The 57,671-nt window shown below is 44.2% G+C and carries 44 protein-coding genes and 1 pseudogene (1 of these 45 only partly in view); 17 read left to right on the forward strand and 28 right to left on the reverse strand.

Going from position 1 to position 57,671, the window contains the following annotated elements; translation table 11 throughout:
* Positions 1–92 precede the first annotated feature (92 nt).
* The gene (locus tag MKY95_RS17435; protein WP_047843257.1) at positions 93–758 is read left to right on the forward strand and encodes a GntR family transcriptional regulator; all 666 of its coding nucleotides are present in this window, start codon (positions 93–95) and stop codon (positions 756–758) included.
* 15 nt (positions 759–773) lie between these two features.
* Complete coding sequence (gene ilvD, locus MKY95_RS17440) at positions 774–2,465, forward strand: dihydroxy-acid dehydratase (protein WP_076317719.1); 1,692 nt, start codon at positions 774–776, stop codon at positions 2,463–2,465.
* Between the two features lie 1,537 nt (positions 2,466–4,002).
* Here ilvD and MKY95_RS17445 read toward each other — a convergent pair.
* Positions 4,003–4,911: a DMT family transporter gene (locus MKY95_RS17445; RefSeq protein WP_036613873.1), complete on the reverse strand. Its 909-nt coding sequence runs from the start codon at positions 4,909–4,911 to the stop codon at positions 4,003–4,005.
* 669 nt (positions 4,912–5,580) lie between these two features.
* On the opposite strand from MKY95_RS17445, the gene MKY95_RS17450 reads away from it, so the two are divergent.
* From MKY95_RS17450 to MKY95_RS17465, 4 genes and pseudogenes are all read left to right on the forward strand, one after another.
* Positions 5,581–7,521 carry a beta-glucoside-specific PTS transporter subunit IIABC gene (locus MKY95_RS17450; protein WP_076317718.1) on the forward strand — a complete coding sequence of 647 codons (1,941 nt, stop codon included), beginning with the start codon at positions 5,581–5,583 and terminating at the stop codon, positions 7,519–7,521.
* A 14-nt stretch (positions 7,522–7,535) separates the two neighbouring features.
* Positions 7,536–8,984: a 6-phospho-beta-glucosidase gene (locus tag MKY95_RS17455; RefSeq protein WP_036613869.1), complete on the forward strand. Its 1,449-nt coding sequence runs from the start codon at positions 7,536–7,538 to the stop codon at positions 8,982–8,984.
* An 877-nt stretch (positions 8,985–9,861) separates the two neighbouring features.
* Positions 9,862–10,438: pseudogene (locus MKY95_RS17460) on the forward strand (helix-turn-helix transcriptional regulator); the annotation flags it as partial.
* 456 nt (positions 10,439–10,894) lie between these two features.
* Positions 10,895–11,875 (forward strand): patatin-like phospholipase family protein, encoded by a 981-nt coding sequence (locus MKY95_RS17465; protein WP_047843258.1) that lies wholly within the window; start codon positions 10,895–10,897, stop codon positions 11,873–11,875.
* A 93-nt stretch (positions 11,876–11,968) separates the two neighbouring features.
* Here the strand turns inward: MKY95_RS17465 and MKY95_RS17470 are convergent, their stop codons facing one another.
* Positions 11,969–12,259 (reverse strand): hypothetical protein, encoded by a 291-nt coding sequence (locus MKY95_RS17470; protein ID WP_036613868.1) that lies wholly within the window; start codon positions 12,257–12,259, stop codon positions 11,969–11,971.
* A gap of 97 nt (positions 12,260–12,356) precedes the next feature.
* Here MKY95_RS17470 and MKY95_RS17475 point away from each other — a divergent pair, with 97 nt between their 5' ends.
* Positions 12,357–13,565: a hypothetical protein gene (locus tag MKY95_RS17475; protein ID WP_051447335.1), complete on the forward strand. Its 1,209-nt coding sequence runs from the start codon at positions 12,357–12,359 to the stop codon at positions 13,563–13,565.
* Positions 13,525–13,803, forward strand: coding sequence for a hypothetical protein (locus MKY95_RS17480; RefSeq protein WP_036613867.1), 279 nt, complete (start codon positions 13,525–13,527; stop codon positions 13,801–13,803). The genes MKY95_RS17475 and MKY95_RS17480 overlap by 41 nt, the downstream gene beginning before the upstream one ends.
* Positions 13,804–13,916: 113 nt before the next feature.
* Here the strand turns inward: MKY95_RS17480 and MKY95_RS17485 are convergent, their stop codons facing one another.
* The 5 genes from MKY95_RS17485 to MKY95_RS17505 all read right to left on the reverse strand — a co-directional run bounded on the left by MKY95_RS17485 (position 13,917) and on the right by MKY95_RS17505 (position 19,822).
* Positions 13,917–14,315 carry an RDD family protein gene (locus MKY95_RS17485; protein WP_081746009.1) on the reverse strand — a complete coding sequence of 133 codons (399 nt, stop codon included), beginning with the start codon at positions 14,313–14,315 and terminating at the stop codon, positions 13,917–13,919.
* Positions 14,316–14,618: 303 nt separating this feature from the next.
* The gene (locus MKY95_RS17490) at positions 14,619–14,807 is read right to left on the reverse strand and encodes a hypothetical protein (protein ID WP_162158984.1); all 189 of its coding nucleotides are present in this window, start codon (positions 14,805–14,807) and stop codon (positions 14,619–14,621) included.
* A 424-nt stretch (positions 14,808–15,231) separates the two neighbouring features.
* Positions 15,232–16,194 carry an ABC transporter substrate-binding protein gene (locus MKY95_RS17495; RefSeq protein ID WP_339193577.1) on the reverse strand — a complete coding sequence of 321 codons (963 nt, stop codon included), beginning with the start codon at positions 16,192–16,194 and terminating at the stop codon, positions 15,232–15,234.
* An 83-nt stretch (positions 16,195–16,277) separates the two neighbouring features.
* The gene (locus MKY95_RS17500) at positions 16,278–18,026 is read right to left on the reverse strand and encodes an ABC transporter ATP-binding protein (RefSeq protein WP_036673693.1); all 1,749 of its coding nucleotides are present in this window, start codon (positions 18,024–18,026) and stop codon (positions 16,278–16,280) included.
* The gene (locus tag MKY95_RS17505) at positions 18,023–19,822 is read right to left on the reverse strand and encodes an ABC transporter ATP-binding protein (protein WP_076317717.1); all 1,800 of its coding nucleotides are present in this window, start codon (positions 19,820–19,822) and stop codon (positions 18,023–18,025) included. Before MKY95_RS17505 ends, MKY95_RS17500 begins: the two co-directional genes overlap by 4 nt.
* A gap of 442 nt (positions 19,823–20,264) precedes the next feature.
* Between MKY95_RS17505 and MKY95_RS17510 the strand changes: the two genes are divergently transcribed.
* Positions 20,265–20,822, forward strand: a complete 558-nt coding sequence (locus tag MKY95_RS17510) for an XRE family transcriptional regulator (protein ID WP_036613859.1) — start codon at positions 20,265–20,267, stop codon at positions 20,820–20,822.
* A gap of 53 nt (positions 20,823–20,875) precedes the next feature.
* The gene (locus MKY95_RS17515; protein ID WP_076317716.1) at positions 20,876–21,349 is read left to right on the forward strand and encodes a YbaK/EbsC family protein; all 474 of its coding nucleotides are present in this window, start codon (positions 20,876–20,878) and stop codon (positions 21,347–21,349) included.
* A 169-nt stretch (positions 21,350–21,518) separates the two neighbouring features.
* Here the strand turns inward: MKY95_RS17515 and MKY95_RS17520 are convergent, their stop codons facing one another.
* The 10 genes from MKY95_RS17520 to MKY95_RS17565 form a co-directional block, all read right to left on the reverse strand.
* Positions 21,519–24,026 carry a WG repeat-containing protein gene (locus MKY95_RS17520; protein WP_076317715.1) on the reverse strand — a complete coding sequence of 836 codons (2,508 nt, stop codon included), beginning with the start codon at positions 24,024–24,026 and terminating at the stop codon, positions 21,519–21,521.
* A gap of 180 nt (positions 24,027–24,206) precedes the next feature.
* Positions 24,207–25,604: a DUF4179 domain-containing protein gene (locus tag MKY95_RS17525; protein ID WP_076317714.1), complete on the reverse strand. Its 1,398-nt coding sequence runs from the start codon at positions 25,602–25,604 to the stop codon at positions 24,207–24,209.
* A 13-nt stretch (positions 25,605–25,617) separates the two neighbouring features.
* Positions 25,618–26,160, reverse strand: a complete 543-nt coding sequence (locus tag MKY95_RS17530) for a sigma-70 family RNA polymerase sigma factor (RefSeq protein ID WP_076317713.1) — start codon at positions 26,158–26,160, stop codon at positions 25,618–25,620.
* A 220-nt stretch (positions 26,161–26,380) separates the two neighbouring features.
* Complete coding sequence (locus MKY95_RS17535) at positions 26,381–26,659, reverse strand: hypothetical protein (protein ID WP_076317712.1); 279 nt, start codon at positions 26,657–26,659, stop codon at positions 26,381–26,383.
* The gene (locus MKY95_RS17540; protein ID WP_076317711.1) at positions 26,646–28,478 is read right to left on the reverse strand and encodes a hypothetical protein; all 1,833 of its coding nucleotides are present in this window, start codon (positions 28,476–28,478) and stop codon (positions 26,646–26,648) included. The genes MKY95_RS17535 and MKY95_RS17540 overlap by 14 nt, the downstream gene beginning before the upstream one ends.
* Before the next feature lie 4 nt (positions 28,479–28,482).
* Complete coding sequence (locus MKY95_RS17545) at positions 28,483–32,040, reverse strand: DUF4132 domain-containing protein (RefSeq protein ID WP_076317710.1); 3,558 nt, start codon at positions 32,038–32,040, stop codon at positions 28,483–28,485.
* A gap of 19 nt (positions 32,041–32,059) precedes the next feature.
* The gene (locus MKY95_RS17550) at positions 32,060–33,283 is read right to left on the reverse strand and encodes a VWA domain-containing protein (RefSeq protein WP_256721193.1); all 1,224 of its coding nucleotides are present in this window, start codon (positions 33,281–33,283) and stop codon (positions 32,060–32,062) included.
* On the reverse strand, positions 33,268–35,736 hold the full coding sequence (locus MKY95_RS17555) for a DUF5682 family protein (RefSeq protein WP_076317709.1): 2,469 nt from the start codon (positions 35,734–35,736) through the stop codon (positions 33,268–33,270). The genes MKY95_RS17550 and MKY95_RS17555 overlap by 16 nt, the downstream gene beginning before the upstream one ends.
* Complete coding sequence (locus MKY95_RS17560; RefSeq protein ID WP_339193583.1) at positions 35,724–36,824, reverse strand: AAA family ATPase; 1,101 nt, start codon at positions 36,822–36,824, stop codon at positions 35,724–35,726. Before MKY95_RS17560 ends, MKY95_RS17555 begins: the two co-directional genes overlap by 13 nt.
* 421 nt (positions 36,825–37,245) lie before the next feature.
* Positions 37,246–38,223 (reverse strand): aldo/keto reductase, encoded by a 978-nt coding sequence (locus MKY95_RS17565; RefSeq protein WP_339200001.1) that lies wholly within the window; start codon positions 38,221–38,223, stop codon positions 37,246–37,248.
* A gap of 189 nt (positions 38,224–38,412) precedes the next feature.
* Between MKY95_RS17565 and MKY95_RS17570 the strand changes: the two genes are divergently transcribed.
* From MKY95_RS17570 to MKY95_RS17585, 4 genes are all read left to right on the forward strand, one after another.
* A complete protein-coding gene (locus tag MKY95_RS17570) occupies positions 38,413–39,612 on the forward strand; it encodes a cytochrome P450 (RefSeq protein ID WP_339193585.1) in 1,200 nt (399 codons plus the stop codon).
* A 40-nt stretch (positions 39,613–39,652) separates the two neighbouring features.
* Entirely contained in the window at positions 39,653–39,994 is a 342-nt protein-coding gene (locus MKY95_RS17575; protein WP_036673706.1) for a ribosomal protein L7/L12, read from the forward strand.
* Positions 39,995–40,165: 171 nt separating this feature from the next.
* Positions 40,166–40,450 carry a metalloregulator ArsR/SmtB family transcription factor gene (locus MKY95_RS17580; RefSeq protein WP_036613842.1) on the forward strand — a complete coding sequence of 95 codons (285 nt, stop codon included), beginning with the start codon at positions 40,166–40,168 and terminating at the stop codon, positions 40,448–40,450.
* 228 nt (positions 40,451–40,678) lie between these two features.
* Positions 40,679–41,863, forward strand: a complete 1,185-nt coding sequence (locus tag MKY95_RS17585; RefSeq protein WP_339193586.1) for an MFS transporter — start codon at positions 40,679–40,681, stop codon at positions 41,861–41,863.
* Positions 41,864–41,972: 109 nt separating this feature from the next.
* On the opposite strand, the gene MKY95_RS17590 is transcribed toward MKY95_RS17585, so the two are convergent.
* The 9 genes from MKY95_RS17590 to MKY95_RS17630 all read right to left on the reverse strand — a co-directional run bounded on the left by MKY95_RS17590 (position 41,973) and on the right by MKY95_RS17630 (position 53,032).
* Positions 41,973–42,728 (reverse strand): glucose 1-dehydrogenase, encoded by a 756-nt coding sequence (locus tag MKY95_RS17590; RefSeq protein ID WP_076250445.1) that lies wholly within the window; start codon positions 42,726–42,728, stop codon positions 41,973–41,975.
* A gap of 323 nt (positions 42,729–43,051) precedes the next feature.
* Positions 43,052–44,779, reverse strand: coding sequence for a ubiquinone-dependent pyruvate dehydrogenase (gene poxB, locus MKY95_RS17595; protein ID WP_339193587.1), 1,728 nt, complete (start codon positions 44,777–44,779; stop codon positions 43,052–43,054).
* Between the two features lie 257 nt (positions 44,780–45,036).
* The gene (locus tag MKY95_RS17600; RefSeq protein ID WP_339193589.1) at positions 45,037–45,798 is read right to left on the reverse strand and encodes an SDR family oxidoreductase; all 762 of its coding nucleotides are present in this window, start codon (positions 45,796–45,798) and stop codon (positions 45,037–45,039) included.
* 152 nt (positions 45,799–45,950) lie between these two features.
* The gene (locus MKY95_RS17605) at positions 45,951–46,256 is read right to left on the reverse strand and encodes a Dabb family protein (protein ID WP_076317704.1); all 306 of its coding nucleotides are present in this window, start codon (positions 46,254–46,256) and stop codon (positions 45,951–45,953) included.
* 439 nt (positions 46,257–46,695) lie between these two features.
* Positions 46,696–46,947 (reverse strand): type B 50S ribosomal protein L31, encoded by a 252-nt coding sequence (locus MKY95_RS17610; RefSeq protein ID WP_036613829.1) that lies wholly within the window; start codon positions 46,945–46,947, stop codon positions 46,696–46,698.
* Positions 46,948–47,091: 144 nt separating this feature from the next.
* Entirely contained in the window at positions 47,092–47,358 is a 267-nt protein-coding gene (locus MKY95_RS17615; protein ID WP_339193591.1) for an HPr family phosphocarrier protein, read from the reverse strand.
* 166 nt (positions 47,359–47,524) lie between these two features.
* Positions 47,525–48,592, reverse strand: a complete 1,068-nt coding sequence (locus tag MKY95_RS17620; protein WP_076250436.1) for an NAD(P)-dependent alcohol dehydrogenase — start codon at positions 48,590–48,592, stop codon at positions 47,525–47,527.
* 106 nt (positions 48,593–48,698) lie between these two features.
* Positions 48,699–50,846, reverse strand: coding sequence for an alpha-glucuronidase family glycosyl hydrolase (locus MKY95_RS17625; protein ID WP_051449948.1), 2,148 nt, complete (start codon positions 50,844–50,846; stop codon positions 48,699–48,701).
* On the reverse strand, positions 50,843–53,032 hold the full coding sequence (locus tag MKY95_RS17630; protein ID WP_339193593.1) for a glycoside hydrolase family 52 protein: 2,190 nt from the start codon (positions 53,030–53,032) through the stop codon (positions 50,843–50,845). Before MKY95_RS17630 ends, MKY95_RS17625 begins: the two co-directional genes overlap by 4 nt.
* A gap of 219 nt (positions 53,033–53,251) precedes the next feature.
* Here MKY95_RS17630 and MKY95_RS17635 point away from each other — a divergent pair, with 219 nt between their 5' ends.
* Positions 53,252–54,163: an AraC family transcriptional regulator gene (locus tag MKY95_RS17635; protein ID WP_339193594.1), complete on the forward strand. Its 912-nt coding sequence runs from the start codon at positions 53,252–53,254 to the stop codon at positions 54,161–54,163.
* Positions 54,164–54,197: 34 nt separating this feature from the next.
* On the opposite strand, the gene MKY95_RS17640 is transcribed toward MKY95_RS17635, so the two are convergent.
* The gene (locus MKY95_RS17640) at positions 54,198–55,601 is read right to left on the reverse strand and encodes an aldehyde dehydrogenase (protein WP_339193596.1); all 1,404 of its coding nucleotides are present in this window, start codon (positions 55,599–55,601) and stop codon (positions 54,198–54,200) included.
* A 90-nt stretch (positions 55,602–55,691) separates the two neighbouring features.
* Entirely contained in the window at positions 55,692–55,994 is a 303-nt protein-coding gene (locus tag MKY95_RS17645; RefSeq protein WP_017688208.1) for a metalloregulator ArsR/SmtB family transcription factor, read from the reverse strand.
* Between the two features lie 271 nt (positions 55,995–56,265).
* Here MKY95_RS17645 and MKY95_RS17650 point away from each other — a divergent pair, with 271 nt between their 5' ends.
* Together MKY95_RS17650 and uxuA are read left to right on the forward strand one after the other, a co-directional pair.
* Positions 56,266–56,943: a GntR family transcriptional regulator gene (locus MKY95_RS17650; protein ID WP_026081054.1), complete on the forward strand. Its 678-nt coding sequence runs from the start codon at positions 56,266–56,268 to the stop codon at positions 56,941–56,943.
* A gap of 40 nt (positions 56,944–56,983) precedes the next feature.
* On the forward strand, positions 56,984–57,671 hold the 5' portion of the coding sequence (gene uxuA, locus MKY95_RS17655) for a mannonate dehydratase (RefSeq protein ID WP_017688206.1). The gene runs 380 nt beyond the window's last position; only the first 688 of its 1,068 coding nucleotides appear in the window; the start codon lies at positions 56,984–56,986; the stop codon falls past the right edge of the window.

A 57,671-nucleotide genomic window follows, 5' to 3' on the forward strand; every position in this document is an offset into this window, starting at 1 on the left:
CTTAATGGAGCGAGTAAATGAAATAATAATTGCTTCTCGATCGTGTATGCGATATATTGCATATAAGAATAATTGTAATGAGGATGAAAACTATGCCAATACCTAAAGATTTTTCCTTACCAGTACGTATGTCCGCAAAAGAAAGAGCGTTTTCTCAGATTCAACGATGGATTATTGATGGAACACTGCAACCAGGTGAAAAGCTTATTGATGCGGAAATGGCTGAATCGCTTGGAGTCAGCCGGACACCGATTCGGGAGGCATTTCAGTTACTCGAAGTTCAAGGCCTCGTGTCCATGCATCCAGGAAAAGAAACAAAAGTAACGAATATTGAGAAAAACGATATTTTTAAGATGTATTCAACGATGGCTGCTCTTCAGGCTTTGGCTGCTGAAATTACCGCCAAAATTATTGTTCCAGAACAGATCGAGAAACTAAGATCCATAAATTTGGAATTCGCAAGTTCTATTAAAAATGGACAAGTTTATCAGGCTATGGAGGTGGATGAGCAATTTCATAATTATATTGTGGAGCTCTCAGATAATCCTTATGTAGCTACATTTAATACATCTCTTCAGATTCACATTAGGCGATTTAAGTACGTATTTTTAAAACAACCTATTACGGCTACACTAGCTTCAGTTGAAGAACATGATCAGATTATTAAAGCTTTTGAAGGCAAAAATAGCAACGATGCCCATAATTTAATGAAACAAAATTTTATTCGACCGATGCAGGAACTGAACGAAATACTTTGAAATGAGGGAAGAAACATGGAAAATAAAAAAGATCTTCGCATTCGAAGCAAGGTAATCAGTGAAGGTGCTAACCGGGTACCGAACAGAGCGATGCTGCGTGCAGTTGGATTTCAAGATGAGGATTTTAAAAAGCCAATGATCGGAATAGCAAGTACGTGGAGTGAAGTAACACCGTGTAATATGCACATCAATGATTTAGCGGTGCAAGCTAAGCTGGGCGCACGTAATAACGGCGGTGCTCCACTAATTTTTAATACGATTACCGTTTCTGATGGGATCTCGATGGGGCATGGCGGGATGTTGTTCTCGCTACCAAGTCGGGAAGCTATAGCTGATTCGATTGAAATTGTGACCGGAGCCGAGCGTTTTGACGGCGTTGTTGCAATCGGTGGGTGTGACAAGAATACGCCTGCATGTTTGATGGCTATTGGACGGATGAATATTCCTTCTGTTTATGTATATGGAGGAACCATTCAACCTGGTAATCTCGACGGTAAAAAAGTGGATATCGTTTCAGCTTTTGAAGCCGTTGGGCAATATCAAGATGGAAAAATAACAGACGAACAATTGCATAAGGTCGAATGCAGTGTTTGTCCAGGTCCAGGGGCTTGTGGGGGGATGTATACCGCTAATACGATGGCCGCAGCTGCAGAAGCAATGGGTATGTGTTTGCCTGGTTCTTCTTCGACATCAGCTATCTCAGCGGATAAAGCATTGGAATGCGAAGCAGCCGGTAAGCAGGTCATCTCACTTCTTGAACAGGAAATCTACCCAAGAGACATTATGACGAAGAAAGCATTTGAGAATGCGATCACCGTTGTTATGGCTCTAGGGGGATCAACCAACGCATTTCTCCATCTGCTAGCTATTGCGCACTCCGTAGAAGTGGATTTAACCTTGGATGATTTTGAACGAATTCGCTTGCGTGTTCCTCATTTGGCAGATCTGAAGCCAAGTGGTCAGTATGTCATGCAGGATTTGAATGATATTGGTGGTGTTTCCGGGGTAATGAAGCTATTGCTCGCTGAGGGATTACTTCATGGGGATTGCCTCACCGTAACTGGTAAAACGTTGGCGGAGAATTTAGCGGAAGCTGCTCCACTACAGAATGATCAAGAGATTATACGTCCACTCAATAATCCGCTTAAACCAAATGGACCACTGGTTGTGCTTCGAGGAAACCTAGCTCCTGAAGGCGCTGTTGCCAAAATGTCAGGCATGAAGATACAACAGTTTTCCGGACCGACAAAGGTCTACGATAGCGAAGATGAAGCGACAGAAGCGATCATGAATGATGAAATTCAAGAAGGGGACGTATTGGTCATACGCTATTGTGGACCGAAGGGTGGACCAGGTATGCCTGAGATGCTTTCCGTTACAGCACTCATTGTAGGGAAAGGTCTCGGTGGGAAAGTTGCTCTCATAACAGATGGTAGGTTCTCGGGTGGCTCGCATGGATTTGTAGTTGGCCATGTATCCCCTGAGGCACAAGTAGGTGGACCGATCTCTTTGCTCCAAAATGGAGATATTATCACCATCGATAGCGACATTCAGGAAATTAAGGTTGAAGTGCCAGAAGAAGAGTTGGCCGCTCGAGCGCAAGCTTGGGTACAACCGCCACTGAAAGTGAAATCCGGTGTACTTGCCAAATATGCTAAATTAGTTTCCTCTGCTTCAAGAGGTGCAGTAACAGATTTGATGGAATAGACAATTAAACATTGATGCTACATATAAAATGGGAGGGGAGAAGCTACTACAACGAATGCATGAAGCGCGCTAAACAAAAAAACGCCAGCTTTAGAGATCAAGAATGTCGCAAGAAAAAGATGAAGAATTTAGTTTCATCATTTGAAAATGAAGTGCACCCCCTAGAATAGACATTGGAAAAACCCCTGAGTTTAGCCGATGAAATTCTAGGGGGTGTATTTTTGCTTGTACCGTTTCTCGACTTTCATTAATTGGGGGTTCGCTACGAATAGCAGGCAGGTTCCGGCTAGTGTTTGGATGGTCTAAATCTGGAATGAGTAAATATTGCCAATGCAGGTCGCTAGCCCGTTAGGCAATCCAAACTAGCTGCTTTCAATATTAAATTAAACTCTCGAAGAAAGGGAAACAGAAAAATGTCGAGGGACAAGAACATAGTCCGATTACTGATTAGATGAATATCTAAATAGTATCATGACAGAACTTATGGCGAGACAAAAGCACAATTCGCTTTCTGAAACCAAGAACTCAGTTCCATTGCTGAAAAAAATGACGCTGTCAAAGGTGAGTATAGTTATAAAGTTCTTGTCAAAAGAAACTTGGAGCCATGAAATTTATAAGGGTTACGGGTATACGAGCTCCTAAAACGAAACCCTTTTACTTATGTTCAAAATCTAATCTGAAATAACCCTGTATTCTGGTCCCAAAATGGAACATGAGTTGTCGAGGGATAAGAATATGGCACGATTAGGAAAATACCTAATCGGTTTTCCCTAGCTAATTCATGCATCTATCGCTCAGGATAGTGTAACTATGGCGATACGAAAAACTGGAACCGCAATCAATATATATTCGCAGATAAGGTTTCTTTTAAAACATCTTCAAATATAAAAAGAAAGTTATCTATTCTAAATAAGAATTAGTACTTTTTTGCAAACAATTTAATGACCATTCTTTATAAAGAATGATGCAAACATCAGTGATTGTTGGACAAGATTTAAATTTTTTCTTCTATTATAGATCTACTCTCATTTGTTCGTTAGTGCAGTTCAACATGTAGTGTTTTGATTCGGTCAGATAACAGGTACAGGAACATCAATTTGTACATTGCGATTGATCTCCTTAATGTACAAATTGTAGATAGGCGCTGGGGCACGTTTAATCTGTCAGCCATTAAACTATTTGAGCAGAAGAACTCGCATATACAAAACAAACATGAGGAGTTGCAACCGGGCAAAGTTCCTTAGAAGTATATAAAATGTTAGTGCGCGCTCCTCTGGTATCCTATACTTAGCAGCTATCATAACAAATTCTCGATGTTGGGTAGGATCACCCCCAGAAACAAGATTAAATTATTCTTCCACATATTACCTTGTTGATCGCTAGAAGGGAACCAAACGGTTCATTTTCGTTTACTAGTACAACTGGGCAAGTTCCAAACAGTCTTGTAATGCTCCAAGTCTTGTTCTGAAATTTTTGGATTATTGCTATATGTGTAACGATAGAATTCACAAATAGCTTTCTCTTTACATCTCTAAGTCTAAAGAGATGTATATTCCTTCATAGAAGATTGTGGTCTTAATCCTCTTTGTCTTATGCTACTAAATGAGATACCGCATAAAATAATAATCACTCCAAGCCATTGAGACCAACCTACAAATTCTCCTAGTACAAGAGAAGACATTATAACGGCCATGGGTAATTCAGATGCGGTCATAATTGTACCCATTCCTGAACCGATATGGGGCATACCTATGGAGTACAGAAGTGGAGGCAATACAACGCCAAAAACTCCGAGAACTAATCCATATGGACTCAATCCTGCCAGCACATCCAGGTTGAATAAGAAGGTTGGAGGGAAAACCACAAAGACAGTAATAACAGCTCCAGTTGAAAGAAGGGCGCTTTTCAATACGGGCGAAGTATCTTTCGCAACAGAACCACTGAGGAAAATAAATAAAGCGAAAGTTGAAGCAGCCAGTAGTCCCCAAATTGTTCCTTGCCACGATAACGAGAGATTTCCTTGAGAAAAGACGTTAGCCGCTAGTACGGAACCGAAAAGCAGTACACCAATCGAGATTAGTTTGCCCCCGGTAGGTTTTTTCTTCTGAAGGACCCATTCGTATAATGTTCCAATCCAAACAAACTGAAATAGTAAGACAATAGCTAGAGAAGCATTTATGCTCTGTAGTGATTGATAATAAAACATACCTGTCAGTCCAAAGGGGATTCCGGATAATAGAAGTTTTGTAATTTGCTTGAGAGTAAGGCTTCTCTTTTTGACAAAGATCACAAATATCCAACTTAAAACTGCACCAAAGAAATATTGTGCGCCAGTGACTTCTGGTGTTGAAAAGCCAGCGTTATAAGCCAGTTTAACAAATGTGGAAAGTATGCCGTAACAACAGCCTCCCAAAAATACAATAAGTGCATAATGCCATAATTTCATAAATATTCCTCCTTTTTTGCATACAAAAAAACCACACAAATGCGCATAGGCATTCGTGTGGCGAAAATAGAGATCACTCTCTAGAAAAATCCACATCCATCGGGTTTTAGTATTTCGTTCATTTCGGTATCAGTATAAAAGCAAAGGTTTGTTCTTGTCAATAACCTGTGACAGAGAATGAGGAGAAAAATTCAAAAGGAAACCTACACCTTCAGTAACAGTTGAGTACATAGTAATGTGCTTGTATAGCAAATATTCTAAAATTCATATGGAATATGTGAACTAAATTTTCTTTCATATATGAAATGTAAGTATGGTCATGTGAATACCTTTTTATAAGTCAAGTCCTAGTAAAAAAACACTTGCATTTTTTGAAAAAAGTGTTTTATTATTGTCCGCAAAGAGAGCTTGTACATCAACTGGGTTGTGACTGTTCAATCAGGCAATACCATTTCTGGCCAGAAAAGACGTACTTTTTGCTAACTTTTCACAAAATTTGAAGGCTGTTGACAAGTTTGAAATTACTAAAATAGCCTTGCAGAATTGAGCGTCGTTGTGCAAAAAAACAGAACGCTGAACTTCAGCATGGAAATGATGTTTAGAGTCTATCCACTGGACAGCCATACAGTTTTTTTGATGCAAAGTCACAGCCAGAGAGGAAGAGCACTCATGAATTATGATCAGTTGGCCAAGGAGATTTTGTCTCGAGTTGGCGGTGTTGAAAACGTTAACAGCGTTGTTCATTGTATAACACGATTGCGATTTCAATTAAGGGACGAAGGAATGGCCCAAACAGAAGAATTAAAGAAACTGTCTGGGGTCATTACGGTCATGCAAAGTGGCGGTCAATACCAAGTTGTGATAGGGAATGAAGTTCCGGATGTATATAAGGCCATCACTAAACTTGGAAATTGGTCTGTAGAGGGTGAAGAGACTTTAAGTTCCGATGAAAATAAAACAGCCAAAGGAAATATCTTCAATCGTTTTATTGATATGATTTCAGGTGTTTTTCAGCCATTACTTGGTTTGTTGGCTGCGACAGGAATGATTAAAGGGTTCAACGAACTGTTTTTATCTTTTGGATGGATTACGGAAACATCTGGAACATATCAATTGTTAAAAGCAACTGGAGATTGCCTGTTTTACTTCTTCCCCGTATTTTTAGGGTACACTGCAATGAAAAAATTCGGTGGGTCGTCCTTTATAGGAATGGCTATAGGGGCATCACTCGTATACCCAACGTTATCTAGTTTAAGTGAAGGAGATCCTCAATTCATTTTGTTTGGAGGGACAATTTTTGAATCTCCAATTCATATTACGTTTTTGGGTCTGCCAGTAATTTTAATGACGTATTCCTCCTCAGTCATACCCATCATTTTAGCTTCGTTCTCTGCATCAAAATTAGAAAAAGTTCTAAAAAGAGTTACACCACAAGTGGTACGAACGTTCTTGGTTCCCTTTTTTACGATGCTTATCATCGTCCCAGCTACTTTTTTGGTAATAGGGCCCATATCTACATGGGCAGGAAATTTAATTGGAGCGGGCGCTACTGAAATTTACGGATTTAGCCCTATTTTAACGGGTATAATAATAGGCTCCATGTGGCAGGTTTTGGTTCTTTTTGGACTTCATTGGGGAATCATCCCCATCGCGTTGCTGAATATTGGAACACTTGGATCAGATCCAATTATGGCGCTTTCTTTTGGGGCTTCATTTGCGCAAATCGGTGTGGTTCTAGCGGTTCTGATCAAAACTAAAAATCAAAAAATAAAAGCATTGAGTGTACCAGCATTCATTTCTGGGATTTTTGGCGTCACGGAGCCTGCTATATATGGTTTAACTTTACCCTTAAGAAGACCATTCATTATGAGTTGTATTGCCGGAGGTATCGGTGGAGGTCTTTTGGGGTATGCTGGGTCAAAATTTTACATTCTTGGAGGCCTCGGTGTGTTCGGCTATCCTAACTTTGTAAATAAGGTAGCCGGTATTGATTTCAGTTTTTATATGTCACTCATTGCAACTGCCGTCGCCTTTATTTTTGGGTTTGTCTTAACCTACTTTATTGGTTTTAAAGATCCAACAGAGACGATATCAACCAATATTGCTGAAAAACAAGAATTCGTTCCTAATACAAGTCTATTAAATGACCAACCCTTTGAAATCGTTAGTCCGATGACAGGTACTGTAGTTAGACTCCAAGATATTAAGGACGAAACTTTCGCAGGAGAGTATATGGGCAAAGGGATAGCCATCCTCCCTACAATGGGACGTGTTGTATCTCCAGTAAACGGCATTGTACAAACGATTTACCGTACGAAACATGCTATTGGCCTTATCAGTGATGATGGAGTAGAAATACTCATTCATATTGGACAAGATACCGTTCAGTTAAAAGGTCAGCACTTCAATTCATTCGTGAAAGATGGGGATCGGGTTAAGGTTGGGGATGTCATTGTAGAGTTCGACTTGCTGGCGATCCAGGATGCCGGTTATCAAATGGTAACCCCCATTGTTATTACAAATACGTCCATGTATCACGACATTGTAGGAATTGCAAATGACAGGGTAGATGAAAAAGAACCGTTACTCAAAGTATATGCACAAAAATAGGGAGGTAATTGGATATGTTTAATAAAATCAATAAATTTCCGGATGGTTTTCTGTGGGGTGGTGCTACGGCTGCCAATCAAATTGAGGGGGCATACCTAGCTAATGGTAAGGGACTAACGACCATTGATCTGATGCCGAAGGGGCCTAAACGTGATCAGGTTTCGATGGGTAACTTAAATTCGTTTGAACCCGAGGAAGGCGAGATTTATCCTTCACACGAAGCTATCGATTTTTATCATCGTTATAAAGAGGATATCGCTCTTTTTGCGGAAATGGGCTTCAAATCGTTTCGAATGTCGATTTCATGGGCTCGCATCTTTCCCAATGGTGACGATGTAACCCCGAATGAAGCAGGATTGCAATTCTATGATGACGTGTTTGATGAACTTCTGAAGTATAATATTGAGCCTGTCGTTACTATATGTCATTTTGATTTACCTGTGAACTTGGCGAAAACGTATGGCGGTTGGAAAAACCGAATTATGATTGAGCTATTTGAAAAATACTCCAAAACATTGTTTGAACGCTATAAAACCAAAGTGAAATACTGGATGACATTTAACGAGATTAATATGTTATTGCATCTGCCTTATACAGGAGCTGGCATTATTTTTGAAGAAGGAGAGAATAAACAACAAGTTCTGTATCAAGCAGCGCATCATGAACTGGTTGCAAGTGCTCTGGCGGTTAAGGCTTGTCATGAAATTATTCCTAACGCCATGATCGGATGTATGTTGGCAGCTGGAAATGTGTATCCATACAGTAGTAATCCAGAAGATTACTGGGAAGTTATGGAAATGGAACGAGAGTCCTACCTCTTGATTGATGTACAATCTAAAGGGGAGTATCCCGGATATGCAAAACGCTTTTTCATCGAGAATGGAATTCAACTTCAGTTTGAGCCTGGAGATTTGGAAATTTTGAAGAAATATACAGTGGATTACATTGGTTTTAGCTATTATTCGAGCCGTTGTACCAGTGCTGATCCTGAAATATTGAAGAATTACACAGATGGGAATGTGTTTGGTTCTGTAATAAACCCTTATTTGGAAACCTCAGAATGGGGATGGACAATTGATCCAAAGGGCATGCGGATTACTTGTAACCAGTTACATGAGAGGTACAATAAACCATTATTTATCGTAGAGAACGGACTTGGTGCAAAAGATACTCTTCTGGATAATGATACCGTTGAAGATGATTACCGCATTAAGTATTTAGATCTTCACTTTGCAGAGATTGCTGAAGCAATAAAAGACGGAGTTGATATTATAGGGTATACAAGTTGGGGACCGATCGATCTTGTGAGTAACGGTACCGGCGAGATGAAAAAACGGTATGGGTTCATTTATGTCGACAAAAACAACGATGGCTCTGGCACGCTTCGAAGAATCAGAAAGAAAAGTTTTCATTGGTACAAAGACATTATTGCTAATAATGGGGCAGGTTATTTCCTTGATTAATTGATCGGTAGTATTCGCGTGTTAATTTAATGAAGCAGTATGACAAAAACATTTCAAGTATGTGTGCTAAATAAATACTTGAGGGGAAACAAGGCAGGCCACATAAGAGAATCTCTATATGTGGTCTTCTTTTAACTCCAAAAGACTTTGAGATGTATAATTCAATGTCCTCAGATCAATGTCGGAGGACAAAAACATTGTTCCATTCAAAGTCGCTATTATAGCAGCTTTTTTGATTTAAGGAACCCAAGTTCTTGTTCCAAGCTGAGGAAATGAGCATTGTGTCATTTTGGATTAGACAGTCACCTAAATAGTATTATGATGGATCTTCTATTGCGAGATAAAAGCCACATTAATATAAGACCTCGCTTGATTAACTATTTGTATCCGGAACTCATCAAGTTCCATCGAATATCACTATTTAGAAAATGAAGAAGTGTTGGCTGACAAATACGTTTTCCCATATTAACATGAAAGCCCAAACGTAATATTTTATACACCTCAATCTGTTGCGATGCTGATCAGAAGAAGCATCCAGGATGATTAAAAGAAAGTATTACAAAAATCAGTTGAAGCATATGTGAAGAGATTAAATTTACAGAGCCGTTAATCAGTGCAATGATGATTAACGGCTCTTGGTTGTGGCAAAAAGATAAGAAGAGGAAGGCAATGGAACATTGTTCTTGTCCCGAGCCAAGGACAAGAACTTGTACCGATTGCCGTATTGGACAAGAACATGTTCTTAGGAGAAATTAATTAGACAAGATTTGTTGGGATTGGTCTTCAGGGGATGCGAACGATGCTGACAATTTGGTGCAGGAAATGCAAGGAAAGTTTTTTATTTACGATAGTATTTAACTCGAAGGGAGGGAGAACGATGGATTGGTTGGAGAGGATGAAAAGTTCAATCGATAATATCGAAACAAATTTGGAGAACAATATCTCATATGATGAAATAGCGCAGATAGCTTGTTGCTCTACCTATCATTTTCAACGAATGTTCCCTTTCATTAAAGGAATCACGTTATCCGAGCACATCCGACGTCGTCGTTTGACATTAGCGGCTTTTGAACTGCAGGCAAACGATGCGAGGGTAATCGATGTTGCTATGAAATATGGATACCAATCGCCGGAAGCGTTCGCACCGGCGTTTAAGAATCTCCTTGGGACTATGCCGATATCTGCGCGCGATAAAGGCGTTTCCTTAAAAGCCTATCCTCGAATGTCCTTTCATATCTCAATAAGAGGAGATGTCGAGATAAATTACTGGATAGAACAAAGAGGAGCTTTCGAGATGTTCGGCGTTTTGTCTTGTGAGTCAGGATTTACAAATGTCATTTACTGATGTTCCTCAGTTCCGTAAGAAATGTGATGAGGACGGCAGTATGGATCTAATGAACGAGTTACTATGGCGGTTTGGTAATACCGTGCTGCATGCTGCCTTATATGACCATATGTTAAACGTTAACGGTATTGATCTTGCTTATGACAGTTATAGCGATGAAAAGCATGAAACCATTCTGCTGATTGCCGGGCTGGGAACACAAATGATCCGATGGACTGTTCCATTTTGTGAGATGCTGGTGGCAAAAGGATACAGGGTAATTTTTTTTTAATCGGGACACAAACTTATCTACCTATTTTAGCCATCACACTACACTGGATTTTTAAGCCCTCGCCAGAACACTTATGTCAGGACAACGCCCGAAAATTCCTTATACGCTTGAGGGTATGTCTGCCATCACAGCTGTTTGAAGCCGTTGGGGAGGAATTGAGCGGAGCGCTCGGCACAAGGGTTAACCGATTGAAGGGGGAAGCAAGCATAACAAACATATCCTCAACGTGAATAGTTTAATTTACAAAGCTAATAATAACCAGGAAATATTTCATTTTGTAAGGAGGAAATTCAGGTGAAGGCAGATGCAGTCTTTGAAGGCGGGGGGGTCAAGGGAATTGCTTTTGTGGGAGCCATAGAGGTGATGGAGGCTAGAGGCTATACTTGGAACAAAATTGCAGGTACTTCAGCTGGAGCGATTGTTGCGACATTGTTAGCCTGCGGTTACAACAGTGCTGAAATTCGGAATTTGATGAGCTCGCTAGATTATACTAAGCTGCTGGGACGGACAGGAATAAGCAGGTTGCCTCTGTTTAACAAGACCCTTCCATTCATATTTGACTCTGGAATCTATAGCAATCACATTTTAGAGCAAGTGATGACAGATTGGCTGAAACGTAAGAACATTGTAACGTTTGGAGATCTTCCAGAAGGAAAGCTTTCCATTATCGCCTCGAATATAAGTAATGGTAAGATCGTCGTTTTTCCTAATGATTTGCCTCATTACGGACTGAAAGCATCTGAATTTCCAATTGCTGCAGCTGTGCGAATGAGCACAACACTGCCTTTCTTTTTTAAACCTTATCTATGGCATACGCCATTACAGAAGAAACCGTATTATATGCTGGATGGAGGCATGCTCAGTAACTTTCCGATCTGGCTCTTTGATGTGGAGGGGATTCCACAGTGGCCGACCTTTGGCTTCCGGCTGTCAGAAAAGCGTACGTATGCCCAATCTATGGATATCAACGGTCCGGTTTCTTTACTCAAAGGAATATTCAAAACGATGTTACAGGCCCACGATCAAAGACATGTAGATGAACATACGGAAGAACGAACGATGTTTATTCCTACTGGAAAAGTAACAACGACGAAGTTCAATTTGACGGAAGAAGACCAGCGTTTCTTACTGCAATCAGGACATGTTACAGCAACGAAATTTCTGGAAAGTTGGAATTTTGAAACGTACAAGAATAAATTCAGACAAAATCATGCAATCACACCGATGGAACTTTACTTTGCAGAACAGCAGGAGGGACATAAAATTTACCAATAACTATGATTTTCCCATGATGTATAACATAAAGAAACCTTCATGACCACTCGGTGAACGGGTGGTCATGATGACTTAACATTGCCTATATCCTGCCTATTTAGAATAACGGATAGGGGGGTCATCCAATATCATAGATCCCTTTTTGCTTAACCAACAGCCTTCTTTATTACCCAGTGTACATTGATCCCCTTTAGTTTGCTTCGCAATAACTGTACTAGCTAGACCCTCTTCAAGTTCCTCTATATTCATCGTCGCGCCTAATGAAATAAACTCATTTCCATCACGGAGAAGAAGTGTCGGGTAGCTGTTTACTCCAAGGCGGTGTACTTGGGCAAACTCTGCGTGTGCCTCGGCAATTGCCGCTGGATCATTCAGTATTTTCATCACTTCATCAGCATCAAGGTTTTGCTACAGCGCAATTTTAAAGTAGTCTGTGGATTGCTAAGGCTTAAGCCATCTTTGAGGAAAGGAAGCATTTTATATGGTTCTTGCTAGCTTTGATCCGCCAGGTAATTTGGATGACTATAACAATATTTTAAATCAGCTTGAGGCATGGAGTGAATACATCAATGAAGTATTCACTTCTGCTGTTCAAGAAAATGAAGATGTACTTAGCCAAGGCAAAAGTCAGTTCTATAATCCTTTGGGGGCAAGTATGTTTGATGCGTCAGAAGATGCGACCATTGCATGGCCAGCTTTCCCCAAAATCCTATCTGAAGATTCAATGTTAACATGGAGGCAGGCAATGGCAACTGCCGACAAACGTCCTGCACCAGGAGAGTCTCGAATTCATGACGAGTATTTGGAATGGTTTGTGGAATACGACGAAGAAAGTAATAAAATTAAAAGAGTGACATTTACGTGCGAGGGTCCAGAATATTGGCAGGCAATGGCGCATGGACACCCATTTTCATCTATGAATTGGAGAATTAACGCTCTTGGTGATAAACAGAAAGTTCTTGAATTATACCGCCAATATGTTTCTCCTAATGTACAGCACGATGATCTGTTCCCAGAAGGCCAATATGATCCTTTGAATAAATGGAATACGAGTCATGGAGCAATGACGCACCCTGCTAATACATTAAGTGCTGAGATTAACTTGGCAGCTGATGCGACCAAACTTCGGAAAAATGGTGAAGGAGCGATAATTAGCGATCAGAATGAACTAATACGTTGTGCTAAATATGGAATTGAGAAGCGGGCAAGTGACCCCCTGATCGGTGGCGAAGTTAATGCACTGGCACGACAGGGTGCACTGATTACTCTGAAGAATCCTGTCGGGCTCTACATGTCTGAGCCGAACACAAGTGGTTGGACTTCACCTGACAACAGCGATCCACTAGATTATTGGAAGGTAGTGCGTGGTGGTCCAGGGTTTGCGGTAAGAGCTGTGTATGAGGTGCCTTTGAACAAAGAGTTCCTTGTTGGTGATATTGAGATTGGAGGCAGACCTATTGAATTCGGTGGGCAAATTGCTGAGCACCTTTTTGTCAGATTGATCGGCTCATATTCCCGCCTGGGTGGAGAAGCCAGTGAGGCCCAAACGTGTACTAATCAGGGTATGACTTCCCAAATGATAGCTGAGTCGGATATGGGAGATGAAACACTAGGAATACTGAGAAACCGTAGGAGGGAGGTTGGTATAAATGGTAGACGGGCTGGAAGAACCATTACTGGATATCAATGAGATACAAGGTAATTCGGTACCTGGTTTTAATAAGGACTACCAGAGATTTCTATTCTTCGATATTTTTGAACCCGTATTGGCAAAGCGGTGGCTTAGTTATTGGACCCCATATGTCTCGACGGCACAAGGAGTAATTCAGTTCAACCGGCTTTATCAATTAATGCGGGAAAGACGTGGCGAAGAGCCTGACGGGATCATGGCAACGTGGTTGAAAAAAAGTAAAACTACTTATATATAAGAAAGGCCTATATACATATGTACAAAATACGAGTTTTGTGAAACAGTACTAATGATTTAAAAGCTGCACAGTGATTTTTACCCCTGTACAGCGAATTCTTTATATTTTTCGAATTAGTCCCAAACTACTTCTGTTCCTGCTACAAAGTCATGAATCGCACGTCGATCCTCACGCAGACCGACCATAAAAGCACTCACAATAACTCCGATACCCAAAGTTAATACGTACACAAGTCCAGCTACAACAACTCGCATCAGCATCGTACCAATTTTTGGCGGTTCGTGTGTATCGTATTGGCGGATTCGAATTCCACATATGCGTTTGCCTATGGTTCGACCATACCAGTAAACTGGTAATAAAATTGAGTATAACGCACTAAGTAGCTTGGCAATCGGCTCATCCGTATCAAAGTTACCCGTCAGCACACCTGCAATAATCACTAACGGAATTGAAATAATAAGACTATCCAATACACCTGCTCCTAATCTAATCCAAAAACCTGCTTTATACAAAATGCTTTCCTCCAAACTACAATTTTAAACTAAATGGCTAATTTACTTCATGAACTCCCTTCATTAAAATATCTAACTTTATGTACACAACCCAAATAGTATAACAGAAAATTTTACCTTTTTACGATAAAACTCCTAACTCATTTTAATTGCATCCTTTGTGAATTTTATAACAAACTATCGAATTAACTTAACCGCTGTTCATGTTCACTAACTACTTACTCTTACATAATCCTTTCTAACTGAGCCCCTAATGAAAACACCATAATAATTATGTAAACCAAGAAAGCTACTCAACATTTGTTAAGTAGCCTTCTGTTCGTTCTGCATCTGCCCTCTTCGCCAAATCTTATTCTCCACAATGGCATAAACTAAACCGGCGATGGCAAATATCCATATCGATGTCATTCGGTTCAGATGGTATCCATTCACGAAATATGGATTGTACATGAGATCAAAAACCCACAGCCCGCCCCATCCAAACCCAATCATATAGATGAAAGTTCTCACCATAGGAAAGCATACATATTTCCGCAACAACCATGAGATCGGGCTAATAATAACAACATAAAAAGCGACTAAATAGTGACCGAATCCCAGGATAAGCGAAAGAATATATATTAATCCCCCTGCATTGCGTAAGCCGTAATACTCTGTCGTTGTAATATGGTACCCTTCAACCCTTTCAAGAACGAGATATGCAGTCAAGCTTATCCCTATAAATATAAGTCCTAATACCATGTACCGTTGAACCGCGTTCACCAACATCAGATCACCCCAATGTCTAAACGCAGCCAGAACCGCTCAAGTTACATGATTTCGAACAAATTCCACAATTCCACAATTAACATAGGCGTTGTTAGGTTCTGTTAAAAGTTAAATTTAATCTATCGTTTCAATTGCTCTAATCCAACGACTACTTCTGTCCTTCCAGAATCATCGTACCCAGGCGGTCCATAAGCTCCATTCTCCCCATCGCTGTGTACGAATAATTGTAATTATCGACATTAGAGATTTTATAGATCTTTTCATTCTTCACTGCGTTCATGTTATTCCACACCTTGCTGTCTACCATCTTATTCTCGCTATTCTCCATCAATAACAGACGATCCGGATTAACGGTAGCCAGAGCCTCCAGCGCAATCTGTTTACCGCCCCAGCCCTCTGGATCAGGGATACCCTCTGTGCGCTTCAGGCCCCATTCACCGTATAAAATCTCAGCTGCCCCTTTATTGGAATAGATGACCAGGTTGTTTGGATATGTCTCAATGACGGCAAAGGATTCACCATGTACAGCCGTCTGCAGCTTTTGTTTCCACTCTGCAGATTTGGCATCATACTTGGCCAGATATTCATCTTTCTTGCTTTCTTCTCCAAACGTATCTGCCAAGAATGTCAGGCGTTCTCTCCAATCATAGTAAGAGTAAGGCAATGCAATTGTAGGTGCAATTTTAGATAAAGTTTCATACTGATCCATGTTAAAATCCTTACCCAATATGATGAGATCCGGATTGGCACCCGCTATAGCTTCAATACTGAACGGGAAACCATACCAGCCCAGATTAACGGTATCTGCACTCAGCTGATCCTTAATGGTTGGAGTGATTTCCTCCGGGTTACCGTAATCCGCACTCATCGTTGCAACAGGTGTTTTCCCAATGATCAACAGTTCTTCTGTAGAGCCGGATAGATCAACAATGCGCTCTGGATTCAAAGGGATCGTAATCTCTTCTCCATTAGGGTTAGTAATCATTTTGGTCGTCGCTTGTGTGGTTGCCTCTGAGGAGCTCGCCACTTCATTGGTCGTCTGGGTCGTTCCACAGGCCGCCAAGGTGAGCATACAGCATAGTGCAATCCATACAGGAATTCGTTTAAACATCGTTGTCATTCTCCTTTTATGTCAGTTCATTAGCCACATGAGGCTTATTTGCTTCAGTTACTTTATCTATCTCATCGAACTCATTATCCGTTTACTTTTACCTGCCAGCCTTCTGCATCCTGTTGTAATTGCCACAACCGAGCGTAGATGCCTGAGTGATCTAACAAATGCGCATGAGTTCCTTGCTCTACGAGCTGACCTTGGTCCAAAACAAGGATCTGATCGGCATTCTGAATGGTCTTTAATCGGTGTGCAATCAAAATAACCGTCTTGTCCGCGACTAGCTCATTAATCGCTTGCTGCACCGCGGCTTCGTTCTCCGGATCAAGTGAAGCGGTGGCTTCGTCGAGCAAAACGATCGATGCATTTTTCAACAAAGCACGTGCAATGGAGATACGTTGCTTCTCCCCACCAGATAACGTCGATCCACCCTCGCCAACGAGCGTATCGTACCCTTGAGGCAGACTGGAGATAAACTCATGACAACAAGCTCTGCGTGCTGCCTCCTCAATCTCGAATTGCGAAGCGTCTTTCTTTCCTACACGAATGTTGTTGCCGATTGTATCCTGGAACAGATACACGTCCTGGAAGACCACAGAGATATCCTTTAACAGCTTCTCCGGGTCCATCTGATCAACGGGTCTGCCACCAATGCGAATGGTTCCTTGCTGTACATCCCAGAAGCGGGCAATGAGACGTGTGACTGTACTCTTACCACTACCGGATGGGCCAACCAAGGCAGTAATGGTATGCGGCTCAATCGTAAACGACAAGTCTTTCAACACCGGCTGCTGATCATCATATCCAAAGGTCACCCGGTCGAATGAAATCGCCTGATTGGGCTGTACATCTCCCGTTCCTGCCATCTGGGCCTCCTGCTGCACATCCATAATGCGTCTTGCACTATATGCTGAGTACCGCATCTCCCCATAACTCATCAGTACAACCGTCAACGGTTCAAATACCTTTGTACCTACCAGCAAAAATAACAGAAATACCGGTAAGGACAACTCACCACCTGCAAGCAAATAACTGCCCACCAGAATCATCCATGTCATCCCTGATCGTGCAAGCAACATCGCGCCCATGATCATCGGTCCCATTATGCCTTCCAACCGAATGGAAGCGGATTTCAATTCGTCAAAAGAACGACGCAGCCGTTCAAAACGTTTGCCCCCCATATTGTGGGCCTTAATCTCACGAATACCGCTCAGATACTCCTGCAGCCGACTAGCGGCTTCGTTTTTGGCTCGAACATGGTTCTCACTCAGTCGTGCCTGAATGGAATCCGTAAGCCATAACAGAGCCACACCTAAGGGAACCGCAATAAACATGGCTACGGCCATTCTCCAATCCAACAACAGAAGTCCGCCAAAAGCGAGTACCGGAAGCACAATCGCGCTGATCAGCTGTGACAGATTGTGAGAGATCGTATGCTCGACCTGACCATAATCACTCAGGATCAGATTTGTCAGATCCCCAGGATCACGTTTTCCGAAAAATCCTAACGACAGATGGCGAATATGTTCCGCCAACTTCAACCTTCCTGAGGCCGCAAGGCTGTATGCTGCCCGATAGGTCTTATCATAGAGCGAAGCATAAGCCGCATACTCCACCAGAAGCCAGGCAAACAGGATGCAGCATACAATCCACATTCGGTTGATATCCAGTCCTTTGTCCGGATCAGCAAAAGACTTATAGATCGTATTGAATATATCCACAAGCAGCGCCGCAGGAACAATCTTTGTAATCCCGTCCAGAATCGCTGCAATTACCGAAGGTAGCAGACTACGCGGGTTACCCCCAGATATATTGTATAAATAATTCTTCATCGCACTGCACCTCCAAGCTTCCAGGAAGCTGCACTGATATGGGCCTGCCACATGTGCTCATACACTCCGCCTAATGCACGCAATTGATCATGTGTCCCACTCTCGGCAATCGTTCCCTTGCGGATCACGAGTATTTGCTCTGCTGCACGAATCGTTGTAAGACGATGAGCAATAATCAGTACTGTTTTGCCTTGAACCAATTGGGCCAGACCTTGCTGGATCTTGTGCTCATTCTCTGCATCTGCGTAGGCCGTCGCTTCATCCAGGACCAGAATGGGAGCATTTTTAAGCAGTGCCCGTGCAATAGCAATTCGCTGTGCTTCGCCGCCGGACAGGTACGTGCCGCCTTCTCCGATTTTGGTGTCATATCCAGCATCCAGTTTCTCGATGAATTCATGACAGCAAGCAGTTTGAGCCGCAGCTATAACGTCCTGTAATGAAGCTGATGTATTGCCCATCCGAATATTTTCTTCAATCGTATCGTAGAACAAATGTACATCCTGAAATACAAAGGACACGGTATCCATCAGTTTCTCTGTCCCCATCTCCTGAATCGGAATTCCACCAATCGTAATCTCACCTTCCTGTACATCCCAGAAACGAAGCAATAGATTAGCAATGGTTGACTTCCCCCCACCAGAAGGTCCGACAAGTGCGGTCATTTCTCCTGCTTTGGCTACAAAATCAATCTGTTCAAGTACAGGTTTATATGCTTCGCTCTCCTTACGTTCATAAGCAAAAGATACCTGCCGAAAGGCAACCTCATATGTATCCGGAACTTTAGGCAACTCAGGTTCTTGTACAACCGGCTCGGCAAACACCGATTCTATCCGTTTCTGTCCTTCCACAATCTCTCGCATCCCACTACCCAGATACATTAACTTCAATAACGGAGCAGATAGACTCGGGGTAATGATCAGAAACAGAATAAACGTGATCGCAAACGACTGATTCCCCGCATTTCCACTCGACAGCAGAATACCCACCGGAACGATGAAGGTAAATAACGAGATCATGATTACAAAAAACAGCCCGTAGGATGTTTTACACAAATCTGTTATATTCAACGAAATATCCCGATAACGCGTCACCGCCTGTTTAAACGTCAGAAACGAATCGGCTGTAATCCCAAATACTTTCACTGCCGGCATACCTCTCACGTATTCAACACCCGTCGCATTCATCTCTTCGATGGCAAGTTGAAAATCACGATAAGCCTGACGGCCTTTTTCGCTGCGGAAAAGGCGACTTTGGAGCCAGAACCCTATTCCAATCGGAACCAAAAGCGTCAGCGCCATGCGATAATCGAGCCAGAACATATATCCCAAGAGCATCAGTGGAATAACGATCGCACTTACTAGGTCCGGCAACTGATGGGCGATAAATTTCTCGATTTTCTCCACACTGACTTCGATGATCTTCTTCAGCTCACCGGTTGCCGTCCGGGTGTGATACCCCATGGGTACTTTGGCAACATGTTCCGCAAGTCTCACTCTGAGCTGGTACAAAATGTTGAACGCAGCAATGTGTGAGCACATCCCCCCAATATAGAGCGCAACAAGCCCTGCAATGAGGGCTACGAATGCGACGATCCCCCAATAGATCAACAGATCTTTGTCCATGGCAGAGGGTTGCCCCGCATGCGTTAGCAGTTCCTCGACGATCTTATACACTCCGACAAAAGGAACAATCTGCAACAGACTCGACAGGGTCGAGAAGATACTTGCTGTGATCAGCAGACCTTTACGCTCCTTCGTTACTTGCATTAGTCCGGACACTTCAGATGAGTTGTTCATCTCACCCCTCCTGATATTAATAATCATTCTCAATATAGCTCAGTGCTATATACGCACATTAATATCTCATAGAGCCCTGAACGATCACTACCTCTTCACGGAGCAATAATACCTCATCACGGATTATTGTTGTCTCACAGCATCTTATAAGCCCTATTGGACATATGACCTCGTCTCGTAACTTGAGAATGACTGGTGAAGTATTTACATTCTCGCCAAGCAAAAGAAGTGTTGTTGGAGAAAGTTTTCGTTTTTTACTTGTATAGATAAATATGACTTCTTTGATCTGTAACTCCCGTAATATTTTCCATTTAGTATGGATAAATATGTGAAGGAGTTCTGAAGGAGTTACTTACATCACTTAACTGTCGCCTATTGAATTCAACTGTTAGTATGTTATATTATATTTTAAAATGTTATAACATACAGAAGGAGTGATGTAATGCAATCGCCAGTATTAACTATTGGAGAACGGTTAAAAGAAATACGAGCAACGAGAAATCTTACACTTGAAGATGTTTCTAAACTTACTGATGTAAGTAAGCCTATGCTTGGACAGATTGAAAGAGGACAGTCTTCACCAACGATTACAACTCTTTGGAAAATCGCAGTGGGCTTAAAAGTTCCTTTATCTTTATTATTGGAAGAGCTAGAAGATGAGTGCAATGTGGTTGATACACGGTCCAAAGACGCTATCATTGAAAATGATGGAAAAATGAGAGCATTTCCTGTTTTTCCTTTTGACCCTACCCGTAACGTTGAAATATTTTATATCGAATTTGATCCTGGGTGTCACCATCCATCTGAAAGGCACCTTGAAGGTGTGGAAGAATATGTTTTTGTGCTACAAGGTATGTTAGAGCTGGTAGTCAACACAAAAAAAATTGTTTTAAAAGAAAATCAAGCACTCCGCTTCCGTGCTAATGTTTTTCATTCCTATAATAATCCCTATCAAGAACCATGTGTCATTTACAACATGATTTTTTACCCAAGAACATAGGCAAGTTTCATCTATGATCTTCTAGAATAATTTAAAAATGAGGTGTGATGATTATGGCAATTGAAAAAGTAAAAGATTTTTTTAAACAATATGGTATGGATTCTCAAATTAACGAATTTGAAGTTTCTAGTGCAACCGTGGATTTGGCTGCATCTGCATTAGGTTGTGAGCCAGAGAGAATCGCAAAAACACTTTCTTTTATGGTGAATGGACAAGCTGTTTTAGTAGTAGCCGCCGGTGATGCAAAAGTGGATAACAAAAAATTCAAAGAGTATTTCAAAACAAAAGCAAAAATGCTTTCTCCTGATGAAGCCATTGATATGGTTGGTCATGCCATTGGAGGTGTTTGTCCATTTGCTATTAAAAATGATGTTTCTGTTTATCTAGACATATCTCTAAAACGTTTTGACACAATCTATCCAGCTTGCGGGAGTAGCAATAGTGCTATTGAACTTACAATAAAACAATTAGAAAAATACTCTAGTTATTCAGAGTGGATTGATGTGTGTAAAGGATGGAATGATTGATTTATAGTAGCGCTCTATGGAGTAGTTCTATATGGGGTAGCGCCAACATTTTGACTGTTATATAAGCTAAGCATCAGCGGACATTTGCTTAAAGCAGGAAAAATCCGCTGTCTTTGTGCCTCAACGTCCTTAGCGTATATTTTCGTTAAAATGTTGGCTGTCCCCTCAATCAATTATGAAAAGCTCTCCAGAACGAACCTTCTGTATTAATGATGTCCTTGATCTGGACAAAAGGAATCGTAAACGTTGGAAACCCTGCCGCATAGGGTGCGATATCATACGGGTTGAAGTAGAGATGCAGAGCATCCGCTGTGACAAAAAACGGCTGATCCGCACTAATCCCCGTATAGGTGTCCGGAAACACATACGAGTATTGAGGATCATTTTTGATCTGATCCCCCACAATCTGGCTCAACACTTTTACATAGTCACTATTTGGTTTAAATAAATCCTTCAACTCATACAACTGACCATTCGTCAGATTAATGATCGCATAGATCATCGTAGGCATACCATGCGCTGCACCCGCCGGGTAGTTATAACCTGTGAGTTGCAGTTGCAGCAATTGCTGCTGATAAAACGTAATATCAAAATCACCTGTATACGTATAATCCAGCTGCTGATCCGCAGGGATCGGTTTAACCTGAGAGAGTTGCTTCAACTTGGCATTCAGCGCAATTTGCTCCGCTTGGTTCGTTAATCCCTCCACCTGCGGATAATATACGAGGTAGTCCCTGTTTGGTTTGTACTTCTCTTCGCGTACACGGTACGGTGGATGAAGTGGAACGATTGTATTTTGCCGCCAGATGATCTGTCCGGCCCGATTCACATACGATAAACGCTGGTCTACATAGGCCTTAATCAGATCTGGTGCCACGACCTCCAGCGTACCCGAACCTTCTACATGGGGATACCCAGCGGCAGGTCTTCCACTCAAATCCAACAGATAGGTCTGTCTTCCATCCGATGCGGAAGCAAGGCCGTTTTTGTAATTGCCTACTTCGCGATATAGGAACTCCGTAAGCCTTCTACCGTTGGTATCTGCAATCGCATACACTGAGCCGATATAAGGCTGCTCCGGGTTAATCGCTTGCCCCAGCGCATAACGATGCTCGCCTAGTTCGCGGATGTCATTATAGGCGGGTTGAATGATAAACGATCCTTGCGTATTAATAACACCGTAGATCGATTTGTAGTCCTCTGCTGTATTAACGATCGCTTGCCCGTTGTTAAAAGGAAATGCCGATGAAAATTTGGGCTGAATACGAATATTACCCCGTTCGTCGATGTACCCATATTTGCCCGAGGTTTCTTTTTGAAAAGCAAGCAGTCCATCCCCTAGTGGTCCCACATAGGCATATGGATACGTTGCGAGCCGATGACCATTGCGATTAATGAGTGCATATTCATTGTCCTTAATCTGCACAACCGCTTTACCATCTTGAAAATCATTCGCAGAAGCGAACTGTGCAGGTACCACCTCATTGCCCGACGCATCCAAATAACCATACCGACTCACCGATCCATCTGCCTGACCAGGATTAGAATCGTAAAATAATGCTCGACCGTCGTTCATATTTGAGATATACGGGTACGCCCGTTTGGTCAGGACTGTACCTTGTTCATTAATCATCTTAAATCCTTGAGAATCAATTGTTATCGCCCGTTCTTCGGAAAAGGAATTGATGGAATCGTATACAGGTTGAACGACATACTGTCCCTGAAGGTTAATAACGCCGGCACGACCACCCTTCACAACCACAGCCAATCCATTGGGCTGAAACTCTTGCGCGTCATCCAGTACCGGCTCAAGCCGAATGTGGCCTTGTGCATCCATATACCCCCAACGCGTCCCACTCGTGGTTCGAACGGAGATTGGATATAACCATGTCGTTACCCGGGCATGGCTTATAGGGACCATCGCCTGCTTAATTTTCTTTTCCAACTCTTGTAGTACCTCTCTGGAAGGATACGCTTCCGGGAAGCTGAGTGCCTTCTGAACTGAAGCGAGAGCTGCCGGATACTGGCCCGCGTGGTACTGAGCATCCGCAAGGTAATACCAGTAAAAGATATAATCAGGATATTGCTGGGTTAGTTGCTCGTAATATTGCACCACTTTTGGATAATAGGTTGCATATACGTCCGGTGCAGGAACCCATTTCCCATTCTGCCATCGGATAATCTCCACACGATAGGCTTCACCTGTGTCATGTATCCAGAGTGCAATCTCCACTTTCCCATCTCGACCATGCGGACCAGGCATATCTATAATCTCTGCATAGCTATAGTATAGATCGTCAGGCGCCAGATCTTTGAGCCCTGATTCGGTCCACTCATATACGGCAAGCTTAGACCAAATAGAACCAATCCGCCAACCGATAATGAGATTGTTCCTTGCCGTTGAAGTTACAGGGGCTGCAGTCATTAAAGTCACCCCATACCCCAATCCCTTAATTAGTGCCATCTTGATCCAATGTCCTTGAACAAATTTCAGAATGAGCAAATACAGCTCACCATTCAACTGATAGACTGCAGCAATCTCCGGCATACCGTCACCGGTAAGATCTGCCGCATAGATCGCTGGATGTTGAACAGGTTTATCAATAGTGACGACCGTTGCGCCAGCCGGAATATGTTGATTCACAATTTGCGTTAACAGCGGTTCGCTCATGGACATCTTAGTTTCCTCCCTTATGACCGCATTCGCCTAATGGTATGCGTCATAAATCGGGATATGACATGTAATTCATTTTATATAAGTTGAACTAAAGAATATTCACACTTACCACTCCGATGACAGAACACCTTCCGATCGCTGTTATCCCCATATTTTTGATTCACCTTTTAATTATTCTTCTTACAAAGTTACTTTCTCTCCATTGATTAGCAGGTAGCTCACATCATTCACCGGAATGGTCTTAGGGGAAATCCACTTAATGAGATCCTGATCCAGCTGGAGGAAACCGGATTCGCCAGTCAACTTTGTACCATCCTTCAGGTGCACTTCAATACTCAGATCCTCCATCCGAATCATACTCAGTGCCTCACCTGTAAGTGTGACACCAACCGGGGAAAGAGTAACATTTGCCTGTAAGCCTCCATTTGCATCAAGCTGAATGTTTCCTGTTTTACTCAAAGCATTTTGACTCAAGTTAAAGGTCGTTTTCCAATTTCCCTGCACAACTTCACTTATGCTCGTAAAGCTGCCTTGAATTCTCAGCTTATCTAAATTGTCAACAGCAGACAGATCATACACATACTCCTCATAATCTCCTCCATACCCGACCCCATCTTTCATATAATGTCCATAGCTAACGGAATATTCAGGTATATCGAGTTTTTGACCTTGCTCATCCGTGAAGTAGAAATATCCATGATTATACTCGCCAATCTCATTATTCGGATTAATCTGAATGTGTAACTTGCCCTCCACAAAACCTATATTGGAAATATGCATCCAATCAATACCCTCAACGGGGACATTCGTTACATCCTGATGCAGTACGGGAATTGGATCGGTTTCCAATTGAATATCGGTTGTACCTCCCAAGCCACTTATACGATCTTGATCCACGATATCATAGCTATTGTTTTGCTTTTCTTGTAACAACTGCTCCCAGTCCACTTGTACGTTGTAACCATCTTGTCGAGATGCACCTGACATCAGCGTATTGATCTGAACGGTAATCCGATTTTTGCTGACTTTTCCTTGAATGAGGAATCGGACAATAGCCGTTTTGTTCGCATCATCATAATGAATAATCTGAGCGTTGTTTGCATTACCTCCGGTTACTCTGTAATCATATACATCCAGTGTATCGTCAATGCGATGACCCGTCAGATCCGATAATGAAACATAGATTTCCGTTGTATCTCCGTCCCTGACAGCACCTATAACCTCCATTCGAATCCCTTGATCTTCACTCACCTGATGAACAGGCTGAAGAATGCCAATCCGATCTACACCTAGAAAATGAAGAACAGTAGACAGATCAATGATGCCCACCGATGCAGCTGCCCCTGTAACAAGACATAACGATAACGCAGCGGTTACAGGAATATAGATGGCTTTGCGATACCTTTTTCTTTTATTCATGGACTTCTTGGTCTGTGCGGATGGATATAATATAGGTGGATAAAATGATGAATCTGATCTCGTAACGGTTGGTGGTTCATTCATCGCCAATTTATCATAGAACAACTTTTTAATATTAAAGAGGTTCTGCTCAGTGAATTCTTTTTCGGATTTTCGCATTTGATCGCCTCCTTTATTTCCTATTCATCCACCATGTCCTCAATCGTTGCCTGGAGCGATAAAGCTTGTTATGGACTTGCCTAACGTGTAGGGACAATGCTTCCGATATCTCATGGGGTCTCTGTCCTTCGTAAAACCGACGTTTCATAATCTCCCGTTCCGGTTCTGGAAAAGATTCAATCATTTGATTAAGTTCCGTATATGTCTCTTTACTGATCATCTGAACCAACAAATCATCCGTTTGCACCGAATGAATCTCCTCTTCATATGTAAGCTCAGTTCTTCGATTAAGTTTCCGGTAGCGATCAATCGCTTTATGTTTTGTGATTGTTGCAAGGTAATTTTTCAGGCTACTTCGCCCAGACTGGAATGCATCCGGATTCTGCCAAAAAGCAAAAAATGTATCTGCTACGCATTCTTCAATCTCTTCTGTCGATGCATGATGTAGGATAGAATGAGCAATCCTCCATAACAAACCTGCGTAGTGGTTCATCACCCATTCCATGGCCTCAGGATCACGATTCACTACTGCCTTCCGTATTTGTTCTTCTTCCACGATTATGTATCCCTCCCTTCCATGCTCATATAATTACGAATGCTCGTGTTGATCCGTGCTTCCTACCTATATTCGTTTGGCAGATGACTTTTACTTACTCCACGATAAAAAAGATTTGCAGTGGCCTTGTAGCCTTCTGCAAATCTTCTCATCTTCTATAATACATCTTATTTACACATCATATCGCTTCATGTGCCTTCGCTTCAATTACTAACCAATATCACGCCTCTTCTTGCACACTCAATTGCACATATTGCGTGAGACGACAATACTGAAATAACAGCAACTCTTCATTACCTTGTCCAAGAGCCACGCTGCGCCCTTCCTTGATGAGGTGATTCAACAACTCATGCAGGAAACTCATCTGTAGCCGCGAGGATTCCGCTGCGAGCTGCTCAAGCACCTCAATATCCCGGATCGTAAACTGAGATAACCCACGCAGGAGCAACTCTTCTGACCAGCCGTTAATTTTCTGCATGAACTGATTATATTCTTCCAAGTCTGCCCATCCTCCCATTACCGATATCCAGTTTCAGACTGAGCACCGTTTTGCCCTTCAGGAAACTGATTGGGCTAATCCGTTTTGGTTCCACACGCACAAAGGCATAGAAGTGTTCAAGCGATTGGGAACCATATCCTGACTCCAGTCTTTGGATCATCGCCTGCCAATCAGATGAATACGGGAGAGTGAGTGCCAATCGTTCTCCTTCGGCACTCTCAACCGTCAGGACAAGATCCTGCGTTTGTTTGACAAAGTTATGGTCCACGATTCGAGCAACTTTGATCACTGCCAATCGTTCTTTGGGAGCAGCAAACAAGTCGAATGATCGCGATTCCTCTTGAAGTACTGACGTTACGTCTTGCATGGTTTTGCCCATATTCAACGTTTCCACACCCGTTCGTGGCAAAATCGCAAGCTTGGCACCTTCCCCGGAAGAGATCCGGCGTTCTTCATTCACTTTTACTGAATAGAATTGAACTTTTTCACCCACAAACTGGCGAAAAGTCAGATTAGGCAGCCATGGTGTGAATGCACCATAATGCTCTGTATATGAGAACTGCTGATCATCATAATATACAGCACGTACATCGCTATAGGTGTAGATTTCCTCATCATCGAAACAATAGAAATAATAAGTGATTCCACGGAAACCGGATCGTGTCTCCCAAGCGTCAGCTCCCAGTCCATACAGGTGAAGTGAAGGAACCGTAAAGTATTTACTTCGAAAATTGCCAATGAGCTGACTCTGCTGAATGACAGACACCTTTTCTTCTTCAAGAACCTGGAGTGCAAGATATAGCTTGCTTACCCGATCCAACATGGATTGCATGGAGAAACGTATATGTCTGTTGAAAAACAACTGTAGTTCCCCTTGAATCCCTCGTAAACTGCGTTCTATGTCAGGCAGGTTGCCACTATGAGCTGCAATTGCCAGAGTCTCCAGTTGTGCCATATAGGACTGAGGAAGGCGGGCCAGTCCCGTCTTCAACAATCCTGCCAGCATAACCCGACATTCCTGCACTGTCTGAAGAGAGAACTTGGCCTCGTACACCCGTCCACTTAATGCATCCGTATCATCCAGACCTTTAAAGTTCCGGTACCGTAACAAAGCTTCAAGCTTGGCCATTTTCCCGGCTGTCTGCTGCACCTTACATAGTGCTTTTGCAAGGTTCGCTTCCTCAGTAAAAGACACCTCGATATTCTGGATGGTCAGATGAACCGTAAGAAGTGAATCTTCAATGATCTTAATTTCCTCTGGGTATCTCAGTCGGAAAACAACTTCCTCAATCATGGAAGAACTATACGATTTAATTAACACGGGAAGGTCAGACTCCGTCATCCAGCGGAAGCGAGACTCGATCTCACGTGATACTGTATGCGGAATTTCGCTTGGATCGTCCACGTTTGATACTAAGTTTGATGCTGATTCTGTTACTGATACGTTTTTTGGTACGTCCAACGGATCATTATCCGATATCCCTGAGTCCTTATCCAGCGCATGCTTCTCGTCTGCATTCATTGAATCCTCTGCCGTATATTCCCGTTGATCATACAGAATTGCAATAAGCACATGCTTGCAGATATGATCGGCCGGGCAGGAGCATTCCCAATGATCCAGCGTATTTTCAAGCGTACATTGTGTCCCGTCACTGAGCTGACAACTCACAGATGATGCATTCCATGTGTACGTTACACTTACACCATTGTCCAACTCTTTCAAAGACCTTTTGTACAACCCCTTGTTGGCATACCGAATCAGATAATCCTCCGTGCACAGCTTCGAAAAAATCCGGAATTTTTCCTTGAATCCATTCACGTCATCAACGCCCCGTTGCTCTCAGAATATCGTAGATCGTTTCACTGAACACGCGACCTGGAACGTTGCCTAGAGCAATGGGTTTGTTGTCACCATAGTAATAATATTGCTTGTTATTCGGTTTGAAGAAATGAAGGGATTCCAGGGTAATGTCATCCAATCCCTCGTAATACGTGATGCTCGTACCGCTGAATTGCAATTCTGCAACAAGATCTCCGTACTCTTTATAAAATTCATGATACCAGCCGCCGTCCTGTGCCGGTCCTTTGATCCAACCGTATTTCTCCAGTGCTTTGGGGAAAGCCGTTGGTGAAAAATCAGACTCGGGCAGATGATCGTATTCATTCTTCGTTTTATCCTCATCTTCTGGCTGGTGAATCTCACGATTCAATTGCTCGAATGGCTGTTTGATCTCGTAATCCTCCAACTGCGTTGTCCAACCTTCAAGCGTCGCCTGATCCAGTTCCAGCGGGTGTATAAGTCCCACCTGCGCATCCGAAGGTAGATCAACCTCATCTTCATCCACAGAATTGAAGGTGCCATCCTCCATATAACGGAACGTGCTGATCAGTGCGCCATCCTCATACGTTCCCCAGATCAGACCAACAGCAAATTTCTGCATGATTACATTTTGTACAAACAATGCTTTCCACTCATCGGCAGACCACAGACGTTGCTTGGACAATGACTCTTCCAGACGCTGCGCCTGAATGTTAACCATGGATTTGAGATCTTTTTTCAGCTGTGTGAAACGAGCCTTAGACTTCGCTGCCAATTCAGGATCATCTTTCTGTGCAGGAGCAGGCAGACTCTTCACGGATTTGCCCGTTTCTTCATTGAGAACAACCACTTGCAAGTCTCCATTAACCTTAACCAGGAAGGAACGCTCTCCGTAACTCAGCTGCATAGTTCCTTTTTCATCAAAACCAAGCGTGGTGACTAACCGATCCTCCAGTTGTTCCGGGGTAAGTCCCATATTATCCGCTGCAAGCTGCAATGCTTCTTCTGCTGCACCTTTCACCTGACGGTTCTTCACGCCACGTTTGATTTTATCGATCGCCATAAGAGCGGATGGATCTTTCAGATAAGCGAGCACTTTTACAGCATCTGCTGCAATCGCGCCACGACTGTTTTCTGTCCATTCCTTAATTTGCGGAGCCAAAATATTCACAATCTGAATATCACCAAAGAGTGCTGAAACATACATCACCCACTTTTCTTTCGCGGGGGCACCTTCTTGAATCCAGACCTGAAGCAATTCACTTGCAAAACGAGCGAGCGATGCCTCACTCACGTAATCCCGTAATTCATTTAATCTTTCATTAGGACCGGATGTATGATCCAATGATTGGACCAAAGCATACTGTTTAATCCGGTCATCTAAAGGCTGATTGTCTTCAATACGTATCAGTGAAGGGAGATCTTTCAAGGACAACCAACTCAGTCTCGACAACTTTTTGGCATCCGCCTGATCAGCGAGTGCAGCATGGGCATACTCTGGACTTAGATCTGCGGTATCCAGTAGAATTTGGATCAAGCTCTTCCACTCATCGGACTTCTCTTTCTTCAAAAGCTCACCATACAGATCCTTGCTGTTTTCCAAACTGCGGATCGCGGTCAAAGCCATCTCTTTGATTCCCACTTTTTTCTCCGAGAGGTAGACGAGCGTATACAAGTCCTGATCAGGAATTCGGTTGAATTCCGCTAACGCCACGCCGTTGGCCTTTTTGGAAGAATCCTGTAGTCCGGCACGAATCGCTTCAGCCAATATTTTCTTCGATAACTCATCACGCTGTTCAAAGGTAATCTCCAGAATTAAAATGCGTGTATCTGTTGGCAGTTTCTTGTACTGTGTCAGTGCATAGTCCAGATTCTGCTGAATGATTCGGCGGTATTCGTCATGCGGCATGGATTTGTATCTGTAGTCGGTCATGCCATTAAGTGAGATCAGGCTGGTTAGCAATTTCTCACGTTGCACCTCAGGGTCTTGCCCGTAACGTTGAAGCAGCTGCTCTCCACTAAAAGCGTATGAATTGTACATGTCCGAGATAATATCCAGTGTCCAATCGGGATGAGTAGTCAGGATTGCAAACCTGCGCATCGCCTCCGAATCCAAGGGCAGAAAACTAATACTAATGAGGTTGTGAACACGCTTCTTATCCCGATTCAGTTGATTAAACAACCCGCGACTATTTGGGTCCTCCCAATATTCCTCCAGGGTGTTTTCCCCACTTAAGTATCTTGCAATCGCAAGTCCTTGACGTCCCCCGTCCAAAGGATGCCGAAGAGCGTTAAATACCGCTTGCTCCAGTGACCCCTCCGCATTAGGCAATGTCAATCCTTGATCCTCCATGAATTTATGAATGCAGAGTTTGAGGAATGGCGGTTTGATAATCTCGTATGCTCGAATCGCTTGTTCAGGACGATTCGCGATCGCGGATTGTAACATGTTCCAAGATACCGTGTACGAATTAAGCTCGTCCCGCAACATTTCAACCAACTGATAAGGTTCATCCAGAGGCACAAGTCCAGCAAGCAGATCATTTGGACTCTTGGCTCTAGGGTCCATACTCAGCAAGTAACGGCGAACTTCAAGTGGATAAATCTCATGTAATTGATGTACTGTGTGAAGCAAAACATGCCCAATCTCACTATTTGTATCAAGGAACCGTTGTTTACCTCCACTAATGTTAATCAGGTACAACAAGGCACCACTCACAAGTACCATAGTTTGATGGAATACTGTGTTTGAACATTGCTCTTTTGAAGAGAAAGACGTATTGGGATACAGTTCAGCTATGAGCTGACTACGCTTCTCCTTGAGGAATTCATCCTTCAATTCTTGGGAAGATCCGTTATGTTTTCCTTGAATATTACTGACCACTACAGGTTCAATCAACGTATGTAGCTCGTCTCGCAACTTATCTGCATCATTAGCCATTACATGTTGAAACAACACTGGTAACGATTGAACAGAAGATTGAACCTCTGCAAGATGAGAAGCCGTGTCACTGAGTCTTGAATATAATTGCAGCAGCATTAAAGCATTAATTACATCCCGGTAGTCCCCTTGACTGTCCGCTTTTTTGGAATCAAAAAGCCACTGGGCACGCTTTAATTTACTCTTTAATTCAGTCAAAATTTCGTTCTCGCCTGCAAACTGTTTGATCTTCTCCAACCGGGACAACAATCCATCCATACGATCTGCGCTTTTGCTCTTCCCGCTTAATCCGTAGGCTTCGGAGTCATTTCCCATACAGACAGTAAAGGCATCCGTTCTCCATGAATTTCTTTTGGAATAATTGGATTCCAGATATATCACAATAGCCCCGGCACGGTAAAAGATATCTCCATCGTCTTTTTTGGCAAGCTTCATGAGCAGATCAATCGTTTGATACACATAATGACTCGAATTTCCCATCATATCCGGAAACTTGTCTGTCGTTCCCAAGACGTAATCGATAATTTCGGAGCTGCGATCTGTTTTCAATGAATACTCGTTTGAACAAGTTACTGCGAATTTCTCCACCAAAGTTTCAACTGCGCGGTCTGCGGTAAGCATTACACATTCCTCCTTGAATTTAAGTGATAATCTCGCCAATCCAATCCGCGAGTTCGTTAGGCGTAATTGCTGCTACATGTGCCCCCATATTGGTTAATGTCTGTGCGGCATGTTTGTTATAGACTGAATCCCCGTTAAAATCGAGCGCGGTGAGAACCAGTAGCTTGCATCCTGCATCGATAATATCTTTACAGGCTTTATACATTTGCGCGATCGGGTACCCTTCCTCCAGATCACTGACCAGAATAAAGATGGTTTTGCCTGGATTATCGATTAACGTTTCGCCATATCGCAACGCTTTCGTAATATGTGTCCCCCCACCGAGCTGTACATTCATGAGCACGTCTACGGGGTCTTCCAGTCTATCGCTCAGATCAACAACCTGCGTATCAAATATGAATAATTGGGTGCGCAACGCATTCAAACGGTAGAAGATGCTGGCCATCACCGAACTGTAGATGACTGAATCCAGCATACTGCCACTTTCGTCCACACCAATGATGATGTTCCACTTGTTATGAGGCTGGATACTCCCGTCGAAATACAGACGATCAATCACAAATCTGCGCTTGTTTTTATCGTAATTTTTCAAATTCTTGGTGATAGTTCGCTTGAAATTCAGATTGCGCAAAGATCGTACTGAGCTCGAGGTATAGCGACTGCGCTTGCCCATGATACTCGCTCGGGTCTGAGATTCCAGCTTACTACGCAGCTCTTCAACCACAGTTCGCACGATATCCTTGGCGCTTTTTAACACCTCACCTTTCATCCGTCCTTTGAACTGCATAATATTCTTGAGCAGATTCATGTTGGGTTCAAGGGATTCAAGCAGCTTTTTGTCCGTTAACAATTCTGTCAGCCCATAACGATCAAGCGCCTGTTTTTCCAATATTTCGACCGTTGGTTTGGGGAATAGGTCCCTGACTTTGTGCAGCCATTTTGGTACAGTCAGATTAGATGCACCGCGTCCTCCCTCTTTTCGATAACCTTGTTCTTCACCGTATTCACGGTTATAGAGATACCCCAGAATCTCATCGATTTCCGTATATTGAAATTCAGCCGAAGTGTATTGGTCTGTATTACACAACCCTTCTTCGGCCGATTCACCGAGAATCAGACGCCATCGATTTAAGGTTTCAGCAGAATGTTGATCCCCTCGGTTGCTTCCATCCGTATTGGAACTTCCATTGATTTCTCTGGTTTCGTCCGTTGTCCGATTCGCTTCATTCATATTAGCTTCCATGCGGCAAACTCCTTTCGAAGCGCTTCATCCCACGTCTTGGACTGAATCAGCATCTGTTCATCGACCGCAGGCCTCAACATCTCCTCTGGTTCAACCTGATGCAGACTCGCCACCCGTTCAGCAATCAAGCCCGTCTCCATTGGTGTAAAGTAGGTGAATGCCAACCGCAATTCCGGTACCATACTGATGAAGTCGTCGTATGACAGCTGTTCAATCAGATAATTCAACTCAGACAACAGCTGATCTTCATATAAAAAAGCGTCACGTGCTACAGTGAATACTCCCTGCAAAAAAAGTGCCGTTTGACGGGTCTGATCCGGTGTACCATGGATATACCCGCGAGCACGATCAACAATCTCATCCCTGGGCCTGTCACCTAGCCCTGAGGAAATAGCCACACACACACCCTCCAGCTGAGCCGGAAGCTGCTGATCCGACAGAAGCTCATTCAGATGTATTCGGAATGTCTCATCCTGAAAATACCCCTCTGATGACTCCGCGAGCATAGCTAACAGCTTCAATCCCTGAATAATGGCTTCATGTTCATCCGGATTGGCTCTGGAGAGCTGTAACAACTTGTCCACGGCGTTTCTATAAGCTTCGGATACCAGATCAGGGAGATGTTGCTCGTCAGATAATCCCAGCAACCTGCGGTGTTGATGAATTCGGTTCAAGATATGCAGACTGTTACATAAGGATAGAAAATTCCCGTCGGTTCTCAGCGCCGAGCGCACCTGTTCATAGAGTTTCATCGCTGTGTCTTGAAGCCCCATGAGCAACGCTTGAAGCATGAGTCGGGCAAGTTCACCGCTATGATGATCCGGTACTTCCTGCATCTGTTCTTCCATTTTGCGTGTAGCGGCCCCGGCAAGTGTTCCACCATAGAGAGAGTTCTCTATCAATCTGGCTTCAATGCGGGATGAGTACATATAAACCCAGGTTTCGCGAACAAGATTCATATCACGCTCTGCGATCCAGTCCGGCCCCGATTGCCGTTTCGCGAATTCCGGAACCAGATAGGTGATGCATTGAATCAATTGGCTTATCTGACGATGCTCCGGTTTCGCATACAGATCCAGCACTTTCTTGTGTTGACCTGTTGTACGAATCTGCAGTTTGTACTCTGTACAACGCGCCTTGAAGTCCTCCACGATGGGAATACTGAATGAATTGGGAGCCACGCTTCCAATGACGTCTCCTGTCAATAACTGCTGCAGCTCTTGCAGCGGTTTATCAGTCGCTAAGGTAAGCTCCCCCTTCACAAAGGAAGAGAGTGCTGCATCCATCAACTCATAGACGCCGCCTTCCCTTTTACCACGAAGCCCGGCAAGACCTTGTATCATACTGTATGCCTCAATTGCATCACTCGTTGATACATGCTCGTGTCCATCCCGTAATTGGCGCATCAGCCGAGATAACAAGTCCAGAGCCGTTAGATTATACGGTGTACTCTTTTTGCGAAGCAGCTGGTTCCAGATCTGATCGTAATAATTTACATAAGGCATGCCGCTCGCATATCCATTGAGCCGATCCGCCTCAGCAAAGGTATAGACCATCGGGTACATTTGTTGGTGAACCGTATCTGGATTAACCGCACTTTGTTGAGACGTTCCTGGTTTACCTTGTCCATCCAAACGTTGGTCTGTATGTCGTTTATTCATTTCTGGCTGTTCCAATTCCGATTCATGTTTCTCTAACATCAACAGTCCATACGTATGAAACCCACCGGTAATGACAAGCACACGGTCATGCTCCTGCACCGCTTGTTGAATATGTTGTTTCATATGTGCTTCTCTTGCCAGATCACCTGAAGACTGTAATCGTTCCGTGGAATAGCACATTCGGGATAAAGTACAATACGTGAATACATCCTGCACGAATGCCCGAGTGGATTTTTCCAGACCACCAATTTCAAACACCTTTTCCCACAATTCATCAAAACTGCGACAGTTTGTTTTTTGGCATAATCGGTTAATGAAATCAGACCCCGCAAGCAAGGTTTCGTCCTGAATAGAGATCTCCTTTTGTTCCGTCTGGCCGGATCTGGATGCACGAGTGGAGAAGTGTTGATAGTCCAGATCAATAAACTTCGCCGGAATATCCAGCCGTTTTGCTTCTTTCAAAGCTACATATTCAGGCGAATAACGAAGCATCGGATAATAGCAAGCTTCTCTCTCCAATTCACTCTCATAGGTATAGTACAGACTGACAGGAGGTATCGTTGCCTCATCACTCAGCACCGAAATTAATGGATTACCGCTCTCCGGTCCTTCGATCAGAATAATATCCGGTTTGTAGTCCCCGATTAATCGTAACAAGTGATATGAACATGCAGGGCTATGGTGTCGTATTGGATAATAGACCGTAGGATTACTCAGGTTATATACCTGGGACTCGAACAAGGATTGTAACTGATCAACATCAGGGTCCAGAACTGCTGTTAACCGATCCATTTTCTCTCCTCATAATAGTCCTTCCACATTCCCTCTTCTCTGGAACGCTCTTTTACGACCTTGGAGAAGTAGGTTTTGAGAATGGACAGATCCTTGTCGTTTTCCTTTGCAATGGTCCCCAGCATGTTCTGCACCAACCGATCCAGCCCAATAGCTTTATCTTCGTAATAATAGGAAGTCATCGCACTCTGGACATAGACAGACACCGCTTCCGCCGTACTCATGGATGCTTGAGGGGTATCGAGCTTGTATCCTTCCCGTGTCATGCCGGTGCGTAGTTCCATAAATGTTGTAGCCAGCAATTCAACCACATCCGGGTTAATGTCAATATCAATTCCACTATGTAATAACAGGCTTCGTGCCTGGGATTCAATAATTTTGGCTTCCATCTTCACGTTATGAATGGGCTTGATTGTTTCAAAATTGAAGCGACGTTTCAATGCACCACTCATTTCGTTAACACCTTTATCCCGAATATTAGCTGTAGCAATGACGTTAAATCCTGGTTGGGCAAACAGTACACCACCGTCCAGTTCAGGAATGCTCATAACCTTGTCACTGAGAATACTGATCAGACTATCCTGCGCTTCAGCTGGACAACGTGTAAGCTCTTCAAAACGGGTAAGAATGCCTTTCTTCATGCCGTTATATAACGGTGATGGCACAAGTGCCGCTTCCGAAGGGCCTTTATCAAGCAGCATGGCGTAATTCCAGGAATACTTGATCATATCCTCTGTTGTGCCTGCTGTACCTTGAATCGTGTTTAGACTGGTACCGGAGATCGCTGCGGTCAGCAGTTCGCTAAGCATGGTCTTGGCTGTCCCGGGTTCTCCCACGAGCATTAATCCTCGATTGCCTGCCAGAGTAACCACTGCACGTTCAATTAACACGTCATTGCCATAGAATTTGCGGGTAATCGTGATCTCTTCTCCATTTAATAATGCAGGCTTATCCCTGCCAATAATAAAATCGCGCACATAGGCGGGAGATAACAGCCAGTTCGGGGGACGTTTCCCCTGATCTTCCTCTCGTAGCGCGCGTAATTCAACCTCGTATAATGTCTCGGCGGGTGGTTTAAGCATCTCCATCGTCAAGGTGTCTCCTCTCACGTAAACAGATCGTATGTTCTTATTCCTATCATTTTATCACAGCACTCCAGCAACTACCCGGTAAAACGATAAAAATGGTTGAAACGTCCTTCTTATCAGCACTTCTTCTAAGTCCATGGACATAGCCTCTAGCGCAAATATGAAGGTGAAATATCCTTACAGCCATGCCAACACACTGGTTTCGGATCAGAATCAGCATGCTTATTACCCATTTAAAAGCATTGTAGGTCATATGACCTTAGGATTCATTAAACTTTCGATCATGTGTTTCAACCAAATGAAGCCGATTATTACAAAGAAGACACAGGCCATCAGCAGCCTGTGTCTTCTTATATGTTCAAATCTCACCCAACATCTATGAATTTTGATCGAAACGAACCAATCTCTCAGAATTCCCTACTTACATTCTACGCCCGCATGAAGCGGAATACAGCTCGTACCACTCATAACGGGTAAGCTCAATATTTGTTGCATCACGACAGGCCAGAATACGTTCTGGTCGAATCGAACCAATGACAGGTTGAATCCCTGCTGGATGCTTCATTAACCAAGCCAGTACAATAGACTCCGGTGTCACCCCACGCTCCTTGGCCATTCGATCAACCAGTTGAGCCGTATGCTCAATCTCCGCGCGCTGTCCCTCAACTACCCTGCCAGTAAAACGCCCTTGAGCAAGTGGACCCCAAGCTTGCAGTTGAATATGCTCTGTCTGACAATATTCCATCGTGCCATAGGGAAACACGTTGTCTCTGGCTTGAGGACGATTTACCGTCACACCAGCCTCTACGAATCCGATTTTGTCCAGACTCATCTCCAGCTGGTTCACAATCAGAGGTACTTTACTATGAAGCTGAAGAAGACGAATCTGTTCAGAACCCATGTTGGACACACCAAAATGGCGCACTTTACCGGAATGATGCAGCTCAGCCAGTGCTTCTCCAATCTCTTGCGGATGGGCAAGTGGATCAGGACGATGTAACAGCAAAATATCCAGATAATCGATTCCGAGCCGTTCCAGAATACCGTCCACACTCGCCAGGATATGTGCACCTGAGGTGTCATAACGCTGTGGCCCTTCATCATCACCCACAAGACGTATACCACACTTCGACTGTATAATGATCTGTTCACGCAAACCGGGAGTTTCGGATAAAACTCGCCCCAAGACATGCTCTGCCTTACCACGCGTGTAAATATCCGCCAGATCAAAGTGATTAATGCCTATTTCGAGAGCTGCTTCTACCGCTCGATGACCTTCCACAACAAGATCTGAAGTAATGGGAAGACCATCCCATTCACCACCAAACCGCATACAGCCAAGAACCATTCGACTTGCCGGAATCTGGTGATGATGCAAAGGAAGTTGTGCGTAAGACATGTCAGCGTTCACCTCATTTTCATTTTTACCAAGCATAATAACCGATTCTCTCTACCATGTCTTCTTCCATCTTCCTCTATTTTCCTGCTCTATCATCCATATGGACCAAAAACAAGGTTTCAAAAGCTTGTGTATTGAATATATAGAGTGTGCAGGTATTATGCAGGAATATGAGAGGAGATTTTGCATTTGAACCCAAATGAACCAAACGAGTCCTCAAAGCCAGCGTTTTTTACCAAAGAATTCACACACAACCCTTACCCGGTATATGAAATGTTAAGAAAAGAGGAGCCTGTTTTCAGACTCATGTTTCCTCACGGGGAATTCGGCTGGATTATTACGCGATACGAGGATGCGGTCCAGATCCTGAAAGATCCTCGCTTCAGCAAAGATATGGTCCGACGTTACGGAGCTGATAATCAAAGCATCTTCTCCAATAATATGTTGTTCTCCGATCCGCCGGATCATAAACGTCTTCGGGGACTTGTGCAGAAAGCATTCACACCCAAACTGGTCGCAGACATGCGGAGCCATATTCAGGACATTGCTGATGAACTGCTGGACAACCTCCCGTCACAGGAAAAAATGAATCTGATCGATGACTTTGCCTTTCCACTGCCCATCATTGTCATTAGTGAAATTCTGGGAGTCCCTCTTGAGGATCGTGACAAATTCCGCATCTGGTCCAATACGATAATTGATGCTTCCATAGCCGAGAGCGCCGAGCTGTTTGAGCAGCATGCCAGGGAGTTTACGGATTACCTGACGGCCTGGTTTGCGAAAGTTCGCCAAGATCCCGGCACTGATCTGATCAGCCAGCTCGTCATTGCGGAAGAATCCGGGCAGCAGTTAACTGAACAAGAACTGCTTGGCGTTGTCTCCTTATTAATTATTGCCGGTCATGAAACAACCGTGAATCTGATTGGAAATGGGATTCTCGCCCTGCTGGAGCATCCGGAGCAACGCGAACTGCTCATCAACCAGCCCGAGCTTATTCACAATGCCATTGAAGAGATGCTTCGCTATAACGGACCGGTGGAGTTCAGCACATCCCGCTGGGCTTTGGAAGATATTGAATTCCGTGGACAACGTATCGCTCAAGGTGATCTTGTCATTGTTGCGCTTGATTCCGCCAACCGGGACGAACAGCAGTTTAAGGATGCTGATATTTTCGATATCACACGCGAGAAGAGTTCGCATCTGGCTTTTGGCAAAGGCATTCATCTCTGCTTGGGAGCACCGCTTGCTCGTCTGGAAGGTGAGATTGCAGTCAGCACACTTCTGAATCGTTTTCCAAATATACAACTTCAGGCAGATGTGAATGAACTGGAATGGAGACCTGGTATGAATGTTCGTGGTGTCAAGGAAATCCCGGTTCAACTAAAATAATGGCTAAATATGAATAAATGAAAGTGAGGCACATGACATCATGGAAATGAACACCTTGGTATGGATCGTTTTGCTGCTTCTGATCTTTGTGTTACTGGTCAGAGTCACCAGCCTGCAACGCCAATTAAATGAATTGAAAAGAGATGTCGAGCGTCTGGAGAACGGTTCAACCGACAGCGTCCGATCCGACTTCAATTACACCTTGTCGCCGAAAGAAGCATCTCTTTCCCACACAAGCCAACCAGCCCAAACGGATCTGGATCAGGAACTGCTTACACTGATACAACAAGGGAAAAAAATTATGGCGATCAAACGACTGCGTGAAGCCCGAGGTCTTTCGTTGAAGGAAGCCAAAGACTATGTTGATTCCCTAGATCGGTAATATACAACTCACATAACTCTCGGGGGAAGTCACTCCAGACTTTCGGCTGTTAACACAGACGCAGTAGAAAGTATGGAATCTTCGTCCGAGAGTTTACTTTTCAAACAACATATGCTACTGTTATTTCTATATTACTAGAAATAAGAAATAAAGACGAAAGGACCGATCATTATGCAATCAAACTCGAATGAGATTGAACAAGTTGTCAAAATTCATAAAGCGCTGGGCGAACAAACACGCTACAAAATCATTCAGATTTTATCGGGCGAAAGCAACCTGTGTCCTGCCGATCTGGAGAGCCGCCTTGTTACGGTTGCCCTATCGACTCTGTCTCATCACCTGAAACAGCTGTCCGATTGTGGTCTGCTTACATCGCAGAAGAAGGGTACGTATATCTACTACAGCCTAAACACGGAGACCGCACAAAAGTTTGTTCCCTATCTGCTAAATAAATAAAAAATTTGAGTTATATTTCTATATAATTAGAAATATTGAAACAAGGCACAATATTTATTAGTAAAACTAGGTCACCTAAGTTTACGCTTATTCCAATATTCATTATCTAGGTTGTAACATTACCATTCGCGCAGATGGGTTGCATTCCGAGCATTCATGTCTTGTTCTATCGTCTTTATTTCTATATTTCTAAAAATATAATAATGATCAGAAAGAGGTTATGTTTCCATGTCTTCTACGCTCAAAATCTATGTTCTTGCCTTGGTCAGCTTCCTTGTAGGAACGTCCGAATATGTCATTGCCGGCATTTTGGATCGCATTGCAGATACCATGAATATCTCTTTAATCGCTGCCGGACAGCTCATTACGATTTTTTCACTTGTATATGCGCTCGGTACACCTGTCATTATTGCACTGACTTCGCGCTGGGACCGTCGCAAGCTGTTGTTATACTTCCTCGGTCTATTCGTTGTGGCTAATGTTCTTGCTTACCTGTTGCCGGGTTATGGACTATTCGTCGCAGCACGAGTGTTGATGGCTTTAGGCGCGGGCGTTGTTGTTGTCACGGCATTAACGGTTGCTTCCCAAATAGCGGCGGAGGGCAAACAAGCTAGTGCAATCGCCACAGTAATCACTGGATTTACGGCTTCTTTGATCGTTGGCGTTCCGCTCGGAAGGCTTGTAGCTGCATCTTGGGATTGGAAGCTTGTTTTTGCCGGTATCGCCGTTCTTGGAGTTCTCGCCATGCTGGTAATCGCGGCCGCCATTCCGCCTTCCAAAGCAGAAGCTCCTGTTCCGCTGAAGAAACAACTGTCTTTGCTCAAACAGCCACGAATTGTTTTGGCACTGCTGGTGACATTTTTCTGGTTAGGTGGTTATTCCATTGCCTACACGTACATTTCACCTTACCTTGTATCCGTTTCAGGAATGAGCGAAGCACTACTCAGTTCAGCTTTACTCGCATTTGGCATAGCAAGTCTGATCGGTTCAAAAGTTGGAGGGTTCAGTGCTGACCGATGGGGTGTCAAACGAACGCTGATCACAGGCATGACATTGCATATCGTAAGTCTGGTCCTGCTGAATATAACGGCAAGCTCTCATCTGGCTATCTTCCTTGTTCTGATTTTGTGGTCTTTTGCCGCGTGGTCCTCAGGTCCAACTCAGCAATATAACCTGGTCACCATGGCTCCGGAATCCTCTGGCATTATGATAAGTCTCAACAGTTCGGTGATGCAACTTGCGATGGCTGCCGGAGCAGGTATTGGCGGAATCGCGGTCAGCAGCGTTTCATTATCATCCATTACCTGGATTGGCGCTGTCGGGGTTGCTGTTGCCGTCATCATCGTTATAGGCTCGTATCGTTCAGCACCTCTCAAAAGTACACAAACCAATACATCGCACAACGTTGCCTGATATGATTTCGTAGTATAAAAGACAAACCAAAAAGAGAGGCACTGTATGCATACAGTGGCCTCTCTTTAACCATTTTAACGGCTATTCTATTACCGATAAACAGAACTCTTTATTGGGCCGTAACTGCACCATCGATCGGATATACTGCACCATTGATATAAGGCGCTTCATCTCCAAGCAGGAAGGAAACCAAGTTCGCGATCTCTTCCGGTCTGCCCAGACGTCCGGATGGAATGCTGTCAACAGTTGCCTTGAACACTTCAGGATTGTCTTTACCGAACTGAATGACCATCGGCGTCTCAATTGTACCTGGGGCAATCGCATTTACACGAATGTTGTCCTTGCCATATTCAATTGCAGCTGTACGCGTCAAGCCCACCACGCCATGTTTGGTTGCTGCGTAAGGTGCAACTGCAGGTACACCAACAATACCGGCTGTGGAGGCCGTGTTCAGAATGGAACCTCCACCTGTTTTGAGCATTTCAGTAATTACATACTTCAACCCGTAGAATACACTTCTCAGGTTAATATCAATAATCTGGTCAAACTGCTCAATCGTATGTTCAATCAGCTTGATCCCAGGACCTGCAATACCTGCATTATTAAAGAACATGTCGATTCGTCCGAACTCTTCGACTGTTTTTTTCACATAATTCTCAACTTCAGGTGCTTTACTTACATCTGCTTGTACAAAAATAGCTTTACTTCCCAGCTTCTCAATCTGCTTAACCGTTTCAAGACCTGTCTCTTCGACAAGATCCACAACGACAATGGATGCACCCTTCTCAGCCAGCTTCAATGCTGCTGCTTGGCCCAATCCACTTCCTGCTCCAGTAATAATGGCTACTTTTCCTGCGTGACTCATGTTGATCTCCTCCATGTGTGTGTGTCATCTTGTGATTGGATCGATGAATACGATATGAAACGTACTTACATGCAATGATGCAATATGTAGGTCAAAAATGGCATAAAACCTTCCTGACTTTACCTATTCTAATAGACTTTCGACATAAAAACAAATCATATAATATGTATTCATACTATATCACCTGTCACATTTTCAGCATTTTTATTGAAGGAGCACACAACTATTACGTCTTGTTGCATGCTCCTCTTTTACATATACAATACTTTTTAAGTCGGTATCTCTACAACTTCAAACGGTGCATATCCGCTTTTTGAAACACTTTAACGCAGCAAATTTGTTTTTGCCAATTCAATAATTTCGTCCCCTCGTCCGTTGAGCACGGCTTTCATCATCCATAAGGTGAATCCTTCCGCCTGTTTGATATCAATCTTCGGAGGTAAGGACAATTCCTGACGATTCACCACCACGTCAATCAACACAGGACCATCATGCTGAAGCGCACGCTGCACAGCTCCTTCGAGTTCATCCGGATCCTCAACCCGAATACCTTCCATGCCCATGGCTTGAGCAACCATCGCAAAGTTGGGATTGACAAGCTCTGTTCCCGATTCCAGGAATCCGGCAGCTTTCATCTCCAGCTCAACAAAACCGAGTGCTCCATTATTAAACACCACAACTTTAATCGGCAGATTATGCTGTTTCAATGTCAACAGATCACCCATCAGCATCGTAATACCACCATCACCCGACAAAGAGATGACTTGTCTGCCCGGATCAGCGACCTGAGCGCCAATGGCCTGTGGCAAAGCGTTTGCCATCGTACCATGACTGAATGAACCGAGCAGTCTGCGATTACGAGACATCTCGATATAACGGGCCGCCCATACTGTCGGAGTACCGACATCACAGGTGAAGATGGCATTTTCAGCTGCGGCATCACTAATGACCTTGGTCAGGTACTGCGGATGAATGGGCTTTTTACCCGGTTTTCCAACCGCCAGCTCGTCCAGATCTTTGCGTACTTTCACATAACGATCCACACTTTTACGCAAATGTTTGTCACTGTGTTCTTCTGTCAGATAAGGAAGCAAAGTTTCAATGGTCGCTTTCACATCCCCACATACGCCGTAATCCAGCTTCGTGCGCCGACCCAGATGGGAAGATTGAATGTCAACCTGAAGAACTTTCGCATCTTCGGGATAGAATTGACGATATGGGAAATCCGTTCCCAGCATCAATAGTACATCACAGTCCCTCATCGCATGATAACCCGACGAATACCCGATTAATCCCGTAAGGCCCACGGAATAGGGATTGTCATATTCCAAGTATTCCTTGCCTCTTAGCGCAATAACCATCGGGGATTTCAATCGATCACAGAGCTGCATGAGGGGTTCCCGAGCGCCCGCGCAGCCTGCACCGCACAACAACGTTATTTTTTTGCCTTCATTCAGATATTCCGCCAGTTTAACGAGTTCCGGCTCAGAAGGATGTACCACGGGGTTGGTTGCGTGATACACATGCTCAGGTACAGGAAGATCCGCTGCTTCAAGTCCTGCTACATCCCCCGGCAATACAACGACGGACACACCCGAACGTGCAACTGCTGTCTGAATGGCCATCGTCAGAGAACGCGGCATCTGTTTGGCTGTTGTAATGACTTCACAATAATGACTACATTCCTGAAACAGATACTCCGGATGGGTCGCCTGAAAATATTCACTGCCAATCTCGTCACTTGGGATATGTGCAGCGATAGCGAGTACAGGAACACGATTGCGGTGACAGTCATACAGACCATTAATCAGATGCATATTACCAGGACCACTACTACCTGCGCAGACAGCGATACTTCCACTGACCTGAGCGTCCGCCCCAGCAGCAAATGCAGCTACTTCTTCATGACGTACATGAATCCATTCGATCTTGCCGGATCGACGGATGGAGTCGAGTACCGCATTCAAGGAGTCTCCAACAATGCCATATATGCGTTTGATGCCAGCGTTCAATAAGGATTCAACCAGAACGTCCGCGACTGTTTTTTTCATAATAGGTGAGTCTCCTTTAATTGCTCATTTTGATTATGTTTCCACTCGGTTAATATACCTATTCTTATACCCCAATCTTTCGAAAACCGAACCAACTCAATATGTATGTCTGGATATATGAAACAAAAAACACCCCCTTGAACCGTTATTTCATTGTTAGCAAAATTCCAAAAAATCCGCTTGTCGAATGACAAACGGATTACGGTTAAACTACGTTTATTGTTATTTCATGTGAATTCCCAAATCCAAATCAGACACTAGATAGCAGGCATCACATTGCCACCACTTACCGGGATATAGGCACCTGTGATAAATGAGGACAGGTCCGAAGCGAGAAAAGCTACCGCATTGGCGATTTCCTGATCTTCACCCCTGCGCTTCAGCGGCACGGTACGTGTATATGCCTCATCATGTCCAAGCTCACTAGACCGATCACGTTCGCTTATCGTCCATCCAGGTGCAACCTGGTTTACGGTAATCTGATACTCACCAACCTCCTTGGCAAGCACGCGATATACACCATCCATTCCACGCTTACCAGCGGTGTAGGCCGATTGATGAGCGAAATTTTGCATCGCACATTCCGTATTGATACCAATGAACCGACCGGCTCTGATATCTTGCATATGTGGAATGAAAGCTTTGGCAAGATACACACTCTGCATGACACAGGATTCAAACTGGCTCAAGTAATCTTCAGGCGACTGCTCCAACACCGTTGTCCATTCATATTGAATGACTGCATTGGCAACAACGATATCCACTCCGCCGAGGACAGACTGAATCTCATCACGCATCCGAAATGCTGTATCCTGCTTTGTAATATCTCCCTGTACAATAACAGCCTGACGACCGAGTGCTTCAATCTCACCTTGAAGCTCCCGAGCCTTGGTATCATTATTTATGTAATGTAGAGCCAGATTGGCGCCACAGGCTGCCAACGTGCGGGCGATGACTCTCCCCAGCTGTCCGGTTGCTCCTGTAACCAGAGCCGTTTTTCCTGAGAGATCCAATTGCATAACAGCGAAAACCTCCTTGAATTCGTTTGTCCGAAAACGATTTCGTAAATATGTTATTTTTGTTCATTAATTACGCGTTATTCAGAGAGATATACAGCATTGTTCAATGCTGTATATGGTAGTTCAACTTTTTTTCCTATATGTGGAGACTATTAATTATGATGTTGAATGAGATCAATTTCCTGGAAGCGACTGACTTCCTTTTCCCAACGCTCTTCTACATATTGACGGTGAACCGGGTGATTGTTGTATGCATCATACGCAGCCTGATCTGCAAAGACCATCGAGAAACTGTAGTCAAACTCATTCTTCTCACTTACCTGTTTCAGAACCTGAAATTGCTCTACGCCAGGAATGACAGCCAGTGCATCCGAACTTTCCTTCAAAAAGGCTTCGGCCTCCGGTGTATCTTTACCCGCGTAAAGTGTAAACGTTACCATATGTGTGATGCTACTCATCTCTATTTCCTCCTCCAATATGTTCGTACTCGTTTCCTAGTGTACATCCGAATGTGTTGTAAGCGCAATAATTGGTTGAATTAATTTTTATGAATTGATATTTCTATATAAATTGAACTAAGGAATATTTACACTGGTCACTTCGATGACAGAACAACCTTCCGATCGCTGTTATCCCCAGATTTTTTTGATTCCTTCTATAAAGGTTAAATCCGGGGATAAAGGCGAGTTTATGCTTACGAAGTAGCTTTCCATAGAAAGCTTTTAGCTCCGCTTCTTCAGGTTCTTTCTGTCCTCTCCGTTTTGTGTAAAGGTTTATCTCAATTTATATAGTTACAAATATTAATTTCAAGTAAAATTCACTAGCCTTTACCCTGAATATGTACACAAAAAAACCTCAGGACAAATCCCGAGGTTTTTTTGTAATGTATGGACAAACTTATTTGGTGATGTTGTATTTACGGTTAAATTTATCAACACGGCCACCGATATCCACGTTTCTTTGTTTACCAGTGAAGAACGGGTGGGATGCGGAACTAGTGTCCACACGGATTACTGGGTAAGAGTTACCGTCTTCCCATTCCATAGTTTCGTTAGAGAACTTCGTGGAAGAACTCAGGAATTTGAAATCAGCACTTGCATCGTAAAAAATTACGAGTTGTGTCTTTGGATGGATGTCAACTTTTGGCATAATCTATTTACACTCCTTTAATATGGGTACTTCTTTAGAATCAAACTACATTTTATTATACTCTTTTTTTGGACAAAGTACCAGCAGGTTTTGAGGAATAGCTAAAAAAAATATGATATCTGTGATTTTGCACCTAATCAGGTGTCACGCCGTCCCTTTCTCCAGTACATTCAACATGTACTCCAAAGCCTCCAGTTCATCCCTGCCTCTTGTCTGTAATCTGACAACACTACCATATCGAATGGGTAGTAACGCCATTCCAAGCAGGCTTTTGACATCTACACGATGCTCATGCTCAGACTCCATATACGACAAAATAATATCCGAGGAAAAACGCGACGCTTGAGAAGATACCGACATAAAATCATCCCGATGAAAATCAGCGTGTATCATAAATTCATGTACTCTCACAACCTTCAGTTCCTTTCGCTAAGTACTTATTCACCAATATGGTGTGTATCCATTTATATATTAAAATCTTCATGAATTATACCATGTTATGGGATCTTGACCCATACTTTTTTTGCAAAAAAAACAAAAAAAGAGTCCTATACCGCAGGACTCTTCCAGGTTGTTCTTACATACCGTTCGGATATACCATGACCTTCAGACTGCCGCTCTTATTGTGTAATGCGCGCTCCATCGCTTGCTGTGTCTCTTCGAGTGAATAACGATCTGTAATCAGGGACATCACGTCATGCTGGCCGGAGCTCAGAAATTCAATTCCTGCCGGATACGTATTGGCATAACGGAATATGCCATAGATATCAACTTCATTGTCCGCAATAAATGGAACATTGAGTGCGATCTCGTCCTGTGCAGGCAGGCCCACAATCGCAAGTTTTCCTCCACGTCGAAGTGAATACAGAGCAGATTGTAGCGCCTTTGGATTCCCCGCTGTTTCCCATGCAGTATCAACACCCACACCACCTGTTAACTCGCGAATCACAGCCAGTGCATCTTCATTCCGCACATTAATGGTATGCGTGGCACCCATGCGGCGAGCTGCTTCCAGCCTAACTTCCTCCAGATCCGTTACAATGATCTTCTCTACACCGAAAGATTTGGCAGCAGCCACAGCCATGAGTCCAACGGGACCCATACCCATAATCGCCAGGGTTGTACCCGGAGCCAACTTGCTGCGGCGTGCAGCGTGAATACCAACAGAGAATGGCTCGTTCATAGCTGCTTCCTCATAAGACAGATGATCCGGGATCGGGAATACCATATCTTCACGTATCACCATGTACTGTACAAATGCCCCATCCACCGGAGGGGTCGCTAGAAATTGTACATCCGGACACAGGTTATAACGACCTTCCTTGCATGCCGAGCAACGTCCGCAAGTCACCCCAGGCTCAATAGCAACTCGATCCCCTGTTTTGAGACGTGATACGTTCGAGCCAACAGCAGCAATGATCCCCGCACACTCATGACCCAGAATGATCGGTTTCTCCACCACAAATCTGCCAATGCGCCCATGTTCAAAATAATGCACATCCGAGCCACATACCCCGACAGCCATTACCTGGATTAACACCTCATCCGCTGCCGGTTGCGGGACGGGTTGTTCCTCAATAATAATGTGTCCTGGCTCTGTCATGATAGCAGCTTTCATGGTCTCGGGCAGTTGATGTTGTCCCATACGGTTCTCCTCCTCATGTATGTCCATGCTGTCTATTGTACATCAAAGAAAACAAGGTATCTTCTTTCTTCCTAATTACCAAGTTCATCTGCATCCGCAATTCCACTCAATAGATAGTTCGACCTTGTTCATCCGCAATGCCGCTCTTGCGATAGAAGTAGGTATTGATCATGTCACGCCATTCCTTCGCATGTTCGGCCTGGTTGTCCTGTAATGAAGCAACTTTACTGAAAATAACCGGGTCGATTTTGCCCTCCAGCTGTCTCCATGTCTCGGCTAACGCCTCCGCCTGCGCAACACCTTCAAAGTGTGTATCATAAATATGCTGAATGACCGTTTTACCCGAATGCAGAACATGGGTGTACGGCACGTGATGGAAAAATAAGATCAGCTCATCCGGACAGGTGTCTACGGACTCATAGCGATCAGCATTCTCAGGGTGATACTGTGAAGTGTATCCTGTACCGCTGTTCACGGTTCGATCTACACCAATGCCATGACAATCGGCAAAGTGATACGTTCCCCATTTGGAATACTCGTATCCATCTACATTCGGCCCGTAATGATGTTCCGGGTTAACCATCCAACCCACACCAAGAGGCGCCGTATAATTCTCATAGATATCTAGTGATGTCAAAAGCATGCCCGTAACTTGCCGCACAACTTCGTCTTCATGCCCAAAAGTGAGTCTCACCCACTCATCGGCAATCTCTTCCGCGGTCAGCTCCGGATTCCACGCCAGTCTCCCGTATCCATATAGATTCGCCTGCGCGAGTGGATGTCCTGTCCAACAGGCATCTGCACCAATATTGGATACTGCAGCGAAGCCACTGTATGGCCGTTTATACAGAGAACCGTCCGCGATTCGCTTGATCTCTGAACCTTCGCCTTTAGCGTATGTGTCAAAGTCCAATACTTCTTTCCACTGGGGAACCAGATAACAGAGATGACGTTGTTGCCCGGTATACTCCTGTGTAATCTGAAATTCAATCACCTGATTTGTATTTTCCATGGCGCCAAACAGCGGGGATACCGCCTCTCTCACCTGAAAGTCCATCGGCCCGTTTTTGATCTGCAAAATGACATTTTCGGCAAAACGCCCATCCAGCGGCGTAAAGTGGTCATAAGCTGCACGTGCACGGTCAGTGGAACGATCCCGCCAGTCCTGCTTGCAGTTATAGACAAAGCAACGCCAGATAACCAATCCACCGAATGGCCGAAGGGCTTCGGCCAGCATGTTCGCACCATCGGCATGATCACGGTTATACGTGAATGGTCCCGGACGATTCTCGGAGTCTGCCTTGATCAGGTAACCGCCAAAATCCGGAATCGCTGCGTACACCTTGGCCGTTTGAATATTCCACCATTCCCGTACCTGCGCATCCAGCGGGTCAGCCGTACGCAATCCGCCAATCTCAATTGGACTCGCGTAGTTGGCGCTCAGGAACAATCGAACACCATACGCTCTGAATTCTGCGGCAACCTTCGCCACATCACTAAGATAACGTTCCGTCAGAAACAGGCTCTCACGGCGGTGTACATTAACGTTGTTGATCGATATGGCATTAATGCCCGTGGAAGCGAGTAAACGTGCGTAATCCCGGATGCGTACCAAGTCCAGCGTAAATTCCCCGTTATCATAGAAAATGGAGTCTCCTGCGTAACCACGCTCAATGCTGCCGTCCACGTTATCCCACTGATTAATCATCCGTAGCGCATTGGTTGGCTGTTCTGTAATGAAGCTCCACTTATTCACAGCGTCATCCGCCTCATGTGCACTTCCTTGATCCATTGTCAGCTCTCGAAGCAGATGGAATGCACCATAGAGCACACCTTGGGGAGTCTCTGACCCAATGACGAGTACACCCTCGGTCTCGGTCTCACGAATGATGTACCCTTCCCCTTGAACAGTTGAACGCTCTGTCTCGCTGAACAACCCAGCCACGGAATCGCTCCCTGTCCAAGTGCCGATTCGTATTGCGGGAGCGGAAGCGAGATTGTCCCGTTCATTTTCCTGAGCATCAGACAGATGACTGACCGACGGTTTCACGCCATATAACCTCTCCAGTCCCCGTGAAAGTTCGGTCAGAGCTGTTGTGATCACTCCATGGTTCTCTTCCGCCAGTATAAGTTTGCTCCATGCAGGAGCCGTCTTTTGGGCAAGTCCATTCGCTTCTGGCAATTCGGAGTGATACCCCAGCCACGCATCGTACTGTGGACCTGACAAGGCAGATTGAATGACGGATTGGCTCATTGTACCGCCTCCTTGCTGGCATAGATCTGCCCAAGGTGATTCCCTTTTCCTTCGAGTAGCCATAGAATCGACGTTACACCACGCGGATAGTACTTGCTGCCAACCGCTACACCAGACAGGATCTGGTCACTCCAGCACCAGTAGGATTCCTCCGGATGCAGCAGCCAGTTGACATGAGCCGCGTCTGCTGCCTTGCCTGTCTCATTCCATTCCACACCCAGCAGCTCTCTAGCGATAAACTGGGACAAATAGATTTTGCTCAGCCACGAGTTATTGCTTGTTGAGGACAGTTTCCAGCCTCCATCTTCGAACAGACATGTTCCCGGTACAAGAACCGTCTTCAGATGAGTTTGGAGTGCTTTCAGATAAGGTCCAAAACGACCATTGACATCCAGTGCTGCTTCACAGCCTGTAAAGTACGGGAACACCAAACCTTCAATCGCCGGAATGATTCGAGAATCATTATTTTCTGCAATAACAGCTGGAATGTAGCCGCCATCAGTCAACTGTGCAGCAATACTGGCAGCGCAGCGATCCGCTTGAAGTCCAGCTTGATGGGACAGATCCGCCAACTTCTCAGTTGCGAACAGCTTCTCCAATGCAACATAGACCGCCCAACATTTACCCGCCAGATAGATATTATTGCGAGACTGACCAAGTGACACATCCAGGCTGTCGTAAGTTGTAATCTCCGCTCCACCTTGGGTACGGCTGCTATCCAGACCCATCAGACCGTTACGCTGCTCTGCGTCGGGATGGTCACGATTAAGCATACTTTCGAAGCAATCTTGGATAACAGGCAACATGTTTTTCACAAAAGCTTGATCCTGTGTCTGTTCAATGTATACTGTCGCGCAGCAGAGCCAGTTCACCAGCTCCTCGTGGCTCATCTGTGAGAAACAGTCGTCAATGCCAACCAGCTCATATGCCGAGTGTCCAGGGCGTGAGAACACATTGGCAACACCAATATCATGGGTAAAGGTGATTCCGCCCGGATATAACTTCTCTTCCCCCGGGAAACGAACCTGATCCGTATAACTGTATCGTTTCACAAACCACTCCAGCTCATTACGCACCGTCCATGGGTTCAAGGCAAGCTCGAAGTACAACTGATCAGCTGTCAGATCAAGTGTGTTCATCATCCGATACTCCCCTTCGTTCACCACCCATAGTGGCTCGCCATCGGCATCCAGCAGTTGAGTACTGGCATAATAGCTGTGAATGGAATGAGCAAGCATGAATGATTGATCTTCGGTCAAAGCAGCCGATCCAAGGCGCTGTTCAACCTCTCCACAGGATGCGGTCAACTCACTGAAGCGTTGTAGTGCATACTCTCCTGCTGCCTGAATATCGGAGAAGTACCGCGTATACCAATACGTTGTGTCCATTCCTGTCGTCACAATGCCCCCGCGATAGAAACATACTGCGAATTGATACGTACGTTTCTCTCCAGCCGGAACCTCCATCAGTAGTGCAGCGGTTGAACCAAGTCCAAATGCCAGATTCTCCCGATGTTTCTCCTGCAACAGTTTCTCCAGCGTAAATCCGCGTGCGGGCCACAGTCCGTCATCTGCTGACATAATCGCTGTAAGTCGACCTTGTCCCACACCTGTGATGGAGCCACCTTCCGGTCCCCCAATCAGACGCATCGCAGAGTACGGATCATTGCCCTGATAACCAAAGTAGGCTTTGCGGGGTTGTTGACCTGCCGTATTGTCAATCCTCATCTCAACCAATACGGCAGGTACGAGTGCATCCATTAATTCTTCACGATCCCCATTCGTTGGATCAGGTACTGGACGTACAGGAGAGTAGATACGGAACGTCAGATCTCCAGCGGTCCACGTATCCGTACCTGAGGTAAATTCACGGGTAATATCTTCATCGCGAAAAGCCGTAATAAGAGGTTTTGGAACTTTGGACGCTGTTGTCGACGCCGTTTCCCCGTTATCCAACTTCTCTACATCATAGCGGCTGCTCTCATCCTCGGAAGCTTCATAAAAAGGAAGCGCCTGATAATTGTCGCCATCGCGAGATTGTAATCCAATATATACATTCTGGTCTGCCGGCTTGCCGAGTTCAAGACCCAGCCCGCCTTTGGCTCCTTTGTAACCCAGTGTAAAACTCGCAAAAGCACCAATCGGTGCGTGATGTGCATTATAAAAGATGGATTTGGACGTATTCATGAATCATAACCCCTCTCAGAATGGTTGCATACGTTTTCATTAGCCCCATCCTAACACGTGGTTCCACCTCCGACCATGATCAAATCAATCGGATATTTACCCAAATCAAGCTCATAGACTATAATAGATTAAAGCGGTTACACAAAAACATTCCATTAGATATACGTGCGTAATCAAAATCACATTTTTTGAACAACCTCATATGAAGGGGGATCTTCCATGTCTTCAACGTATTTGCCTCCTACTTTGGGAGAAAGTGTCCATGAAGTTTTTTATCCAGATGTGCAAACAACGGTTAATCTGTTTGCCATTCATTTACGAAGTGTGGGTATGGACTGGGATTATCCGGCACATGAGCACCCTCAATATGAATTGAATTATGTCACGGAAGGCGAGCAACGCATGATGGTGAATGGTACCCTATACATTCAAAAGGCTGGCGAACTGCTCCTGATTCCTCCGGGAAGCATTCATTCCAGCCAGAGCCATAACGGCAAGGGATTCACGTATTTTTGCATGCATTTTGACATTGATGATCAGTTGTTCCTATCGTTGCTGGCACGTATCAAACAAGTGCGATTCAGTGCGGATAGTCCGGTTACACAGCAGATTGAGCCGGTTTTGCGCAAATTAATGTCATCTGCGGATGATGAAACAGCAAATACGATGGTACAGCGTATGCAGCTTCAATCTGCGGTATTTGAACTATTTGGCCATCTGTGGGAGGCGGTCTCGAAAGAGGCAGCACAATGGTTTACCGACGGACACGAGAAGATCGAACTCGCCCACCAGATTCGTAATCGATTGCAAGGCCTGATGAGTCAGCAATTCAAACAGGGACACGAGTCCAACGGTCACTATGGCATTGATGATATTGCAGCAGAGCTGGGCATCAGTTCTTCTCACTGTAATCGCGTGTTCAAGCAGGTGTTTGGTCAGTCTCCACGTGCTGTATTATCCCAGTTGGTTTTGCATGAAGCGAAGCTTCTTCTGGGCAATCCGAAGCTGTCCGTTCAAAATATTGCCGTCATGCTTGGTTATAAGGATATTGCCCATTTCAGTCGTCAATTCAAGCGCTGGTCCGGCATGTCACCCTCCCGTTACCGACAGGAACAGCCTGCTCTGGAATGAAGTCCAGTAGCAGGCTGTTTGTCTTTCTTATTTTTCATTTCAACAAACGCTTAATCAACTTCAGCTTGTTATCATAAGGTGGATACAGAATCGGCAGATTCAACTTGGTGCTTTTTTTCAGTACACTTTTGAGATGAGAGAAGGTTTCGAAGCTGTACTGCCCATGATACGAGCCAACACCAGAATGACCAACACCGCCAAACGGCAGACGTGGATTCGCTACATGCGTGATGGTATCGTTAATGCAGCCGCCTCCAAAAGAAACTTCGCGCAGCACTTTGTCCTGAACCCGGGTGTCGGAAGTAAACAGATACAAGGCGAGCGGTTTCGGCCGCTTTACGATTTCTACAATGGCTTCATCCAAGTTACGATAACTAATGATTGGCAGAATCGGTCCAAAAATCTCATCTTCCATCGTTGCTGCATCCCATGACTCCGCATCAATCAGTGTAGGTTCAATGAAGCGATCTTCCTCATCCGAAGCTCCCCCATATATCACTTTGGCCTGATCCCGCTCAATCAAAGTCGTCAGACGTTTAAAATGTCCCTTGTTCACGATTCGCCCATAATCCTTATTGTGCTGAATATCCGATCCGAAGAAGGACACGATCGCTGCTTTCATCTCCGTAATTAACGGTTCCTTCACGCGCTCATGCACAAGTAAATAATCGGGTGCGATACAGGTCTGTCCTGTATTGAGCAGTTTGCCCCATATAATGCGCTCAGCTGCTACTTTGATATCCGCCTGTTCATCCACGATGACAGGGCTCTTGCCTCCAAGTTCTAAAGTAACGGGAACGAGATTTTTGGCAGCTGCCTCCATCACAATCTTGCCTACCGGTACACTGCCTGTAAAAAAGATATAGTCGAATGGCGCGTTAATCAGCGCTGTTGTTGTATCTTTTGCACCATCAAGCACTTGTACGTATGCTGGTTCGAACACACTCGCAATCATTTCACGTACAACAGCGGACACCGCAGGTGTATTCTCTGACGCTTTGAGCACGGCTGTGTTACCTGCTGCAATAGCACCAACCAATGGTTCGATTAAGAGTTGAAAAGGATAATTAAACGGTCCGATAATCAGAACCGCCCCGTAGGGTTCGGGTATGATATAACTTTTCGAACCCAGGAGCGCCATTTGCGTTTTCACTTTAACGGGTTTCACCCATTTATTCACTTTACGAATGGTGTGTGTGATGCTGTCCATCATAAATCCGATCTCGGTTGTGTAGGATTCGAACTCACTTTTGCCCAAATCCTGATAGAGAGCTTCTGTCAGTCTGGATTCGTACTTTTGAATGGCCTGCTTCAGTTGGGTCAGACGTGCAATTCGAGCTTCTGCCGATCTTGTGGCCCCGGAACGAAAGAACTGTCGTTGCTGCTCCAAAATCTGTTCAACTTCATGACTGGTTACTTCCTGTATCGTCGTTGTCATATATACATACTCCTCTATTCATTATTGATCAAGCGTTTAAACTTACGAACCTATAAGACACATGCAAAAGCATGTTGGATCACTATTACTCTACAGACACTCTTCTTCCAAAGCAGCTACCAGTTCCTTCAGCAATTCCACCGATGCATTCAATGAAGCCGAATAATAACGCTGCGTCCCCTTCTGTTCCACAGATATAAGCCCTTTCTCTAACAACAGCTTGAGATGATGAGATATGGCTGGCCGGGATAGGCTGGATTGTTCGGTAATTTCATTCACCGTCATTCTGCCCTTCTCGGTAAGTGTCAGCAAAATGGATTGACGATGGTTGTCACTTAAGACCTGAAATAACGGAATACAGGTTTGAAAAACGCTAATTGCTTTTTGTCCCATGGTTTCACCTCTATACTATTTCTTCTTCATTATTTCTACGTATATTTCTCTGTTTGATGTCTGTTGGTTTAAACATTCGAACCTAATGATTGAATTGTACTCTTTAATCACTTGAACTGCAAGTGAACCATCAACTAAATTTAATATAATGCTTATAAAGCGCTTCCATACTACCATACAAGTATGGTAGTATGTCATTGAAGGAGTTGAAGTTGTGGAATATACCCCAAAGTTATCATCCAGAGCCGGTTTGTTGCCTGTTGCGAGCAATATGTCTTCCATGAATAATAAGCAATCTTACTCAACGCGAGATGTCGTTTACTTCACGCTGAAACAACTCATTTTGAGTTTGAAAATGCCTCCGGGAACAGCTATTTCTGAGAAGGAAATTTCGCTGGAGTTCCAGGTAAGCCGGACACCTGTTCGAGAAAGTTTTGTAAGGCTTGCACAGGAAGGTCTGCTGGAAGTGTATCCACAGCGTGGCACATACGTCTCTCTGATTCAGGTCGATCTCGTTGAGGAAGCACGGTTCATGCGTGAACAGCTCGAACGAGCCGTAATCAGGCTTGCCTGCGAGAACTTTCCGAACGAACAGATGGTCGCTCTTGAACAGAACCTTGCTTGGCAACAGGAATGCAGGGTCAAACCGGATGATGAACGAATGTTCCAATTGGATGAGGAATTCCATAGCACTCTTTTTGCAGGCTGCAACAAAAGCAACACCTGGACTGTTATCCAGCAGATGAATGTACATTTGAATCGAAGTCGCATGTTACGCCTGTCCTCGGACCACCAGTGGGATCACCTGATTGAACAGCACCGGTCTATGGTCAAGGCCATTCAGCAGCATGATGCCGACACAGCAGAGCGACTGATGCAGGAACATTTGCATTTAACTGTCACCGATTTGGCCGTCCTGCAGGATACATATCCGTCCTATTTTCAATGACTGAATTTTTTTTCCTACTATTCATGATGAGGTGAACGTGATGAGAATGGTTTTTCGCTGGTTCGGCGAAGGCAATGATACGGTAACGCTGGATCATATCCGGCAGATTCCGGGTGTTGAAGGTATTGTGTGGGCACTGCACGATGTTCCTGCTGGCGAGGAATGGCCGATGGACAAAATACTCGCTGTAAAAACAGCAGCGGACAAGGCCGGGTTACATCTGGATGTCGTTGAGAGTGTGAACATCCATGAGGATATCAAGTTGGGCCTGCCATCAAGGGATAAATACATTGCAAATTATATTAAAACGATGGAGAAACTGGCTCAAGTTGGTGTGAAGGTCATCTGTTACAACTTTATGCCAATCTTCGACTGGCTTCGCACGGATATGCACAAGGAAATGGAGGATGGCTCAACTGCCCTCTTCTATGAGCACAGTAAACTTGCAGATATAGAACCTCTAGAACTCGTTCGACGCATTACGGAAAACTCCGCACTCACCATGCCAGGTTGGGAACCAGAACGATTGCAGTATTTAACAGGTCTGTTCGAAGCCTACAAGGATGTAACCGAGGATCATATGTGGGAGCACGCACGTTATTTCCTGCAAGAGATTATGCCTACAGCCGAACGGCTGGGGATTCGAATGGCCATCCATCCGGATGACCCACCATGGCCAATCTTTGGATTACCAAAGATTATTACAAGTCAGGAGAATGTTCGGAAAT

The organism is Paenibacillus sp. FSL P4-0176 (assembly GCF_037975265.1).
GTDB classification, from domain to species: Bacteria; Bacillota; Bacilli; order Paenibacillales; family Paenibacillaceae; genus Paenibacillus; species Paenibacillus amylolyticus.

Bases quoted from the DNA above. Each gene is read 5' to 3' on its own strand.
- MKY95_RS17585 (WP_339193586.1), top strand. From the start codon at position 40,679: ATGTCTTCTACGCTCAAAATCTATGTTCTTGCCTTGGTCAGCTTCCTT.
- MKY95_RS17635 (WP_339193594.1), top strand. From the start codon at position 53,252: ATGTCTTCAACGTATTTGCCTCCTACTTTGGGAGAAAGTGTCCATGAA.
- MKY95_RS17640 (WP_339193596.1), bottom strand. From the start codon at position 55,601: ATGACAACGACGATACAGGAAGTAACCAGTCATGAAGTTGAACAGATT.
- MKY95_RS17590 (WP_076250445.1), bottom strand. From the start codon at position 42,728: ATGAGTCACGCAGGAAAAGTAGCCATTATTACTGGAGCAGGAAGTGGA.
- MKY95_RS17490 (WP_162158984.1), bottom strand. From the start codon at position 14,807: ATGATTGGGTTTGGATGGGGCGGGCTGTGGGTTTTTGATCTCATGTAC.
- MKY95_RS17480 (WP_036613867.1), top strand. From the start codon at position 13,525: ATGGTAGACGGGCTGGAAGAACCATTACTGGATATCAATGAGATACAA.
- MKY95_RS17495 (WP_339193577.1), bottom strand. From the start codon at position 16,194: ATGTTTAAACGAATTCCTGTATGGATTGCACTATGCTGTATGCTCACC.
- MKY95_RS17445 (WP_036613873.1), bottom strand. From the start codon at position 4,911: ATGAAATTATGGCATTATGCACTTATTGTATTTTTGGGAGGCTGTTGT.
- MKY95_RS17620 (WP_076250436.1), bottom strand. From the start codon at position 48,592: ATGGGACAACATCAACTGCCCGAGACCATGAAAGCTGCTATCATGACA.
- MKY95_RS17455 (WP_036613869.1), top strand. From the start codon at position 7,536: ATGTTTAATAAAATCAATAAATTTCCGGATGGTTTTCTGTGGGGTGGT.
- MKY95_RS17555 (WP_076317709.1), bottom strand. From the start codon at position 35,736: ATGGATCGGTTAACAGCAGTTCTGGACCCTGATGTTGATCAGTTACAA.
- MKY95_RS17500 (WP_036673693.1), bottom strand. From the start codon at position 18,026: ATGAAGAATTATTTATACAATATATCTGGGGGTAACCCGCGTAGTCTG.
- MKY95_RS17450 (WP_076317718.1), top strand. From the start codon at position 5,581: ATGAATTATGATCAGTTGGCCAAGGAGATTTTGTCTCGAGTTGGCGGT.
- MKY95_RS17505 (WP_076317717.1), bottom strand. From the start codon at position 19,822: ATGAACAACTCATCTGAAGTGTCCGGACTAATGCAAGTAACGAAGGAG.
- MKY95_RS17550 (WP_256721193.1), bottom strand. From the start codon at position 33,283: ATGGAAGCTAATATGAATGAAGCGAATCGGACAACGGACGAAACCAGA.
- MKY95_RS17565 (WP_339200001.1), bottom strand. From the start codon at position 38,223: ATGTCTTACGCACAACTTCCTTTGCATCATCACCAGATTCCGGCAAGT.
- MKY95_RS17515 (WP_076317716.1), top strand. From the start codon at position 20,876: ATGGCAATTGAAAAAGTAAAAGATTTTTTTAAACAATATGGTATGGAT.
- MKY95_RS17475 (WP_051447335.1), top strand. From the start codon at position 12,357: ATGGTTCTTGCTAGCTTTGATCCGCCAGGTAATTTGGATGACTATAAC.
- MKY95_RS17470 (WP_036613868.1), bottom strand. From the start codon at position 12,259: ATGAAAATACTGAATGATCCAGCGGCAATTGCCGAGGCACACGCAGAG.
- MKY95_RS17575 (WP_036673706.1), top strand. From the start codon at position 39,653: ATGGAAATGAACACCTTGGTATGGATCGTTTTGCTGCTTCTGATCTTT.
- MKY95_RS17605 (WP_076317704.1), bottom strand. From the start codon at position 46,256: ATGAGTAGCATCACACATATGGTAACGTTTACACTTTACGCGGGTAAA.
- MKY95_RS17610 (WP_036613829.1), bottom strand. From the start codon at position 46,947: ATGCCAAAAGTTGACATCCATCCAAAGACACAACTCGTAATTTTTTAC.
- MKY95_RS17650 (WP_026081054.1), top strand. From the start codon at position 56,266: ATGTCTTCCATGAATAATAAGCAATCTTACTCAACGCGAGATGTCGTT.
- MKY95_RS17600 (WP_339193589.1), bottom strand. From the start codon at position 45,798: ATGCAATTGGATCTCTCAGGAAAAACGGCTCTGGTTACAGGAGCAACC.
- MKY95_RS17510 (WP_036613859.1), top strand. From the start codon at position 20,265: ATGCAATCGCCAGTATTAACTATTGGAGAACGGTTAAAAGAAATACGA.
- MKY95_RS17580 (WP_036613842.1), top strand. From the start codon at position 40,166: ATGCAATCAAACTCGAATGAGATTGAACAAGTTGTCAAAATTCATAAA.
- MKY95_RS17525 (WP_076317714.1), bottom strand. From the start codon at position 25,604: ATGCGAAAATCCGAAAAAGAATTCACTGAGCAGAACCTCTTTAATATT.
- MKY95_RS17545 (WP_076317710.1), bottom strand. From the start codon at position 32,040: ATGCTTACCGCAGACCGCGCAGTTGAAACTTTGGTGGAGAAATTCGCA.
- MKY95_RS17625 (WP_051449948.1), bottom strand. From the start codon at position 50,846: ATGAGCCAATCCGTCATTCAATCTGCCTTGTCAGGTCCACAGTACGAT.
- MKY95_RS17630 (WP_339193593.1), bottom strand. From the start codon at position 53,032: ATGAATACGTCCAAATCCATCTTTTATAATGCACATCACGCACCGATT.
- poxB (WP_339193587.1), bottom strand. From the start codon at position 44,779: ATGAAAAAAACAGTCGCGGACGTTCTGGTTGAATCCTTATTGAACGCT.
- ilvD (WP_076317719.1), top strand. From the start codon at position 774: ATGGAAAATAAAAAAGATCTTCGCATTCGAAGCAAGGTAATCAGTGAA.
- MKY95_RS17645 (WP_017688208.1), bottom strand. From the start codon at position 55,994: ATGGGACAAAAAGCAATTAGCGTTTTTCAAACCTGTATTCCGTTATTT.
- MKY95_RS17435 (WP_047843257.1), top strand. From the start codon at position 93: ATGCCAATACCTAAAGATTTTTCCTTACCAGTACGTATGTCCGCAAAA.
- MKY95_RS17560 (WP_339193583.1), bottom strand. From the start codon at position 36,824: ATGGAGATGCTTAAACCACCCGCCGAGACATTATACGAGGTTGAATTA.
- MKY95_RS17520 (WP_076317715.1), bottom strand. From the start codon at position 24,026: ATGTCCATGAGCGAACCGCTGTTAACGCAAATTGTGAATCAACATATT.